Annotated in this window: 49 protein-coding genes, 1 pseudogene and 1 riboswitch (2 of these 51 running past the window's edge); of the genes and pseudogenes, 26 read left to right on the top strand and 24 right to left on the bottom strand. The window is 62.1% G+C overall.

Features of this window, described 5'->3' with window-relative positions:
* Positions 1–38, top strand: the final stretch of a protein-coding gene (locus ACF8GB_RS07765) for a YoaK family protein (protein ID WP_196125778.1). It extends 664 nt beyond the left edge of the window; the window shows 38 of its 702 coding nt (coding positions 665–702); its start codon lies beyond the left edge, outside the window; it ends in the stop codon at positions 36–38.
* On the opposite strand, the gene proP is transcribed toward ACF8GB_RS07765, so the two are convergent.
* From proP to ACF8GB_RS07750, 3 genes are all read right to left on the bottom strand, one after another.
* Positions 39–1,541 carry a glycine betaine/L-proline transporter ProP gene (gene proP, locus ACF8GB_RS07760; protein WP_058638281.1) on the bottom strand — a complete coding sequence of 501 codons (1,503 nt, stop codon included), beginning with the start codon at positions 1,539–1,541 and terminating at the stop codon, positions 39–41.
* 160 nt (positions 1,542–1,701) lie between these two features.
* Entirely contained in the window at positions 1,702–2,676 is a 975-nt protein-coding gene (gene hemB / locus ACF8GB_RS07755; RefSeq protein WP_027916474.1) for a porphobilinogen synthase, read from the bottom strand.
* Positions 2,677–2,844: 168 nt separating this feature from the next.
* Positions 2,845–3,738 (bottom strand): PA4780 family RIO1-like protein kinase, encoded by an 894-nt coding sequence (locus ACF8GB_RS07750; RefSeq protein WP_392526790.1) that lies wholly within the window; start codon positions 3,736–3,738, stop codon positions 2,845–2,847.
* A 192-nt stretch (positions 3,739–3,930) separates the two neighbouring features.
* Here ACF8GB_RS07750 and ACF8GB_RS07745 point away from each other — a divergent pair, with 192 nt between their 5' ends.
* Both ACF8GB_RS07745 and ACF8GB_RS07740 read left to right on the top strand, forming a co-directional pair.
* A complete protein-coding gene (locus tag ACF8GB_RS07745; protein WP_058605448.1) occupies positions 3,931–4,611 on the top strand; it encodes a response regulator transcription factor in 681 nt (226 codons plus the stop codon).
* Positions 4,589–5,980 (top strand): sensor histidine kinase, encoded by a 1,392-nt coding sequence (locus ACF8GB_RS07740; RefSeq protein ID WP_392526788.1) that lies wholly within the window; start codon positions 4,589–4,591, stop codon positions 5,978–5,980. The genes ACF8GB_RS07745 and ACF8GB_RS07740 overlap by 23 nt, the downstream gene beginning before the upstream one ends.
* A 149-nt stretch (positions 5,981–6,129) precedes the next feature.
* Here ACF8GB_RS07740 and ACF8GB_RS07735 read toward each other — a convergent pair whose 3' ends face one another.
* Positions 6,130–6,435 carry a DUF3077 domain-containing protein gene (locus ACF8GB_RS07735; protein ID WP_167339427.1) on the bottom strand — a complete coding sequence of 102 codons (306 nt, stop codon included), beginning with the start codon at positions 6,433–6,435 and terminating at the stop codon, positions 6,130–6,132.
* A gap of 550 nt (positions 6,436–6,985) precedes the next feature.
* Between ACF8GB_RS07735 and ACF8GB_RS07730 the strand changes: the two genes are divergently transcribed.
* The gene (locus ACF8GB_RS07730; RefSeq protein ID WP_196126665.1) at positions 6,986–8,056 is read left to right on the top strand and encodes an enoyl-CoA hydratase/isomerase family protein; all 1,071 of its coding nucleotides are present in this window, start codon (positions 6,986–6,988) and stop codon (positions 8,054–8,056) included.
* A 15-nt stretch (positions 8,057–8,071) separates the two neighbouring features.
* Complete coding sequence (locus ACF8GB_RS07725) at positions 8,072–9,223, top strand: acyl-CoA dehydrogenase family protein (RefSeq protein WP_392475649.1); 1,152 nt, start codon at positions 8,072–8,074, stop codon at positions 9,221–9,223.
* A 56-nt stretch (positions 9,224–9,279) separates the two neighbouring features.
* Here ACF8GB_RS07725 and ACF8GB_RS07720 read toward each other — a convergent pair whose 3' ends face one another.
* Both ACF8GB_RS07720 and ACF8GB_RS07715 read right to left on the bottom strand, forming a co-directional pair.
* Positions 9,280–10,212 (bottom strand): LysR family transcriptional regulator, encoded by a 933-nt coding sequence (locus ACF8GB_RS07720; RefSeq protein ID WP_392526787.1) that lies wholly within the window; start codon positions 10,210–10,212, stop codon positions 9,280–9,282.
* Positions 10,213–10,217: 5 nt separating this feature from the next.
* On the bottom strand, positions 10,218–10,931 hold the full coding sequence (locus tag ACF8GB_RS07715; protein ID WP_392526786.1) for a tRNA (adenine(22)-N(1))-methyltransferase: 714 nt from the start codon (positions 10,929–10,931) through the stop codon (positions 10,218–10,220).
* Between the two features lie 126 nt (positions 10,932–11,057).
* Here ACF8GB_RS07715 and ACF8GB_RS07710 point away from each other — a divergent pair, with 126 nt between their 5' ends.
* Both ACF8GB_RS07710 and ACF8GB_RS07705 read left to right on the top strand, forming a co-directional pair.
* On the top strand, positions 11,058–11,438 hold the full coding sequence (locus tag ACF8GB_RS07710) for a RidA family protein (protein WP_058638290.1): 381 nt from the start codon (positions 11,058–11,060) through the stop codon (positions 11,436–11,438).
* Positions 11,439–11,661: 223 nt separating this feature from the next.
* Positions 11,662–13,662 (top strand): U32 family peptidase, encoded by a 2,001-nt coding sequence (locus tag ACF8GB_RS07705; RefSeq protein ID WP_196121675.1) that lies wholly within the window; start codon positions 11,662–11,664, stop codon positions 13,660–13,662.
* A gap of 8 nt (positions 13,663–13,670) precedes the next feature.
* Here ACF8GB_RS07705 and ACF8GB_RS07700 read toward each other — a convergent pair whose 3' ends face one another.
* Positions 13,671–14,993 (bottom strand): sigma-54 dependent transcriptional regulator, encoded by a 1,323-nt coding sequence (locus ACF8GB_RS07700; RefSeq protein ID WP_058638292.1) that lies wholly within the window; start codon positions 14,991–14,993, stop codon positions 13,671–13,673.
* Between the two features lie 339 nt (positions 14,994–15,332).
* Here ACF8GB_RS07700 and ACF8GB_RS07695 point away from each other — a divergent pair, with 339 nt between their 5' ends.
* The gene (locus tag ACF8GB_RS07695) at positions 15,333–15,599 is read left to right on the top strand and encodes a hypothetical protein (RefSeq protein WP_058638293.1); all 267 of its coding nucleotides are present in this window, start codon (positions 15,333–15,335) and stop codon (positions 15,597–15,599) included.
* 102 nt (positions 15,600–15,701) lie between these two features.
* Here ACF8GB_RS07695 and ACF8GB_RS07690 read toward each other — a convergent pair whose 3' ends face one another.
* The 4 genes from ACF8GB_RS07690 to cobW form a co-directional block, all read right to left on the bottom strand.
* Complete coding sequence (locus tag ACF8GB_RS07690; protein ID WP_058638294.1) at positions 15,702–16,259, bottom strand: VWA domain-containing protein; 558 nt, start codon at positions 16,257–16,259, stop codon at positions 15,702–15,704.
* 107 nt (positions 16,260–16,366) lie between these two features.
* Positions 16,367–17,377, bottom strand: coding sequence for an ATP-binding protein (locus ACF8GB_RS07685; protein WP_078478555.1), 1,011 nt, complete (start codon positions 17,375–17,377; stop codon positions 16,367–16,369).
* Between the two features lies 1 nt (position 17,378).
* Entirely contained in the window at positions 17,379–21,140 is a 3,762-nt protein-coding gene (cobN, locus tag ACF8GB_RS07680) for a cobaltochelatase subunit CobN (protein ID WP_392526785.1), read from the bottom strand.
* Between the two features lie 3 nt (positions 21,141–21,143).
* The gene (gene cobW, locus ACF8GB_RS07675) at positions 21,144–22,202 is read right to left on the bottom strand and encodes a cobalamin biosynthesis protein CobW (RefSeq protein ID WP_392526784.1); all 1,059 of its coding nucleotides are present in this window, start codon (positions 22,200–22,202) and stop codon (positions 21,144–21,146) included.
* Positions 22,203–22,301: 99 nt separating this feature from the next.
* Positions 22,302–22,515: riboswitch (cobalamin riboswitch) on the bottom strand.
* A gap of 291 nt (positions 22,516–22,806) precedes the next feature.
* Between cobW and ACF8GB_RS07670 the strand changes: the two genes are divergently transcribed.
* The 3 genes from ACF8GB_RS07670 (at position 22,807) to ACF8GB_RS07660 (ending at position 26,403) form a co-directional block, all read left to right on the top strand.
* Positions 22,807–24,405, top strand: a complete 1,599-nt coding sequence (locus ACF8GB_RS07670) for an ATP-binding cassette domain-containing protein (RefSeq protein WP_392526783.1) — start codon at positions 22,807–22,809, stop codon at positions 24,403–24,405.
* 74 nt (positions 24,406–24,479) lie between these two features.
* A complete protein-coding gene (locus ACF8GB_RS07665; protein ID WP_256674249.1) occupies positions 24,480–25,520 on the top strand; it encodes a branched-chain amino acid aminotransferase in 1,041 nt (346 codons plus the stop codon).
* A gap of 163 nt (positions 25,521–25,683) precedes the next feature.
* Positions 25,684–26,403, top strand: a complete 720-nt coding sequence (locus ACF8GB_RS07660) for a TorF family putative porin (RefSeq protein WP_058638299.1) — start codon at positions 25,684–25,686, stop codon at positions 26,401–26,403.
* A 41-nt stretch (positions 26,404–26,444) separates the two neighbouring features.
* Here ACF8GB_RS07660 and ACF8GB_RS07655 read toward each other — a convergent pair whose 3' ends face one another.
* The 3 genes from ACF8GB_RS07655 to ACF8GB_RS07645 form a co-directional block, all read right to left on the bottom strand.
* Positions 26,445–27,338, bottom strand: coding sequence for a DMT family transporter (locus tag ACF8GB_RS07655; protein ID WP_326383717.1), 894 nt, complete (start codon positions 27,336–27,338; stop codon positions 26,445–26,447).
* Between the two features lie 88 nt (positions 27,339–27,426).
* The gene (locus ACF8GB_RS07650) at positions 27,427–27,855 is read right to left on the bottom strand and encodes a RidA family protein (protein ID WP_326383718.1); all 429 of its coding nucleotides are present in this window, start codon (positions 27,853–27,855) and stop codon (positions 27,427–27,429) included.
* A 143-nt stretch (positions 27,856–27,998) separates the two neighbouring features.
* Positions 27,999–28,211, bottom strand: coding sequence for a PLDc N-terminal domain-containing protein (locus ACF8GB_RS07645; protein ID WP_023535666.1), 213 nt, complete (start codon positions 28,209–28,211; stop codon positions 27,999–28,001).
* Positions 28,212–28,431: 220 nt separating this feature from the next.
* Here ACF8GB_RS07645 and ACF8GB_RS07640 point away from each other — a divergent pair, with 220 nt between their 5' ends.
* On the top strand, positions 28,432–29,439 hold the full coding sequence (locus ACF8GB_RS07640; RefSeq protein WP_058638302.1) for a GlxA family transcriptional regulator: 1,008 nt from the start codon (positions 28,432–28,434) through the stop codon (positions 29,437–29,439).
* Positions 29,440–29,461: 22 nt separating this feature from the next.
* Here ACF8GB_RS07640 and ACF8GB_RS07635 read toward each other — a convergent pair whose 3' ends face one another.
* Positions 29,462–30,346 carry a hypothetical protein gene (locus ACF8GB_RS07635; RefSeq protein WP_197844060.1) on the bottom strand — a complete coding sequence of 295 codons (885 nt, stop codon included), beginning with the start codon at positions 30,344–30,346 and terminating at the stop codon, positions 29,462–29,464.
* A gap of 195 nt (positions 30,347–30,541) precedes the next feature.
* On the opposite strand from ACF8GB_RS07635, the gene ACF8GB_RS07630 reads away from it, so the two are divergent.
* From ACF8GB_RS07630 to ACF8GB_RS07620, 3 genes are all read left to right on the top strand, one after another.
* Positions 30,542–31,522: an aliphatic sulfonate ABC transporter substrate-binding protein gene (locus tag ACF8GB_RS07630; protein ID WP_197844059.1), complete on the top strand. Its 981-nt coding sequence runs from the start codon at positions 30,542–30,544 to the stop codon at positions 31,520–31,522.
* Positions 31,523–31,534: 12 nt separating this feature from the next.
* The gene (locus ACF8GB_RS07625) at positions 31,535–32,926 is read left to right on the top strand and encodes an LLM class flavin-dependent oxidoreductase (RefSeq protein ID WP_078478551.1); all 1,392 of its coding nucleotides are present in this window, start codon (positions 31,535–31,537) and stop codon (positions 32,924–32,926) included.
* 106 nt (positions 32,927–33,032) lie between these two features.
* Entirely contained in the window at positions 33,033–33,869 is an 837-nt protein-coding gene (locus ACF8GB_RS07620) for a bifunctional allantoicase/(S)-ureidoglycine aminohydrolase (protein WP_058605425.1), read from the top strand.
* Positions 33,870–33,928: 59 nt separating this feature from the next.
* Here ACF8GB_RS07620 and sodC read toward each other — a convergent pair whose 3' ends face one another.
* From sodC to ggt, 3 genes are all read right to left on the bottom strand, one after another.
* Entirely contained in the window at positions 33,929–34,444 is a 516-nt protein-coding gene (sodC, locus tag ACF8GB_RS07615; RefSeq protein WP_078478550.1) for a superoxide dismutase family protein, read from the bottom strand.
* Between the two features lie 99 nt (positions 34,445–34,543).
* Positions 34,544–35,425, bottom strand: coding sequence for a LysR substrate-binding domain-containing protein (locus tag ACF8GB_RS07610; RefSeq protein WP_058638306.1), 882 nt, complete (start codon positions 35,423–35,425; stop codon positions 34,544–34,546).
* A gap of 69 nt (positions 35,426–35,494) precedes the next feature.
* A complete protein-coding gene (gene ggt / locus ACF8GB_RS07605) occupies positions 35,495–37,285 on the bottom strand; it encodes a gamma-glutamyltransferase (protein ID WP_392526782.1) in 1,791 nt (596 codons plus the stop codon).
* A gap of 225 nt (positions 37,286–37,510) precedes the next feature.
* Here ggt and ACF8GB_RS07600 point away from each other — a divergent pair, with 225 nt between their 5' ends.
* Entirely contained in the window at positions 37,511–37,909 is a 399-nt protein-coding gene (locus ACF8GB_RS07600; protein WP_028687491.1) for a MerR family DNA-binding transcriptional regulator, read from the top strand.
* Positions 37,910–37,928: 19 nt separating this feature from the next.
* Positions 37,929–38,828 (top strand): hydroxymethylglutaryl-CoA lyase, encoded by a 900-nt coding sequence (locus ACF8GB_RS07595; protein ID WP_058638308.1) that lies wholly within the window; start codon positions 37,929–37,931, stop codon positions 38,826–38,828.
* Positions 38,829–39,362: 534 nt separating this feature from the next.
* Here the strand turns inward: ACF8GB_RS07595 and ACF8GB_RS07590 are convergent.
* Positions 39,363–39,869 (bottom strand): MgtC/SapB family protein, encoded by a 507-nt coding sequence (locus ACF8GB_RS07590; RefSeq protein ID WP_058638309.1) that lies wholly within the window; start codon positions 39,867–39,869, stop codon positions 39,363–39,365.
* 279 nt (positions 39,870–40,148) lie between these two features.
* Here ACF8GB_RS07590 and ACF8GB_RS07585 point away from each other — a divergent pair, with 279 nt between their 5' ends.
* The 4 genes from ACF8GB_RS07585 (at position 40,149) to ACF8GB_RS07570 (ending at position 45,499) form a co-directional block, all read left to right on the top strand.
* The gene (locus ACF8GB_RS07585; protein WP_392526781.1) at positions 40,149–40,388 is read left to right on the top strand and encodes a DUF3203 family protein; all 240 of its coding nucleotides are present in this window, start codon (positions 40,149–40,151) and stop codon (positions 40,386–40,388) included.
* A gap of 120 nt (positions 40,389–40,508) precedes the next feature.
* The gene (gene ccoG, locus ACF8GB_RS07580) at positions 40,509–41,912 is read left to right on the top strand and encodes a cytochrome c oxidase accessory protein CcoG (protein ID WP_392526780.1); all 1,404 of its coding nucleotides are present in this window, start codon (positions 40,509–40,511) and stop codon (positions 41,910–41,912) included.
* Between the two features lie 49 nt (positions 41,913–41,961).
* A complete protein-coding gene (gene mapR / locus ACF8GB_RS07575) occupies positions 41,962–43,371 on the top strand; it encodes a GntR family transcriptional regulator MpaR (protein WP_058605418.1) in 1,410 nt (469 codons plus the stop codon).
* Positions 43,372–43,855: 484 nt separating this feature from the next.
* Positions 43,856–45,499 (top strand): ATP-binding protein, encoded by a 1,644-nt coding sequence (locus tag ACF8GB_RS07570; RefSeq protein WP_392475653.1) that lies wholly within the window; start codon positions 43,856–43,858, stop codon positions 45,497–45,499.
* Positions 45,500–45,515: 16 nt separating this feature from the next.
* On the opposite strand, the gene ACF8GB_RS07565 is transcribed toward ACF8GB_RS07570, so the two are convergent.
* The 4 genes from ACF8GB_RS07565 to ACF8GB_RS07550 all read right to left on the bottom strand — a co-directional run bounded on the left by ACF8GB_RS07565 (position 45,516) and on the right by ACF8GB_RS07550 (position 50,167).
* Positions 45,516–46,262: an SDR family oxidoreductase gene (locus tag ACF8GB_RS07565; protein ID WP_058638312.1), complete on the bottom strand. Its 747-nt coding sequence runs from the start codon at positions 46,260–46,262 to the stop codon at positions 45,516–45,518.
* A 678-nt stretch (positions 46,263–46,940) separates the two neighbouring features.
* Positions 46,941–48,473, bottom strand: coding sequence for a DHA2 family efflux MFS transporter permease subunit (locus ACF8GB_RS07560; protein WP_392526779.1), 1,533 nt, complete (start codon positions 48,471–48,473; stop codon positions 46,941–46,943).
* Complete coding sequence (locus tag ACF8GB_RS07555; protein WP_078478546.1) at positions 48,470–49,663, bottom strand: efflux RND transporter periplasmic adaptor subunit; 1,194 nt, start codon at positions 49,661–49,663, stop codon at positions 48,470–48,472. The genes ACF8GB_RS07560 and ACF8GB_RS07555 overlap by 4 nt, the downstream gene beginning before the upstream one ends.
* Positions 49,664–49,693: 30 nt before the next feature.
* The gene (locus ACF8GB_RS07550; protein ID WP_058638315.1) at positions 49,694–50,167 is read right to left on the bottom strand and encodes a MarR family winged helix-turn-helix transcriptional regulator; all 474 of its coding nucleotides are present in this window, start codon (positions 50,165–50,167) and stop codon (positions 49,694–49,696) included.
* 238 nt (positions 50,168–50,405) lie between these two features.
* Between ACF8GB_RS07550 and ACF8GB_RS07545 the strand changes: the two genes are divergently transcribed.
* Positions 50,406–51,404, top strand: a complete 999-nt coding sequence (locus ACF8GB_RS07545) for a FecR family protein (protein WP_392526778.1) — start codon at positions 50,406–50,408, stop codon at positions 51,402–51,404.
* A gap of 11 nt (positions 51,405–51,415) precedes the next feature.
* Here the strand turns inward: ACF8GB_RS07545 and ACF8GB_RS07540 are convergent, their stop codons facing one another.
* Complete coding sequence (locus tag ACF8GB_RS07540) at positions 51,416–52,735, bottom strand: Na+/H+ antiporter family protein (RefSeq protein WP_196185476.1); 1,320 nt, start codon at positions 52,733–52,735, stop codon at positions 51,416–51,418.
* A gap of 216 nt (positions 52,736–52,951) precedes the next feature.
* Here ACF8GB_RS07540 and ACF8GB_RS07535 point away from each other — a divergent pair.
* From ACF8GB_RS07535 to ACF8GB_RS07520, 4 genes and pseudogenes are all read left to right on the top strand, one after another.
* Positions 52,952–54,238, top strand: a pseudogene (locus ACF8GB_RS07535) (HAMP domain-containing protein); the annotation flags it as partial.
* A 102-nt stretch (positions 54,239–54,340) separates the two neighbouring features.
* A complete protein-coding gene (locus ACF8GB_RS07530; protein ID WP_371259672.1) occupies positions 54,341–55,096 on the top strand; it encodes a methyl-accepting chemotaxis protein in 756 nt (251 codons plus the stop codon).
* Positions 55,097–55,165: 69 nt separating this feature from the next.
* Positions 55,166–56,182 (top strand): ABC transporter substrate-binding protein, encoded by a 1,017-nt coding sequence (locus ACF8GB_RS07525; protein ID WP_058638319.1) that lies wholly within the window; start codon positions 55,166–55,168, stop codon positions 56,180–56,182.
* Positions 56,179–56,811: the 5' portion of an ABC transporter permease gene (locus tag ACF8GB_RS07520; RefSeq protein ID WP_392526777.1), read on the top strand. The gene runs 216 nt beyond the window's last position; 633 of the gene's 849 nt are visible here — the first part of the coding sequence; the start codon lies at positions 56,179–56,181; the stop codon falls past the right edge of the window. The genes ACF8GB_RS07525 and ACF8GB_RS07520 overlap by 4 nt, the downstream gene beginning before the upstream one ends.

Raw genomic sequence — 56,811 nt, 5'->3', positions numbered from 1 at the left:
TCCCTCGTGCCTGGCAGCGAGGCTACATGCCCCGCTGATCAATCGATACGTGGATGCTGCTGCACCAGCAGCTTGCGCTTGGCTTCCAATTCAGCGATCTGGGTATCGATGTCTTCGATCTTCTGCTCGATATTGTCGTGGTGCTCCTGAAGCAGCTCGCGAGCCTCGTCGATGTCAGACGCTGCTGGCGCCGCGCCACGCAACGGCTTGTTGGCCGTTTCTTTCATGGTCACCCCAGTGATGAAACCAATCACGGCAATCACCATCAGGTAGTAGGCGGGCATGTACAGGTTGCCGGAGCTTTCCACCAGCCAGGCGGCCAAAGTTGGGGTAAGGCCTGCAATCAGCACCGAAATGTTGAAGGCACTGGCCAAGGCGCTGTAGCGGATATGCGTCGGGAACATCGCTGGCAGGGTCGATGCCATCACGCCAATGAAGAAGTTCAGCAGCACGGCCATCAGCAGCAGGCCGGCGAAGATCAAGCCCAGCACACCGCTGTTGATCAGCATGAAGGCAGGGATTGCCGCCGCAAAAAGGCCGACGCTACCCAGGATGATGAAGGGGCGACGGCCGAACTTGTCGCTCAGAAGACCGATTATCGGCTGCACGAACAGCATGCCCACCATGATCGCGATGATGATCAGTACACCATGATCTTCGCTGTAATGCAGGTTGTGGGACAGGTAGCTGGGCATGTAGGTGAGCAGCATGTAGTACGTGACGTTGGTCGCGATCACCACGCCGATGCAGGTGATCAGGCTACGCCAGTGCTTGGTCGCCACTTCCTTGAACGACACCTTCGGCCCGGAAGCCAGGCCTTCACGGTCACCTTGCTCCAGTTTGTCGACATGCTGCTGGAAGGCTGGGGTCTCCTCCAGCGCATGACGCAAGTACAGGCCAATCATACCCAGCGGCAAAGCCAGGAAGAACGGCAGGCGCCAGCCCCATTCAAGGAATTTCTCTTCACCCATCACGGTGGAGATCATCACCACCACGCCGGCGCCCAGGACGAAGCCGGCGATGGAGCCAAAGTCCAACCAGCTGCCCAGGAAACCACGCTTGCGATCAGGTGCATACTCGGCCACGAAGATCGACGCGCCGGTGTACTCACCGCCTACCGAGAAGCCCTGGGCCATCTTGGCCAGCAACAGCAGGATCGGTGCCCATATGCCGATACTGTCATAGGACGGTATCAGGCCAATGGCGAATGTGCTCAAGGACATGATGACGATGGTGGCGGCGAGAATCTTCTGTCGCCCGAAGCGGTCGCCGAGCGCGCCGAAGAACAACCCACCCAGTGGTCGGATCAGGAACGGCACGGAGAAGGTGGCCAGCGCGGCAATCATTTGAACGCTGGGGTCGGCATTGGGGAAGAACACTTTGCCCAGGGCATAGGCGACGAAGCCATAGACGCCGAAGTCGAACCACTCCATCGCGTTGCCCAGCGCAGCGGCGGTAATGGCCTTGCGCATCTTGGCGTCGTCGACGATGGTGATGTCCTTCAGGCCAATCGGCTGAACCCTTTTTTTGCGAGATTTCATTTATTTATCCCTGACGGTGACTGCTCTAAGGGATCAGATACAAAGGGACACTAAATAATTCAGCGCTTAGCGTTTTTTTGTGAAAGCAGGCACAAGGCGGGATGCGAGCCTTGAGGCACTGGGTTGCTGGGGCGGCTGCGCAGCCCCAGCGACCGCGTTTTCAAATACCTTCCAGCGCCAGGTCCATGGCGAAGTAGGTCAGGATCAAGTCGGCGCCCGCACGCTTGATCGCCCCGATGCTCTCGCGCATGACGCGGCCCTCATCGATGGCGCCAGCCAGTCCACCGAACTTGATCATGGCGTACTCGCCGCTGACCTGGTAGGCCGCCAATGGCAGGCGCGAGGCGTTACGGATGTCGGCAATCACGTCCAGATAGGCACCGGCCGGCTTGACCATGAGCACGTCGGCGCCTTCCTGCTCGTCGAGCAGTGATTCGCGCACCGCCTCGCGGCGGTTCATGGGGTTCATCTGGTAGCTCTTGCGGTCGCCCTTGAGCGCCGTACCGCCCGCTTCGCGGAAAGGCCCATACAACGAAGAGGCGAACTTGGTGGAATAGGCCATGATCGCCGTGTCATGGAAGCCCGCGCCGTCCAACGCGCTGCGTATCGCCTGAACCTGCCCGTCCATGGCCGCCGAAGGCGCGATGAAATCCGCACCTGCCGCTGCGGCGATCACGGCCTGCTTGCCGAGGTTGGCCAAGGTGGCGTCGTTGTCCACGCCGTGGTCATGCAGCACGCCGCAGTGGCCGTGGCTGGTGTATTCGCAGAAGCAGGTGTCGGACATCACGACCATTTCCGGCACTGCATCCTTGCAGATCCGCGACATGCGCGCGACCAGGCCGTTTTCATTCCAGGTGTCGCTGCCCACGGCGTCCAGGTGGTGGGAGACCCCAAAGGTCATTACCGAACGGATGCCGGCACGGGCGTACCGCTCGATTTCCTGCGCCAACAGCTTCTCGGGAATGCGATTGACGCCAGGCATGCTCTTGATCGGCACGAAGTCATCGATACCCTCCTCCACGAAGATCGGCAGGATCAGATCATCGAGGCGGAACTCGGTCTCCTGAAAGACGCTGCGCAGCGCTTGGCTCTTGCGCAGACGGCGGGGACGGACGGACGGAAAAAGAGTGGACATGACAGCTCCAGAAAGATGAACGGCGTATACCTTAAGCCCGAGCCGCGACACTGGAAAGGCCAAATGACGAGATATTGTCTTGCGTCAAAGGCAATGACCGTCGCGCAGGCCGAAACCTGGCCGGCGCGGCCTGATGTATGGGGTGGGCGCACCGGTAGGTTGGCTGTGTCAGCGCAGCCAGGGCGGGGTTGGCTCTTCAGCCTGCGGTTGCCCTTGCTCGGCCTCGGCTCGCGCTTCGCGGCGGCGGGCATCGTCCAGCCGGGCGGCGTCGATCTCGCGCATGATGCCGGCCACGTCCGCTGCCTGCTCATCTTCAGCGAACAACCCCGTGAGTGGGCTGTCGGGGCGCAATTCGCCGGCTTCGTAGAGGGCCCACATTTCCTGCGCGTAACGGGTGGCTTTCAGCTCAGGGGCAAAGCGTCCAAAATAATGCGCCATGTTCGACACATCGCGCTGCAGCATGCTGAACGCATGGTTGTTGGCCGCAGCGTCCACTGCCTGGGGCAAGTCGATGATCACCGGCCCGTCCGGACCCAGGAGTACGTTGAACTCCGAGAGGTCGCCATGGACGAGCCCTGAGCAGAGCATCAGTACGATCTGGCTGATCACGAACCCGTGATAATCCCGCGCCTGGTCCGCCTCGAGGTGAACATCGTTCAGCCGGGGCGCAGCATTGCCATCGGCATCGGTTACCAGCTCCATGAGCAGCACGCCATCCTGGAAGTCGTAGGGCTTGGGTACCCTGACGCCTGCCCCAGCCAGCCGGAACAACGCGGCCACCTCGGCGTTCTGCCAGGCATCCTCGGCTTCCTTGCGCCCGTACTTGCTGCCCTTGGCCATGGCCCGGGCCTGACGGCTGTTACGCACCTTGCGCCCTTCCTGATACTCGGCCGCCTGGCGGAAACTGCGCTTGTTGGCTTCCTTGTACACTTTGGCGCAGCGCACCTGGTTGCCACAGCGCACCACGTACACGGCGGCCTCCTTGCCACTCATCAACGGCCTCAGTACCTCGTCGACCAGGCCATCCTCGATCAGGGGTTCGATTCTCTTGGGTGTCTTCATCAGGCTGTGTTCGGGTCCTGGCTGTGATGCGGCCTATCCTCTCACAGCCGAGTCGCACTTGCTTGCCCATGTGCTGCCCATGCCGATAAACAAGCAAGGCCATGCAACAGGCGCCAGATGAATTATTCTTAAATCGCCTGCTGGCCGTTCTTTGGCACAATCAGGCTTTCATCTGGATGTTCGGGATCCCGCATGCCTCGCGTACTCACCATCGAAGACGACGCCGTCACCGGCCAGGAAATCGTCGCTGAACTCAACAGCCATGGCTTGGACGTTGACTGGGCCGACAATGGTCGCGAGGGCCTGGCCAAGGCTATCGCCGGCGGCTATGACCTGATTACCCTTGATCGCATGCTGCCGGAGGTGGACGGGCTGACCATTGTTACTACTTTACGCAATCTCAAGATCGCCACGCCGATCCTGATGATCAGTGCGCTGTCTGACGTGGATGAACGGGTCCGAGGCCTGCGTGCAGGCGGCGACGACTACCTGACCAAACCGTTCGCCTCGGACGAGATGGCAGCGCGCGTCGAAGTCTTGCTACGCCGTAACAGTGTGCCCATGACGCAGACTCGCCTGCAGGTGGCCGACCTGGAGCTGGACCTCATCACCCATGAAGCCCGACGCGGCGAGCACACGCTCAATTTGCTGCCCACCGAGTACAAACTGCTGGAATACCTGATGCGGCACAGCGGTCAGGTGATTACCCGGATGATGATCTTCGAGGAGGTCTGGGGATATCACTTCGATCCAGGCACCAACCTCATTGACGTGCACATCGGCCGCCTGCGCAAGAAGATCGACCTGCCTGGCCAGTCGCCGTTGATCCGTACCGTACGGGGCTCCGGTTATGCCATTGCTGAACCCGTCTAAGGGCTGGAGTTCTTCCACGAGCCGGCTGCTGGCGCTCTACAGCTTCCTGTTCGTGGCCTGGAGCAGCATCCTTATGGGGGTGCTGTACTTCGAGGTTTCCAGCTACCTGAACAAACTCACCCGTCATTCGATGCTGCAGCGCCAACACCTGTTCGCGCACATGAGCGGCAAGCAACTGGACGACGCCCTGATTGCGAGCCAAGCCTTCGAAGAACGCAGCTTCGATGCCTATGGCCTGTTCGACGCGCAACTCAACCCGCTGGGCGGTAGCGTACGTGCCCTTCCCCCTGGGCTGGCGCTGAACGGCAAGATCCACGAGCTCAAGCGCTGCCTGAACGCCGACGACCCGAACATGCCGCGCCATAGCTGCGATGCGGTGGCGATCAAGGTGCAGGATGGCCGCTGGTTGGTGTTGTTCCGGGACAACGGCTCGTTGTTCGTTGTCACACGTATCATCCTCGACGCCTTGCTATGGGGCATTTCGCTAACGCTGATTCCAGGTTTCGCAGGTTGGTACCTGCTCAGGCGCCGGCCACTCAAGCGCATCCGCGCGGTACAGGCTCAGGCCGAGCTGATCGTGGCGGGCGACCTTACCCATCGCTTGCCGCTGTCGGCACGGCGCGATGAGTTGGACATGCTGGCGGACATCGTCAACGCCATGCTCGACCGCATCGAGCGCCTGATGCATGAGGTAAAAGGTGTGTGCGACAACATCGCCCATGACCTGCGCACGCCGCTGACGCGGCTGCGCGCCCAGCTGTACCGCATACGCCAGCAAAGCGATGCCGATACCGCCCAGGCCGAGGCACTGGATCAAGCCATTGGTGAAACCGATACGCTGATGGCACGCTTTCGCGGGCTGTTGCGGATCAGCGAGCTGGAAGATCGCCAGCGCCGCGCAGGGTTCACGCAGCTGGACCCACATGACCTGTTGGTGGAACTGCACGATTTCTACCTGCCACTGGCGGAGGACGGTGGCATCCAATTGACCTTGCACCAACCAGGGCAACAGGCGCCGCTGCATGGCGACCGCGAATTGTTGTTCGAAGCACTGGCCAACCTGGTGGGCAACGCCATCAAGTTTACGCCCGAAGGTGGGCAGGTGCAGATCACAGCTTCCCAAGATGACACTGGCGTGCACCTGGCGGTGGAGGACACGGGACCTGGCATTGCCGAACAGGAGCGTACTGCTGTGCTCAAGCGGTTCTATCGCAGTGACGAGGGGCATCGGCATGCGGGCTTCGGCCTGGGTTTGTCCATCGTGGCGGCGATCGTGGACTTGCACGGGTTTGGGTTGGAGATTGGTGAAAGTCGGTTAGGCGGGGCGAAGTTGGTGTTGCATTGTCCTCTTGCGGGTTTGGTCAAGTAAGCCGAGGCAAGGCTGGCAACCGCTCCGGTGGCACCAGAGCATTCCTTATATCGACCATGACCGCTTTCACCCTGGGAGTTCGCTAACTACCAAGGGCGGAGCGAGGCAATTGACTCCGCCACTCGCTAGAGGCACCTCGCTGTCGTCAACTAGCGGTCAGGTACCCGCCGCTGAGCCTCTAACCCACTCAACAAAGCCTCTACCACCGCCGTGGCCGATTCCAGCCCATGGTCATTGCCCAGCAACAGGTCGAAGCAGGTCCCCCTGGCCAACTCCATGGCCTTCAGATTGGCGGCATAGGCGCCACGCAACAGCGTGGACAGGTGCACGAGCGCGTCTTCAAGATCGACGCCCGGACGTACTGAAAACAAAGGCGGATGGCTACTTTCACAGGTAGAGAATGAGGTGGGCGCGGTTGTGAGACTGGCAGGAGGATCAGGTAACCCTTTTGTCATGGTGTTCTCCTTGATTCATCAGGAGCCGCCACGCAACGTGACCAAACGAATGGGTGGCGACTGTACGCGGGTTGGTCAACCGGGAATCAAGGAAACCGGCGCGCACGGAGGCGCCCCACGCACAGCCGCCATGACACGAGACAGCCGCGCACAAAAAAACGCCGACTGATTCGCTGAGCGGCGCTGATGCGCCTTGATGATTGCGGGTGACCAAACCCGGCTGCTGGATTTACAACAGCCCGCGAAGACCAACCCTCTCCCACGGTGCTTTCAAGCCAAGAGCCCCGCTTGTAACACTTGTAATAGCCATAGCGTGGCGCCGATAACGCACCCTTGGCGCCTGATTCGCAGCTACAGTGAACGGCTATGAAGCCTCAAGGCTGGTTCCAACCGACGCGGACTCACAGCACCACGGGCCCCGGCGCAAAAATGCACGATGCCCCTGCACAATTGTCGATTGTACGAGGCAAATTCGCATGCCAGGATCCAGCGATCCTCCAGCGAACTCCAGATTTCACATGGAAAATCAATAACAAGCAGGGAGACCGCAATGACAGCGCTTATTCAAACGCCGGTTACCGAACACATCCTGAGCGAGGTTCGCAACCAGATCGGCCACCTGCGTCTCAACCGCCCCGCCGGATTGAACGCCCTGACTTTGGACATGGTGCGCAGCTTGCGCAAGCACCTGGACGCCTGGGCTAACGACCCGAACGTACGCGCCATCGTCTTGCGCGGCGAAGGCCCGAAGGGCTTCTGCGCCGGTGGCGACATCCGCTCGCTGCATGACAGCTACAAAGCCGGCGACGACCTGCACGAGGCTTTCTTCGCCGAAGAATATGCCCTGGACTTGCTGATACACCGCTACCGCAAGCCCATTTTGGTGCTCATGGACGGCTTCACCCTCGGCGGTGGCATGGGCCTGGCACAGGGCTGCGACCTGCGCGTGGTCACCGAGCGCAGCCGCCTGGGCATGCCAGAGGTAGGCATCGGCTATTTCCCCGACGTAGGGGGCAGCTACTTCCTGTCACGCCTGCCGGGCGAGCTGGGGACCTACCTCGGCGTAACCGGTACACAAGTCCAGGCGGCCGATGCCCTGTATTGCGGCCTGGCCAACTGGTATGTGACGAGCGACAAGATCGAGGCCCTTGATCGGGAGCTGGACCAGTTATCCCTGAGTGACAATCCGCTCAAGGACTTGCAGAACCTGTTGGCGCGCCTGGGCACCCAGACGCTGGAAGGTCCGCCACTGGCCGCGCTCCGTCCAGCGATCGATCATTTCTTCGCCTTGCCCGATATCTCAGCCATCGTCGAGCAGTTGCGCGCCGTCAGCATCGGCGATAGCCATGCCTGGGCCGTGGCCACTGCTGATCTGTTGGAAACCCGATCCCCCCTGGCCATGGCCGTGACGTTGCAGATGTTGCGCCGCGGTCGACAGTTAAGCCTGGAAGACTGCTTCGCAATGGAGTTGCATCTGGATCGCCAGTGGTTCCAGCACGGCGACATCATCGAGGGCGTACGCGCCTTGATCATCGACAAGGACAAGCAACCGCGGTGGAATCCCCCTACCTTGCAGGGCCTAGAGCGCCAGCGGATCGACCAATTCTTCGAAGGCCTTTGAGCCTGGGAGCAGCAGATGCAAGACGTGGAACTGAGCGAAGAGCAGATCATGATCCGCGACATGGCCCGCGACTTCGCCCGCGGCGAGATCGCGCCCCACGCCCAGGCGTGGGAAAAGGTTGGCTGGATTGATGACGCCGTCGTGCGCAGCATGGGTGAACTTGGCTTGCTGGGCATGGTGGTCCCCGAGGACTTCGGCGGCAGCTATACCGACTACGTGGCCTATGCGCTGGCGGTCGAAGAGATTTCAGTCGGGTGTGGCTCCACCGGGGCCTTGATGAGCATCCACAACTCGGTAGGGTGCGGCCCGTTGCTGGCCTACGGTACCCCTGAACAGCAGCAGCACTGGTTGCCGCGGCTGGCCAGTGGCGAGGTGATTGGCTGCTTCTGCCTGACCGAGCCCCAGGCGGGATCCGAAGCCCATAACCTGCGCACGCGCGCCGAACTGGTCGACGGGCAATGGGTGATCAACGGCAGCAAGCAGTTCGTCAGCAATGCCCGTCGCGCCGGGCTGGCCGTCGTGTTCGCCGTGACCGATCCGGAGCTTGGCAAGAAAGGGCTGTCGGCGTTTCTCGTACCTACCGACAACCCCGGCTTCAAGGTCGATCGCACCGAACACAAAATGGGTATTCGCGCCTCCGATACCTGCGCGGTGACGCTCGAGCAATGCCGCATTCCGGCTGCCAACCTGCTGGGCGAGCGCGGTAAAGGCCTGGCGATCGCCCTGTCCAATCTCGAAGGCGGGCGAATCGGCATTGCGGCCCAGGCACTGGGCATCGCCAGGGCTGCCTTCGAAGCAGCGCTGGGCTACGCCCGGGAACGTATTCAGTTCGGCAAGCCAATCCACGAACATCAGAGCATCGCCAACCTGCTGGCCGACATGCAGGTGCAGATCAATGCGGCGCGCTTGCTCATCCTGCACGCCGCGCGCCTGCGCAGCGCTGGCAGACCGTGCCTGTCCGAAGCGTCACAGGCCAAGCTGTTTGCCTCTGAGATGGCCGAGCGGGTGTGCTCGATGGCCATACAGGTCCATGGTGGCTACGGCTACCTTGAGGATTATCCGGTCGAGCGGCATTACCGCGATGCGCGCATCACCCAGATCTATGAAGGGTCGAGCGAAATCCAGCGGATGTTGATCGCACGTGAGCTTAAACACTACGCACTGTAAGGCCCGGCCTTCCTGGCCAGGCTTGGACGGACGGCGGGGCTTGTGCCCCGCTGCCGTCAGCGGCAATAACGGGGATCTTCGACCACCTGGGCGTGGGCGGCGAAAATCGGCGGCAGCCGCTCTTTGAGGTAGTCGATCCAGGTTCGGACCTTGGCGTCCAGGTAATGCCGCGAGGGGTAAATCGCATACAAGGCATTTTCCCGCAGCCGGTAGTCCGCCAGCACCCGGTACAGGCGCCCTTGCTCCATGGCCAGGCTGGCGGTGTAGAACGGCAACAGGCCGATACCCATGCCCAACTCGCTGGCGACCAGCATGGCGTCCGCCACGTTGGTCATGAAGCTGTCCTGGGGTGCGATGACGCAATCGCCACCTGCCTGCGGGAACACCCAGTCACCCTCGTACAGCGGGTAGGCCATGCGCAGGCAGCGATGCTGGTGCAGGTCGTCGGGCCGTGCAGGTACGCCTTTTTCATGCAGATAACCGGGCGCGGCACAGGCAATGCTGAAAATCGCGCCCAAGGGGACGGCAATCAGCTGTGAGTCCGGCAATGCCTGGTCGACGGTGATGACCACATCATGCCCTTCAGCCAGCGGGTCGGGGTTGCGCTGGGAAAGCGTGAGCTCGATGACCACTTCGGGACAAAGCGCGTTGTAGCCTGCCACCAATGGCATCAACAACAACCCAAGCCCATGGGGACAATGCACACGCAGCCGGCCACGGGGCGTGAGGTGAGCACCACGTGCCTCCCCCACTGCCTCGTCGGTCAATAGCAGTATCTGCCGTGCGCGCTCGAGAAAACGCTCCCCCGCCTCGCTCATGCGCAAGCGTCGGGTGGTGCGGTGCAGCAATCGGGTTTGCAGCTGATTCTCCAGCTCCGCCACGATGCGCGAGACCTGCGCGGCGGAGATGTCCAGCGCGTTGGCCGCCGCGGCGAAGCTGCCGCACTCCACCACCCGGACGAAGGTACGCATGGCCTGCAACATGTCCATGAAAGCTAGTCCTCGAGGTGGGGGCGTTCGGCCAGCAGGCGGGTGATCCAGTCCACCTGTTGTTCGAAGTCGGCGACCTTGGCAGGCGGCACTGCGACGCGGGCCTGGGCGAAATTGGCAAGGGTCTGCTTTTTTTGCCCGAGCATGCGCTGCCACTTCACGTGAAATGCCTGGCCATGGTCCCGCATCAACAAGGGGCCGAAATACACCTGCTGAGGACTGTAGGCCGCATGACCGGGTTCTGCCACGATGATTTCGTAGTCGAAGCGGTGCTCGCGCAGCACCTCTTCAGCGACGATACGGTAGCCGTTGCTCATCAGCCACTGTCGCACCTGCGGTTCGGCGCCATTGGGTTGCAGTACCAGGCGCTCGACACCCGCCAAACGAGCTCTGCCCGCTTCGAGAATCTCGCACAGGGTCTCGCCGCCCATGCCGCACAGGCTCACGGCCGTGATGCGGTCCTCAGGGATGATGGCCGCCAAACCATCGGCCAGGCGCACGGCAATGCGCGACTCGAGCCCCTGCTTGCGCACGTTACGCTGAGCGGCCGCATAAGGGGGGCTGGCCACCTCCCCGGCCACTGCGTACTCGATGCGCTCGCGAAGCATCAACGCTACGGGCAAGTAGCCATGATCAGAACCGATATCAGCCAGACGCGCGCCCTGGGGCACATGGGTGGCCACACGCTCCAGGCGCATGGACAAGGTGTGTTCGTTCACGGTAAGCCTCTCTGCAATGGCGGCGATTCTGACCGTGAATGCCGCGCTTTGCAAAAAACCGGCCTCTCGACCGGCGCAGGCCGCTCGCGTAGGCTTGAGGCTTTTCCACCGTGCAAGGCAGACCCCATGGCACATGCTGATATCGTCTACACCCCAGACAGCGACCCAGAATCCATTTCCTCCGATGTCGCCGAATACAACGGGATGCTGGTAACCACTCAGGTCCCGGTGCACCCTGACGGTAGCCTCGCGTTGGGAGATATCGTCGAGCAAAGCGAATGCACGCTGCAGGCCTTGAAGGATGCTCTGGAGAAAGCCGGCAGCGGTATGGACCGGGTGCTGCACCTGACCATCTACCTGACCGACATGGCCGACCGCGCCGCCTTCAACCAGGTGTACCAGCGTTTCTTCGCCAAACCCTGGCCAGTGCGCGCCGCCGTAGGCGTGGCGGCGCTCGCGTTCGAGGGCATGCGCGTGGAAGTGACGGCGATGGCGGCCAAAGGCTGACTGAACAGGATCGGAGGCCGTTGCGGGCCTCGACTGGCATGATCCAGACCTGTGCCCGCTGTTTTCAAGGCCAGAACCTTGGGCGTGCGGCCTGGGCGTGGGACCGGCTGCGATAGGCTGCGCAGCCGCCCCGGCCATCCGGCCAGCGCAGCCTGAGGGTGTCGCCCAGCACAATCGTCGGTACAATGCCCGGCTATACCGTGACAGCCGAAACCATAACGACATGTCCCTTCCCAAGCATCACCTGGAACTGCTCAGCCCTGCCCGCGACGTGGCCATTGCCCGCGAGGCCATCCTGCATGGCGCCGATGCCATCTATATCGGCGGCCCTAGCTTTGGCGCACGCCATAATGCCTGCAACGAGGTGGGCGATATCGCCGCGCTGGTCGAGTTCGCCCATCGCTACCATGCGCGCGTATTCACCACCATCAATACCATCTTGCACGACAACGAGCTGGAGCCGGCGCGCGCGCTGATTCACCAGCTGTACGACGCTGGCGTCGATGCGCTGATCGTGCAGGACCTGGGGGTCATGGAGCTCGACATCCCACCCATTGAGCTGCATGCCAGTACCCAGACCGACATTCGTACCCTGGAGCGGGCCAAGTTTCTCGACCAGGCTGGCTTTTCTCAGCTGGTACTTGCACGCGAGCTGAACCTGCAGCAAATCCGGGCCATCGCAGCCGAAACGGACGCCGCCATCGAGTTCTTCATCCATGGCGCGTTGTGCGTGGCGTTCTCCGGGCAATGCAACATCTCCCACGCCCAGACCGGTCGCAGCGCCAACCGGGGCGACTGCTCCCAGGCGTGCCGTCTGCCCTACACGCTCAAGGACGACCAAGGCCGGGTGGTGGCGTTCGAAAAGCACCTGCTGTCGATGAAGGACAACAACCAGACCGCCAATCTGCGCGACCTGGTCGATGCCGGTGTGCGCTCGTTCAAGATCGAAGGGCGCTACAAGGACATGGGCTACGTGAAGAACATCACGGCCCATTACCGCAAGGAGCTCGACGCCATCCTGGAAGACCGTCCTGGCTTGGCCCGCGCCTCGAGCGGTCGTACCGCACACTTCTTCGTACCGGACCCGGACAAGACGTTCCACCGCGGCAGCACCGATTACTTCGTGACTGACCGCAAGGTCGATATCGGCGCTTTCGACTCCCCTACCTTCACCGGCCTGCCAGTGGGTGTGGTGGAGAAAGTGGGCAAGCGCGACCTGCAGGTCGTCACCGACGTGCCGTTGACCAACGGGGATGGCCTCAATGTGCTGGTCAAGCGTGAAGTGGTAGGCTTCAGGGCCAACATTGCCGAGGCACGCGGCGAATTCGAAGAAGACGGCCAAAAGCGCTTCCGCTACCGGGTGGAACCGAACGAGATGCCTGCCGGGCTGCACAAGCTAAGGCCAAACCATCCGCTTTCGCGTAACCTGGACCACAATTGGCAGCAGGCCCTGCAGCGTACGTCGGCCGAACGCCGCATCGGTGTAAGCTGGCAGGCGGTGCTGCGCCAGGAGCGCTTGACCCTGAACGTGACCAGCGAGGAAGGCGTGCAAGTGCAGGTCGCCCTGGATGGCCCATTCGGCCCGGCGAACAAGCCCGAGCAGGCGCTGGACCAACTGCACGACCTGCTTGGCCAGCTCGGCACCACGCTCTACCACGCCGACAGCATCGAACTGGACGCCCCGCAGGCGTTCTTCATTCCCAATTCGCAGCTCAAGGCCCTGCGCCGGCAGGCCATCGAGACGCTGACCGAGCAACGCATACAGGCGCACCCCCACGGCCGGCGCAAGCCGGAAACCTCGCCACCACCGGTCTATCCCGAGTCGCACCTGTCGTTCCTGGCCAACGTCTACAATCAGAAAGCCCGGGATTTCTACCACCGTCATGGTGTGCAGTTGATCGACGCGGCCTATGAAGCCCACGAAGAACACGGTGAAGTGCCGGTGATGATCACCAAGCACTGCCTGCGCTTCTCCTTCAACCTGTGCCCCAAGCAGGCCAAAGGGGTGACCGGGGTGCGTACCAAGGTGGCGCCGATGCAGCTGGTCCAAGGGGATGAAGTACTGACCCTGAAGTTCGACTGCAAACCCTGCGAGATGCACGTGATCGGCAAGATGAAGAACCACATCATCGACCTGCCCACCCCTGGCAGCGCCGTGGCCCAGGTCGTAGGCCACATCAGCCCGGAAGACCTGCTCAAGACCATCGTCCGCGCGCCTCACTGAGGCGCGTTTCAGCGTATCTGGTGCTTGTGCAACAAACGATAGAAGGTCGGCCGCGAGATGCCCAGCACCTTGGCTGCAACGCTGAGGTTGTCGCTGTGACGGTCCAGCACATCGCACAACGCCTGGCGCTCGGCCTTGTGCTTGTACTCCTCCAGCGTGCCCAGCGGCGGCTGTTGTGCAAACGGCTGCAAACCCAGGTCCTTGGCCTCGATCTGGCGCCCTTCGGCAAGCACCAGGCCACGCCGCACCCGATTGGCCAGCTCACGCACGTTACCCGGCCAATCGTGCCGGCCCATGGCCATCAGCGCGTGCTCACTGAAAGAGCGTGGCCGCCTGCCGGTTTCCAGGCTGTAGAAATGGGCAAAATGATTGGCCAGCATCGACAGATCGCCATGGCGGTCACGTAACGGGGCGGTGACCACCTGCAGCACGTTCAAACGGTAGTACAGGTCTTCCCGGAAGCGGCCCTGCTCGATGGCCTTTTCCAAATCGACGTGGGTGGCGGCCAACACCCGTACATCCACCGGTACTGGCTGGCTGCCTCCCACTCGCTCGATGTGCTTTTCCTGGAGAAAGCGCAGCAGATTGGCCTGCAGTTCCAGTGGCAGGTCGCCGATTTCATCGAGAAACAGCGTGCCGCCGTTAGCGGCTTCGATGCGACCGATCTTGCGTTGGTGGGCGCCTGTGAACGCGCCCTTTTCGTGCCCGAACAGTTCGGACTGAATCAGGTGCTCGGGAATGGCCCCGCAGTTGATCGCCACGAAAGGCTGCCCGCTGCGCTGGGACTGGCGGTGCAGCGTACGCGCCACCAGTTCCTTCCCCGTGCCGCTTTCACCGCGTATCAGCACAGGCGACTCGGTCGGTGCCAGCTTACCCAGCAGCTTGCGCAATTCTCGAATCGGCCGGCTCTCACCCAGTAGCTCATCCTGGGTGTCGAATGCCTTGACCGTGCCCTTGCCACGCAGCCGCGCCATGCCGAAGGCCCGGCCCAGAGTGACCTGCACCCGCGATTCGTCGAAGGGTAATGTATGGAAATCAAAGAACCATTCACAGACGAAATCGCCGACGGCCGGGGAGCGCAGTTGTTCGGCACTCAGCACCGCAATCCACTCGGTGTTGCTGCGCTTGATCATGTCCTTGACCACGTCAGGGTGCTTGAGGTGCGCTTCATCCAGGCGCAGTACACCTACATCGCAACGATGCTCCAGCGCCTGCGCCAAAGCGCAGCTGGCGACCTCCCACCCGGCCTGAACCAAGCCTGGCGTCAGGCGGTGGCAATCGTCACAAGGATCGACGATGAGCAGGCGGCGTTGCACTGCGGTTTGTTGCATGACCGATCCTTGGCGCCAAGTATTGGTTTCTTGAAATAAAACAGTAAGTTGTGGCGCCCGAATAACAGTAGCAATTAAGTTGACGGTGCCTATGACCGTCTGTCTGCCAACACTGCTTTTCCTAATTTCGCCAGGGAATTTTCGATGGTTAACGTCCTCACATGGGGCGCGTTGAAACAAAAATGAATAATCGTTGATTATTTTGCTGCACCCATGTGACTCAATGCCGACTATCGAGCATCAGTACACATAACCCGCGCTGCATTTCGCGATACATGAGGCGACCTTAAAGCAACGCGGACGTCACTTGAATGTTTGGGACCACAGAGAGACCGAACCATGAATGCCCCGCTCCGTGTCAACGAAGCACTGCTGATCGCCGACCACGCCTTCGAACCCTTCCACTGCGTGGCCTGGGACGCCCCCAACGGCACTGGCGACCTGAGCCTGGCGGTCATCGACCGTACCAGCACCCGCATCGGCAGCAAACAGGTAAACTCGCAAACTTATTCCGACAAAGCTCAGTGGCTTAACCTGATCGAGGAAGTACGCGCAGAACTTTGTGAAAAAGGCTACCACCTGCAGCCGTGGTCGATGCCCAAGTAAATGAACAGCGTTGACATGTGCGTGCTCTGCCACGCACATGTACTTGCGGCCCTGCATATTTCATCCTGCTAACGTGCGACTTGTTGCCGCACCCCGCCGTTATCACTTCATCGCTTCGAAACTAAGCAGGTGTTGATAGTCTGCTGCCAGTTGCTGCGCCAGCCGGCGAGCACGGCCCAGCCGGACCGGGGCCAGCTCCATGTCAACCAGCAAGGTGGGGCACGGCAAGGGCTCGACAGGGTCCCATTGCTGCAGACGACCGTCCGTAAACACCAGGCAGCGCACTTCCTCGTTCGGATAGGCCTTGCGCCGATTGCCCAGCCACTGCCTGGCTTGCTCCAGCGCCGGCAGCAACGGGGTGCCCCCTCCCGCCCCAAGCGCCTGCAACCAAGGTTGCAGCGCGGCCGAAGCCTTGAGCCCATGGCGCTGCCATTGCGGTGCACTGCCACTTGCCGTCAACAAAGCCAGCCGTGCGCGCTGGCGGTAGGCATGGTCGAACAATGTCGCCAACAGCCCTTTCGTGTGCGCGAGCGCCTGATGGCGACGCGTCGAGGCGGAGGCGTCGACGATGATCAGCCATAACTGAGCCGGTGCGCCTCTGCGGGTGTGCCAGCACAAGTCGTCGCGGTGCCGAGGCCGGCCCTTCAACAGGCTCGGCAGCCAGGCGACCTGGCCAGCACTGGCAGCCTGGGCCCGACCGCGGCTTGCACCTGCGCGCGCACCCTTGCCTGCTTGCGCACCCGTCGTCTTGGCCGGCTGACGGATGCTCAGGGCTTTTTTGCCCAGCTCGGCACCTCACGCCTTGGCCCGCTTGCCACAGGCTGTGGGGCCAAAGCACCCCAATCCCCCTGCCCGCCTTTCTCGGCCGAGCTGCTGCCGGTCTGTGCCTGGGGCTGTTCGGGGGCTGCGGGCGGTGTAGCCTGGGCAGGCGACTGCCTGCGATGGCGCAAGGCGAAATCTTCCACCGCGTCGATGTCAGACACCTCGATGGCCGCCGCCCCGCGCCATGCGCAGTGAGCGCGGGCGGCGCGCAACCACACCAGGTCTGCCCGCAGCCCATCCACTCCGGCGGCGTAACAGCGCTCGGTGATACTGGCCAAGGTCCGGTCATCCAGCGCGATGTCGTCCAGCGCCTGGCGCGCTGCATGACAGCGCTTGCGCAAGCCCTCCTGGGCCGATGCCCACTCGGCGCGGAACGCCAGGGGGTCATGGTCGAAGGCCAGCCGACGCCGGATGATCTGTTGCCGTGCATCAGGTGCGGGTAGACCGTCGAGCGCCACATTCAGACCGAAGCGGTCGAGCAGTTGGGGACGCAACTCGCCCTCTTCGGGGTTCATGGTGCCGATCAAGACGAAGCGCGCATCGTGACGATGGGAGATGCCGTCGCGTTCGATACGGTTGGTGCCACTGGCGGCGACATCGAGCAGCAAGTCAACCAAGGTGTCCGGCAGCAGGTTGACTTCATCCACATAAAGTACGCCGCCATTGGCCTGAGCCAGCACACCGGGGGAGAACTGCGCCTTGCCTTGCCCGAGTGCCGCATCCAGGTCGAGTGTGCCCACCAGGCGCTCTTCACTGGCGCCCAGCGGCAAGGTCACGAAAGGCCCATCGCCCAGCAGGTCAGCCAAACCGCGGGCCAGGGTGCTCTTGGCCATGCCGCGCGGACCTTCGATGAGCACCCCGCCGATCCTGGGGTCGATGGCCGTCAGGCACAGCGCCAACTTCAAGTCGTCGGCCCCCACCACGGCGGCCAGGGGAAATTGTGCAGCGTCGTTCATTTCAAGCCTGTTCCTCGCCATCGAGCAGCTGTTCTTCCAGGGCATCGCGGTACTCGCCGGGGGACTGCCAGAGGCCGCGTTGCTGCGCCTCGATCAGCCGTTCGGTGAGGTCGCGCAGCGCCTGCGGGTTGTGCTCGCGCATGAATTCGCGGGTCGCCGGGTCCAGCACATAGGCATCGGCCAGCGACTGGTAATGATGATCGTCGATCAGGTGCGTCGTGGCGTCGAAGGCGAACAGGTTGTCGACCGTCGCCGCCATCTCGAACGCCCCTTTGTAGCCGTGGCGTTTGACGCCGTCGATCCACTTGGGGTTCAGCGCACGCGCGCGGATCACGCGGTTGAGCTCTTCCTTCAACGTGCGGATGCGCGGTCGGTCCACCTGGCTGTGATCACCGTGGTAGCTGGCCACGGACGCGCCTGCCAGCGTTTCAGTGGCCGCCAGCATGCCGCCCTGGAACTGGTAGTAGTCGTTGGAGTCGAGCACGTCATGTTCGTGATTGTCCTGGTTTTGCAGCACCGCCTGCACCTTGCTCAGGCGCTCGACGAACTGTGCCCTGGCCGGCGTGCCCTCGTCCTGCCCGCCATAGGCGTAGCTGCCATGGTTCAGGTAGACCTCGGCCAGGTCTTCACGGGTTTGCCACAGGCGCCCATCGATCGCATTCTGAACGCCAGCCCCGTAGGCACCTGGCTTGGCGCCAAAGACACGCCAACCGGCCTGGCGAGCCGCCTGCTCAGCGTCTACACCCTGCTGCTGCAAAGTCGTACGCTCGCTGCGCACGCGCGCAGCCAACGGGTTCAGATCATCGGGTTCATCAAGACCGGCCACGGCCTGAACGGCAGCATCGAACAGGCGGATGAGGCTGCCAAAGGCGTCCCGGAAGAAACCCGACACCCGCAGCGTCACGTCCACCCGCGGGCGGTCCAGCAGGCTCAGGGGCAGTATCTCGAAATCGTCGACCCGCTGGCTGCCGGTGGCCCAAACGGGCCGCACACCCATCAGTGCCATGGCCTGGGCAATGTCGTCACCACCGGTGCGCATGGTCGCGGTCCCCCACACCGACAGCCCGAGCTGGCGCAAGTGGTCGCCATGGTCTTGCAAATGACGCTCGAGTATCAGGTTGGCCGACGCGAAGCCTAGCCGCCACGCTGTGGTGGTCGGCAAGTTGCGCACATCGACGGTGTAGAAATTGCGGCCTGTGGGCAGTACGTCAAGCCGACCACGGCTGGGCGCGCCACTAGGCCCTGCAGGCACGAAGCGCCCAGCGAGCGCTGCAAGCAGCCCGTTCATCTCGGCGGCGCCACAGGCGTCCAGGCTCGGCGCCACGGTATCGCGCAGGTGATCGACAACGGCCTGAACGGGCTGGCCAAGTTCCGCCTCCAGCGCTGGCAGCGTGCCGTCGAGCGCACCCTCGATAACCTGTAATGCCAGCAGTTCGAGGCGCTCGCGGGTATCGCCAGCCGTACGCCAGGCCTGGTCGCTGATGTTCAGCAGTAGCGTGGGCCGTGGGCCTTGCCAGGGTTGCCCCAGGTCACAGTCCAGCGGATCGAAGCCAGGGACCAGTGCCTTGGCCAGCGCGCGCAACACACTCGCATTGCCGCCACGCCCATCGCCACGCTCAACCCGCAGCAGTGCCAGCAGCGTGTCCAGGCGCAACCGTCCCTCGGGCGACTGGCCGAATACATGCAGGCCATCGCGGATCTGCGATTCCTTGAGGTCGCACAGGTAGGTGTCAAGGCGTGGCAACCAGACGGTTGCATCGTCAAGCTGCCCTTCGAGTTGCAATTCCCGGTCGATGTGGTGGGTCCTGACCAGCTCGAGGATGTCGCGTTGCAACTCACGGGCGCGGCGCGGATCGAGCAATTGTGCTTCGTAGAATTCGTCGGCCAATTGCTCCAGGTGGCGTAGCGGGCCGTAGGTCTCGGCGCGGGTCAGCGGCGGCATCAGGTGATCGATGATCACGGCTTGCGTGCGTCGCTTGGCCTGCGCGCCCTCACCTGGGTCGTTGACGATGAACGGATAGATGTTGGGCAGCGGCCCGAGCAGCGCATCCGGCCAGCACGTATCGGACAGCCCTACCCCCTTGCCCGGCAGCCATTCCAGGTTGCCGTGCTTGCCGACATGGATGACAGCGTCGGCCGCATACACATGCCTTAGCCAGAAATAGAACGCCAGGTAGCCATGGGGTGGCACCAGGTCCGGATCGTGATAAACGGCGCTGGGGTCTACCTGATAGCCGCGAGCAGGCTGGATGCCGACGAAGGTCATCCCCATGCGCACCCCTGCCACCATCAAACGGCCCTGGCGGAACATCGGGTCCTGCTCCGGTAGCCCCCAGCGCTCCAGTACCGCCTGGCGGTTGGCGTCCGGCAGGCGGTCGAATGCCGCCTGGTAATCGACCAGGCTCATGCTCTGGGCACAGGGCCGCTGGTCGATCTGGTCGAGGTCGTTGGTCACACCGCCCAGCAATTGATGGATCAACTGGGTACCGCTCTCGGGCAGCTCGCTGACCGGGTAGCCTTCAGTGCGCAGCGCACGCAAGATATTGAGCGCCGCAGCCGGCGTGTCCAGGCCCACGCCATTGCCGATGCGCCCATCGCGCGTGGGGTAGTTTGCCAGGATCAACGCCACGCGCTTGTGCGCATTGGGCTGGCGCGCCAGGGTCACCCAGCGCCGTGCCAGCTCGGCCACAAAATCCATGCGCTCGGGGTGGGCGCGGTAGCACACCACATCCGATTGGCTGCGTTCGCTGTGCCAGGCCATGTCCTTGAAGCTGACCGGCCGGGTGATGATGCGGCCGTCCAGTTCCGGTAGCACGATGTGCATGGCCAGGTCACGTGCGCCGAGGCCCTGCTCGCTGGCCTCCCAACCCGGTTGGTTGTCCTGCGCGCAAATGGCCTGCAACACGGGTATGTCTCGTCTTAGGGGGCGCAGGTTAGGACGCTCCGGGCTGGACAGGGCGAAACCCGTGGTGTTGAGCACAACCTCGGCGCCGACCATGTCGAGCCATGCTTCGACCTGTTCCAGGCAGGCGCTTTCCTTCAGGCTGGCCACCGCAATCGGCAACGGGTTCAAACCTGCTGCCTGCAGGCGCTGGCAGAACACATCGATGAAAGCCGTGTTCGCTGCTTGCAGGTGCGAGCGATAGAACAGTATCGGCGCCACCGGATGATCGGCATGCCAGTGCGGGTACCAGTCCTCCAGCGTCCCACTGCCCACCTGAGGGTGGTAGACCGTCGTGCGAGGCAACGCCCGCGGCTCGGCCCAGGGATAGTCACGGTCCAGCCACTGACTGGCTAGGTAGTAGAACAGGCTGAGTGCGTTGGCCTTGCCACCCTGGCGCAGGTAGTGCCACAACTGCTCGGCTTGCGCCCCCTGCACGGACCCAAGCCCGGTCAGTTCCGGGTCGGGACGGTCGTCGCCGGGCACCAGGATCACGTGCACGCCGCGCTCGGCGAGCGTAACCAATTGTTCCACACCGTAGCGCCAGTACCCCACGCCGCCGTGCAGCGATACCAGGATGACCTTGGCGTGCTGCAAGACCTGATCGACATAAAGGTCGACCGAAGCGTGGTTCTGCACCTGCATGGGGTTGGCCAGGCGCAGGCTGGGATAGTCGCCGGGCAACTGCTCGGCGCTGTCGGCGAGCAAGGCCAGGTGCGAATCCCCGCTGCAGAGGATGACCAGTTCGGCAGGCGTCTGGCCGAGGTCGGCAATGCTGTCGTCCGGCACGAAGCCGCCGGGCTGGGTCCGCAGCAGGTGCATGGGTCAGGCGCCCAGAGCGTGGCGCAGACGCGCTTCGAGCTGGGCGGGGTCAAGGTCCTGACCGATCAGCACCAGGCGCGTGACGCGCGGCTCTTCGGCGCGCCAGGCGCGGTCGAAGTGCTTGTCGAAGCGCGTACCTACCCCCTGGATGAGTAAGCGCATCGGCTTGCCAGCGATGGCGGCGAAGCCTTTGACGCGCAGGATGCCGTACTCGACCACCAGTTGGTTGAGCGCCTCGATCAGCACCCGCTCATCGGATTCGGGGAGGTCGATGGAGATGGAATCGAAGGCATCATGGTCATGGTCATCGCCGTCGTGATGGGCATCGTGGTGGGTCGGGCGGGCGTCGATGTGCTGCTCGGACTCGGCGCCCAGGCCCAGCAACACCTCCAGCGGCAACTTGCCACTGCTGGCTTCGATGACTTTGACAGCCGCTGGCAGCTCTTCGGCGACCTCGGCACGCACCTTGGCCAGGCCATCGGCATCGATCAGGTCGGCTTTGTTCAACACAACCAGGTCGGCGCTGGCCAGTTGGTCAGCGAACAGCTCGTGCAGGGGGGACTCGTGGTCCAGGTTCGGGTCCAGCTTGCGCTGGGCGTTGACCTGGTCCGGGTAGGCGGCGAAAGTGCCTGCGGCAACGGCGGGGCTGTCGACCACGGTGATCACCGCATCGACGGTGCAGGCGGTGCGGATCTCAGGCCATTGGAAGGCTTGTACCAGCGGCTTGGGCAACGCCAGGCCGCTGGTTTCGATCAGGATATGGTCCAGGTCGCCGCGGCGCGCCACCAGTTCGCGCATCACCGGGAAGAACTCTTCCTGGACGGTGCAGCACAGGCAACCGTTGGCCAGTTCGTACACCCGGCCATTGGCCTCTTCCTCGGTGCAGCCGATGCTGCACTGCTTGAGGATGTCGCCATCAATGCCCAGCTCGCCGAATTCGTTGACGATCACGGCGATGCGCCGACCCTGTGCGTTGTCGAGCATGTGGCGCAACAGGGTAGTCTTGCCCGAGCCCAGGAAGCCGGTGACGATGGTAACGGGGAGCTTGGCCAGTGTTTTCATGTTGCAGTGCCCTTGGCAGAATGGCGCGGGCATGCAGGACGAGCGCCGCCGACCAGACAGGCCAGGCATGTTCGCCACCGGATCACCCCGCCCGGTTTAAAGTCGAAAACGTTGCGAGGCAGGTCTCCTGGCTTGCACCTGCGCCAGGCACGGTCATCAGGACCGGGCTTGGGGGAAGACGCCTTCCCGCGCTTGGCGCAGTGGCAGTGTCGACCCATCGATGGTGCCTACAGTTGCGGGGGCAGCCGCGGCTTGAACCGCGTTCCCGTCTTAGCTCCGGCCTGGCCGGAGAACCTCGAACGGCCAAGGCTACGCAGTGGCTGTCGGGTGGTCAACCGTTGTCGAGGCTGTGGGGAGCCGCACTGCTGCCAGACGGCGACCTTCGTCCCGCCCTCGCCCTCGCCACCCACGAATAAAGTGCAAGGCAGTTACCCTTTCTCTTCATCGCCTGCCCGCTTTACGCGCTGACCATCCTCCTCTACCCTTCCCACTTCCCCTTCATGAGGTATTCGTCCAATGCGCCATTGATGCCGCCGTCTGCTTGACGGCCAGTCTTCACTTTCCGGTCGCCACCGGAAATGTCGCGGCATTTGTGGAGTTGCACATGACGACTACGTCGATCCTGACGCTGGACAGCGTCACCCTGGTCTTGCCAGATGGCAGGCCACTGTTCACCGATCTCACCCAGACCTTCGACACTACCCGGACCGGCCTGGTAGGCCGCAACGGCGTGGGCAAGAGCCTGCTTGGCCAACTGCTCGCTGGCCGGCGTTCACCCAGCAGCGGCACGTGCCAGCGCTTGGGCCGTGTCCATCTTGTCGATCAACAGGTGATCGACACCAGCAAGACCGTGGCCGATCTGGCCCAGATGGGGCCCTTGATCGCAGCGCTCGAACGGATCGCACTCGGCAGCGTGGAGGCGGCTGACTTCGACACCGTCGGCGAGCGCTGGGATGCGCCCGAGCGCCTGCGCGCCCAGCTGCACCGCCATGGCCTGGGCCACCTGGACCTGCAACGCCCTGTCCATACCCTGAGCGGCGGGCAGGCCATGGGCGTGGCGCTGATTGGCGCCTGGTTGAGCGAGGCCGACTTTCTCATACTCGATGAACCTACCAACCACCTGGACGACCACGGTCGCACGCAGTGGCTGGCGATGATGCAAACCTGGAACCGCGGCTTGCTCGTGATAAGCCATGACCGTTCTCTACTCGAGCACATGGACTGTATCCTCGAACTGTCAAGCCTGGGCCTGAAAGCCTATGGCGGCAACTTCAGCCACTATCAGGCACGAAAGCGCTGCGAGACCACGCAAGCTGTGCAGCAGTTGGCACACCTCAAGCGCTCCCAGCAGCAGCAAGCCAGAGCCCAGCTACAGCAACGCCAGGCACTGGACAAAGCCCAGGCCCGGGCGGGGCGCAATGCCAAGGGCGTGAACCAAGCCAAGATCCTGCTCGATCACCAGCAGCAAGGCGGCCAGGCGACGCTTGGCAAGCAGCGCCGACGCCATCGGGCGGCCGGGCAACAGCTGATCGACAGGGTGCGGGACGCTGCGCAAGCGGTCGAAAGAGCCTGCGAAATTACCGTGCACACGCCAACGCTTGAGCCCAATGTCCAGCGGCAGGTGGTACTGCTGCAAGCCTTGCGCCTGCCGCATGGCACACAAGTACCCATCGACCTCAGCCTGCGCCAGGGCCAACGTTGTGCCCTGACGGGCGTCAATGGCAGCGGCAAGAGCACACTGCTGAAAATGATCGCCGGCCAGTTGCCAGCGCCTGCAGGCCACCTCAAGGTCACAGACCAAACGGCGCTGCTCGACCAGCACTGCAGCGTGTTGTCGGCCGACATAAGCGCGCTGGAACACGTAGAACAGGCCAACCCGGCACTGGATCAGAGCCATGTACGCATGCTGCTGGCTCAGCTGGGCCTGGACGCTGCACGTGTCGCGCTGCCCAGCAGACTGCTCAGTGGAGGCGAACGCATAAAGGCGGCCCTGGCGGCGATCCTGTACCGCAGGCGCCCGGTGGAGCTGCTGCTACTGGACGAACCTGGCAACCACCTCGACCTGCCATCGCTCAAGGCCCTGCAAAAGATGCTGGAGCGGTTCACCGGTGCGCTGATGATTGCTTCCCATGACCAGGTGCTGCTCGATGCGCTGAGGCTCGACTGCGCCTTACGCCTTGAAGGGCCGAGCATCAAGTGGTGATAGGACATTTCCGATCCGGCGAAGATGTATTAAGGTGGCGTGTGCGCATATAACAGCAGCCCGAACGTGGGCACTTGCAAGACAACGAGGGTGTCATGAGCAACGAAAGCATTAACTGGGACAAGCTCGGCTTCGACTACATCAAGACCGATAAACGCTATCTGTCTGTCTGGCGCGATGGCGCGTGGGATGAAGGCACCCTGACCGAAGACAACGTGCTGCATATCAGCGAAGGCTCCACGGCCCTGCATTACGGCCAGCAGTGCTTCGAAGGCCTGAAGGCCTACCGTTGCAAGGATGGCTCGATCAACCTGTTCCGCCCTGACCAGAATGCCGCCCGCATGCAGCGCAGCTGTGCGCGCCTGCTCATGCCCCACGTGCCCACCGACGTGTTCATCGAAGCCTGCAAGCAGGTCGTCAAGGCCAACGAGCGCTTCGTGCCCCCCCACGGCAAAGGCGCCCTGTACTTGCGCCCATTCGTCATCGGCACGGGTGACAACATTGGCGTGCGCACTGCGCCGGAGTTCATCTTTTCCGTCTTCGCCATCCCGGTAGGCTCGTACTTCAAAGGCGGCATGAAGCCTCACAACTTCCAGATCTCCAGCTTCGACCGCGCGGCTCCGCAAGGGACCGGCGCTGCCAAGGTGGGTGGTAACTATGCCGCCAGCCTGCAACCAGGCTATGAGGCGAAAAAGGCCAACTTCGCCGATGCCATCTATCTGGACCCGTTGACCCATTCCAAGATCGAGGAAGTAGGTTCGGCCAACTTCTTCGGCATCACGGCCAATAACGAGTTCGTAACGCCCAAGTCGGCTTCGGTGCTGCCGGGTATTACCCGCCTGTCCCTGATGGAGCTGGCGCAGTCTCGCCTGGGCCTGACCGTTATCGAAGGGGATGTGGAAATCAGCCAGCTGGATCGCTTCGTCGAGGCAGGTGCCTGCGGCACTGCGGCGGTGATCACTCCCATCGGCGGCATCGAGTACAACGGCAAGCTGCATGTTTTCCATGACCTGGAGAAGGTCGGCCCCGTTACCCAGAAGCTCTACAACGAATTGACCGGCATTCAGAGCGGCGACATCGAGGCTCCGGCAGGCTGGATCGTCAAAGTGGCCTGATCATTCACACTGCATGATCTCGAAGGCGCGCTCCTCAGGGGGCGCGCCTTTTTTTGCACGTCGAAACAGGCCATTGCGTGCCCGAGCAGGCAACAAGGTTTCCTCCGCGCGCCAGGCCCGGTATCCTTCAAGGCTCTACTGCAAGCCCTTCAGGAAGCCGACCATGATCAGGCCCCTTCTAGTGCTGAGCGCAGCCCTGCTGTTGAGCCCCACGCTCCTGGCCCAGCAGATCAAACGTGAAGTGGGCGACTTTGACTTCACCCTCAGTACGACGCCTACTCGCAGCATGGCCCAGGGGCTTATTTCCCCAGCCGCTACCGGCGCCTTTCACGGCGGCCTGGATTTCAGTCACACCAGTGGTTGGTACGTGGGGCAATACACACCCAGCATGGGCGTGGCGCCAGGGTCCACCCTGCGGGTCGACAACTACGTCGGCTACAAGCATCACTTCGACAGTACCCTGGGTTACGAGATCGGCGTGATCCACTACAGCCAACCCAACATCGCAGGTGCAGAGAGCCATGCACTGTATGGGGGTATTTCCATAATGGGCAGCCGATTCGGCGGGGCCTTGCGAGACAACCCAAGCAACCGGATCGGCACCCTGTATGCCGATTTCGGGCAAGTCCCCCTGCTCAACGCCGACCTGACGGTCAAGCTGGCCCATCATCGGCTCGGCACCCCATTCACGATCGGCGACGGCAGCCAGGTCAACGGTTTCTCCGACTGGTCCATGCAGCTGTCGCGCCCCTGGTTAGGCCTGGACCTGAACCTGATCTACAGCGACTCGAACCTGACCGGTGGCGGCTGCGATGCTTATTCGGGGATCAACACCTATTGCGAGAGCGTGGTAACCCTCAAGGCCCAGCGCAGTTTCTTCTAGGCAAGCCTGCTCACGCTCAGCCTTTGCCGGCCACTGCCACCTCAAGCCTGTGTCGGCGCCCGTGGACGGGGGGCAGTGACAGCGATGGCCACCCCGCCCAGGACAATCGCGCAGGCAGCCATGGCACGTAGCGACAATGTCTCGCCGATCACGAGCATTCCACCCAACGCGGCGATCACCGGCACGCTCAGTTGCAACGTGGCGGCTTGTTGCGCGCTGATGCGCCGCACCACGCTGTACCAGACGGCGTAACCTGCCGCCGATGCCAAAACCCCAGAGCACACTGCAAAGAACACGCCGGCCATCGAGAACCGCAGCTCGGCACCGAGAACCATCAGCGGCGCACACACGGCTAGGAAGGGCACGCTGCGAATGAAGTTGCCCGCCGTGTCGGCCAGCGGCCGAGGTGATCCCTGCCCCAGCAAGGTGTAGATCCCCCACGCTATACCCGCGACTACCATCAGCAAGGCGCTCGTCAGTGTAGGTGCGTGGCTGCCAGGCAGCAGCAACACGATCAGGCCTGAAAAAGCCATCAGCATGCCTGACAACGTGCGCAGGCTGATCCGTTCCCCACGCAGCAACGCCATGCCGAACATGGTCAGCTGCACAGCGCCAAACAAGAGCAATGCCCCTACCCCTGCATTCAAATCAAGGTAGGCGACGGAGAACAGAAAGGCGTAGCAAAATAACGCCAAGCCACCTCGCCAACTGCCGGCAGCGCCTGAGCAGGGACTGCGCAGCCGTACCAGCCACCACAGGCACAAGGCGCCGCTGCCCAGGCGCAGCGCGGTGAAGCTGATAGCGTCGACGGCGCCATCCTTGAGCGCCAGCCGGCAAAAAACCGAGTTGGCAGCGAAGGCCATCAAGCTGAACATGGCCGGCCAGAACCAGGTGCCCAGCAACGGCCGTTCGATCGGAGATGAGGTCGTGCTCATGGTGTGGTCACCTCTGAGAACCGCTGTGCTTATCGCGCAGGAAGGCGCAAACCTGAGCAGAGATTTACTACACAGCCAGTCGATGGCGCTACCTACCTTGGGAGGAGACAGGCAGCGCCGCCACGGCATCCACCTCGATGAGCATCCCGTCCAGGGCCAGGCGTGGGACCGGTATGAGCGTACAGGTAGGCTTGAGGGCCTGGCCCCACGCGTGGTCCACAGCTTCCACCCATTGCTGGAGCCGCGCCTGGCTATGGTCGACGATCAGTAGGGTGAGCTTGCAGACATGCTCAAGGCCCGCCCCTTTGCTGGACAAGGCCAGCTCCAGGTTGGCAAGGGCCTGGCGCGCCTGATCGGCGAAAACAGGGGATAGAGCCCCACTGGCCTGCTCCCCACCCTGACCCGCGATGAAAAGCAGCCTGCTCCCTGAGCGCACGTCGGCCACATGGGAGTATCCGTTGCCATTGGGGTCATACAGAGATTGAGGGTTGCTCAGTTCAAAAGCGGTGGTGTGCATGGTTTGGGCGCTCGGTTCAGGGAATGAGCGCCGAGTATCCAACCTCAAGCAAACCTGAGGTCAAGGGCCGGAAGCGGCCCTTGGACATGATTTATGCGGCTACACCCGCGAGACTGCCAGACGCCCCCGCGCCTGGCGCGCAATCACTTCTCTTCCAGTACTGCCTTGCCCTTGACTGCGCGGGGCCCGCGCCAGGCCCAGATCGGCAGGCCAGGGAACGGTGCCCACACGACGAACACAATCCACAGCATCTTGCGCTCGGCGCGCCGATCGCTGCCCATGATGTGCCAGATCGCCCAGATCTCCAGCAAAATCAAGATGATTGCCACCACGAACCAAATCGTTCCGATTTCCATGAGCTTCCTCCCATTGGCACTTACCCTATTGATTCACCGAAGACGCCCAGGGTTCCGTTCGATTTGAACGGCGCCAGCGTGTATCCAACCCGCCTGCCCCAGGCCGACGCCTAGCGCATGCCTGAACACGACCTGCACATTGGCGACAGCCACCCTGCCGATTGTCTTTCGTAGGGGCACCGGCCACACTTTGGTGCGAAGCCAGGAAGCGGAGTCCAGCGTGTCCACACCCCGTCAGTTCAGCAAAAAGAGCAGCACCAGCAACATGCTGCGATTAAAGACCAGCAGTGCCAGCGTAGAGGCGCCCTATCGGGTCGACTTCGTTTTGCTCGAACACTTCTCCATGGCCAGCTTCACCGTGGCCATGGACGTGCTGGTCACGGCTAATCTTCTGCGCGCGGACAGCTTCCAATTCACGCCCTTGTCGCTTGCCGGTGACCGTGTGCTCAGTGACCTGGGGCTAGAGTTGATCACGACCGAGCTTTCGGCAACCGCCCTCAAGCACTTGGACTTGCTCGTGGTCTGCGGCGGTTTGCGTACGCCGCTCAAATATCCTGAGCTCGACCGCTTGCTTCAGGACTGCGCATCTCACGGCATGGCCTTGGGCGGCCTGTGGAATGGCGCATGGTTTCTTGGCCGCGCCGGAGCGCTGGATGACTACGGCTGCAGCGTTCACCCCGAACAACGTGCCAGCCTCGCCGAGCGCAGCCCGCAGACGCGTATCACGCCCGCAAGCTTCACCCTCGACCGGGACCGACTGAGCGCCGCCAGCCCGAACGGGGCGATGGAATTGATGCTGGGACTGGTACGACGGCTGTACGGTGACGGTCTGGCAGAGGGCGTCGAGGAGATTCTGTCCTTCTCGGGCGCTCGCTATCGGCAAGTGGGCCCCGGGGCCAAGAAGTCGATGAGTCTGCACCTGCGCACCATCGTCGAGCTGATGGAAAACAACCTTGAGGAAACCCTCAGCCTGGACCAGTTGGCGGCTTACAGCGGCCGCTCTCGCCGCCAGATAGACCGCCTGTTCCAGGCGCAGCTCGGCACCTCTCCACGGCGCTACTACATGGAACTTCGCATCACCAAAAGTCGCCGCCTGCTGCAGTACTCCGATCTCTCGGTGATGGAGGTGGCGCTGGCGTGCGGCTTCGTCTCGGTGTCGCACTTCAGTAAATGCTACGCCGCCTATTTCGGTTATCCCCCATCGCGCGAGCAGCGCTTGGGGGATTGAACCTGCTCGCGCTTTTGTGGCGTCAGTCTGACGCAGCAGCGGGCTGCTTCGAAGGAGGGGTCAAGTGCAGCACGCGATCCCGCCCGCCTTCTGCAAGCCAGTAACCGCCGCTGCCATCGGCCACGATGGACTGCGGCGCCTTGAGAAACGACAGCACGGTCTGGCGAGTCCCATCGGGCTTTATGCGCAGCAGCCGTGCCCGGTGCGTGTTGTCTTCACTGATCCAAAGACCACGCTGGTCACAAAACAGGAATGTGGGGTTCTTGAGGCTATCGAACACCACAGGGTCCTTGCCATCCTTGGACAACGCCCGTATCTGCCCGTCGGCTTTCTCGGTGTACAGCAGCCGGCCATCCCCGCATCGGGTCAACCCTTCAGCTTCGGTCAGGCCCGAACGCAGCACGTCCACCTGGCCGCTGCGCCAGTCATAGCGCAGCAAGCGGCCATCACCCTTGCGGTCTTCGATGGCATAAAGGTGGTTGCCCTCGTTCCAAAGGCCCTGCACCGCAATACCGTCGAAAAGCGGTGTGACCTGGCCATCGACAGCCAGACTCACCGGCGCCAGGCCACCTTCCTGGCTGAAGACCCAGCCACCTCTGGCCGCCACCATGCCGTCGGGCTTGGACAGCTGGTCCACGAGCACTTCGCGCTCACCGTCGGGTGCAATCTTGAGAATACTGCCCCGACCATCGTCCAGCTCCTGGCTTACCAGGAGACTGCCGTCGGCCTGGGGAAGCAGCGACGCAGCCTTGTCCACGTTGCGGTGCGCGACCTCCACCTGCCAACCCGAAGCGGCCTGCACGGGGTAGAAGCTTTGCCAGGCGAAAAATCCGAGCGTTGCCATTACAAGGCCGGTGGTAGCGGTGAGCACGATGCGGGTGATGGGTTTACGCAGAAAGGTGGGCATGGAGAACTCCTTGATTCTGCAAGGAATGCTAGCAAGGGGATGTGAAAAAAATGTCGGAAGCAGACACCTGATTACAAAACAAAAGGATATAAAAATAACTAAAAAGTCTAATAATTAGTAATAAAGAATTTGAAGCAGCGCGGTCAGGTGCTTATGTTCTGGTGCTCCCACTCATCGCATATCAAGGATCGCGCCATGCCCCACTCTCTCTTTTCATCACTACGCCGGCGAGCACTGGGAGCACTACTGGCCTCGCTTGCCGGGGCCCTGCTGATAGCCGCACCGGCGCAGGCGCAAGAAAACAGCACCCTGCGCATCGGATACCAGAAATTCAACAGCCTCAACATCCTCAAAGGCAGCGGCGCACTGGAAAAAGCCCTTGCCCCGCAAGGGGTGAGGGTCAGCTGGCATGAGTTTGCCGCCGGCCCACAGTTGCTCGAGGCACTGAGTACCGGTGCCATCGACGTGGGACACGCGGCCGATGCGCCTTCGGTGTTCGCCCAGGCGGCCGGCAAACCCGTGGTCTACCTGGCCGCTGAACAGCCTTATCCGCGTGGGATCGGCCTGGTGGTGCGCCAGCAGGACCCTCTGAACGATGTGCAGGATCTGAAGGGCAAGCGCGTGGCCACTGGCCGGGGATGGAATGCCCAGTACTTGCTGGCCGTCGCCTTGCAACAGGCAGGCCTGAATTACCAGGACATCACCCCGGCCTACGTCAATAACGCAGCCGACGCGATAGCCGCGCTGCAGTCAGGCAGCGTTCAGGCCGCCACACTGTGGGACCCATTCCTGGCTGCAGCCGAGCGGCAGCCAGGGCTGAAAAACCTGCGTGACGGGACCGGCTTGACCAACAACCGCACCTTCTACCTGTCCACCGCCCGCTTCGCGGACAGCCATAAGGCGTTGCTCAGAATATTCTTCAGCGAACTGGCCAAAGCCAGCCAGTGGGCCAATGACAAACCCGGCGACGTCGCCGCCTTGCTGGCGCCGCAGCTTGGCATCAACGCCGATGTTCTGGAAGTAGCAAGTCAACGACGCAACTACAACGCTGTGCCAGTGACCCCAGAGATCGTTGCCGAACAACAGAAGCTGGCCGACACCTTCCAAGGGCTTGGCCTGATCCCCCGCAAACTGAACGTAGCCGAAGCGGTTTACCCTGCTTCCGTGCTGCCTTGAGGCCAGCTCAACATGCCCCGCCCTATACGCTTCAACGCCTTCAGCATGAACGCTGCCAGCCATCAATCGCCTGGCTTGTGGCGCCACCCGCGCAACACCAGCACCGATTTCAACCGCCTGGCTTACTGGACCGACCTGGCCAGGCGACTCGAACGCGGTTTGTTCGACGCACTGTTCATTGCCGATGTCATGGGCATCTATGACGTCTATCAAGGCAGCCCGCACCCGGCCTTGCGCGGCGGCGTCCAGGTGCCGGTGAACGATCCGATGCTGTTGGTCCCCGCCATGGCCGCTGTGACCGAGCACCTGGGCTTCGGGGTCACCTTCTCGCTGACTTACGAGCACCCCTATCCCTTTGCACGGCGCATGTCCACACTCGACCACCTCAGTGACGGGCGCGTGGGCTGGAATATCGTCACCGGCTACCTGGACAGTGCCGCGCGTAACCTGGGGCTCGACCGACAACTGGGGCATGACCTGCGCTATGACTTGGCCGAGGAGTATCTGCAGGTGCTCTACAAACTCTGGGAAAAGAGCTGGGACGACGATGCCCTGGTGCTGGACCGTGAAACGGGCCGCTACGTCGAGCCAACCCGTGTGCACCCCATCGGCCACGCCGGCGCGCACTTCCAGGTACCCGGCATGCACCTCTGCCAGCCATCGCCGCAACGCACCCCCGTGCTGTTTCAGGCAGGCGCGTCGGCGCGCGGTCAGCAGTTCGCCGCCAAGCATGCCGAATGCGTGTTCATCAGCGGGCCGACACCCACGGTTCTGCGGCGCTACGCCGATGGCGTGCGTCAGGCCAGCGAAGCGGCGGGACGCGCACGTGACGAGGTGCTGATCTATGCCCAGGCGTTGCTGATCGTCGCGCCCACTCACGAGCAGGCTCAGGCACGCTTTGACCAATACCGCAGTTTCGTCGACATCGAAGCAGCCCTGACACTGCTGTCAGGTTGGACCGGAATCGACCTGGATGGCCTGGACCCTGACGCGCCAATCCAGTACGTGGAAAACGATGCGGGCCGTGCAGCCTTGGCAGCCTTCACGGCGGCGGACCCTAGCCGTCAATGGACCGTGCGCGAGGCGGCGCAATTCATCGGGCTAGGAGGACGCGGCCCCGTCCTGATCGGTACGCCAAGTGAAGTCGCCGACCAGTTGGAGGCGTGGGTCGATCAAACCGGTATCGATGGGTTCAACCTCACGTATGCCGTCCAACCTGACGACCTGGCCCATGTCGTGGAGTTGCTGGTTCCCGAACTGCAGCGCCGTGGCCGCTATCCCCGCGGGTACGTCGATGGCACCTTGCGCCACAAGTTGTTCGGCAAAGGAAACCGGCTAACGGCGCACCATGTCGGCAGCCGCGTGAGCATTCAGCAACCAAATACTGGGTATTCCAACATTTAATTTGTAGATGTTCGGCGCGCCACCCTATCCTGTGCCCACGTCCCCTGCACCGCACCGGCCGGTGCGGCCCACGGCATGGGGATAGAACAACAAGTCGAGAGCATTCATGTCGAACCACGCCTATTTCGCGCCCCACGGCGGCCACCCGGCTCAAACCGAGCTGCTGACCGACCGTGCCATGTTCACCGAAGCCTACGCGGTCATTCCCAAGGGCGTGATGCGTGACATCGTCACCAGTCACTTGCCCTTCTGGGACAAGATGCGCATGTGGGTCATCGCCCGGCCGCTGACAGGGTTCGCCGAAACGTTCTCCCAGTACATCGTCGAGGTGGCGCCCGAAGGCGGGAGCGAACGGCCTGAACTGGACCCCAACGCCGAAGCCGTGCTGTTTATCGTCGAAGGCGAGCTGGACATTACCGTCGAGGGTCAGCACCACACACTGGTGCCAGGGGGTTATGCGTTTCTCGCGCCTGGCGCCGAATGGAGCCTGCGCAACAACAGCCAGGCCAATGTCACCTTCCACTGGCTGCGCAAGCACTACCAGAAGGTCGAAGGGCTGGACGTACCGTCTTCGTTCGTGACCCACCGCGACAACGCTACCGTGATCGAAATGCCAGGCACCGAAGGCCGCTGGAAAACCACCCGCTTCGTCGACATGGCTGACATGCGCCATGACATGCACGTCAATATCGTCACTTTCCAGCCAGGTGGGGTCATACCGTTTGCTGAAACCCATGTCATGGAGCACGGGCTTTATGTGCTGGAAGGCAAGGCGGTCTACCGCCTGAATCAGGACTGGGTCGAAGTCGAGGCCGGTGATTTCATGTGGCTGCGGGCCTTCTGCCCACAGGCCTGCTATGCCGGCGGCCCTGGCAACTTCAGTTACCTGCTGTACAAAGACGTGAACCGTCACGTGCACTTGACGCTCAACCCCAAGCGCTGAGCACAGAAGACTGCTCGCCGGTCTCCAAGGCGCACCCGCCAGGGTGCGCCAAATCGCTGTTACTCAACCACCCCACACGCCATGCGAGCGCCACCGCCACCCAACTTCTCGGGGTGATCGCTGTGGTTATCGCCGCCTGCGTGCACCATCAGTGCGTGGCCTTTGAAGTCTTCAGCCTTCAGGCGCGGTGCCAGTACCGGATACGTCGCCTTGCCATCGGCACCTACATACAGCGCCGGCAGGTCGCCGCGGTGGCCGCTGTCATCGTAAGGGCCTTTATGCGCGTTGGTCGATTGCGGGTCCCAGTGCCCCCCCGCCCCGCCTGCTGGCACGGCTTTGCCCGCATCCTGCGCAGGAGCGCAGGACGGATTCTGGTGCAGGTGGAAGCCGTGCACACCGGGCGGCAGGTCCTTGAGGTCCGGGGTAAGCAGCGTTCCGTACTTGTTCTGCTCGATGCTGATGGTGCCGATCGACTTGCCTGGGCCATCGGGGCCTGCCAGCTTGAGCTCGACGGTCTGGGCGGCTTGGGCCAGGCCGGTAGTGGCCAGCAGCGCAGCGATTACAACTGCTTTCATAAGGTTCTCCATGGCGTGGTGAAGGCGGACGTCATACCCGCGTTGTGCATGGGACTGCATCATCGCGCAGTCATTCCCTTGTGCCACAGCCTGAAACACTTAAAGACTGCCACCGGCCAACAGTTGCTTGAGCACCTCTGCCAGGGCCTTGACCGTCGGATCGGCGGTTGGACGGTGCACGATGACGATCTCATAGCTGTCGATTTCGCCCAGCCCCTGCTCGGCGCCCAGTACGCGATGCTCTGCAGTGGCCGCGCGCGGCGGTAGCAGGCTGATGCCCATGCCATCGGCGACAGCGGCCTGGATGCCGCTCAAGCTCGAACTGGTGAAACTGATGCGCCAGCGCCTGCCACTGCGCTCGATGGCAGTGATCATGTCTTCGCGGTACAAGCCCCGCGGCGGAAAGGTCACCAATGGCACCGGGTCCAGTTCAAAGGCAGGCAGGCGCGCGCTGTCGATCCATTGCAGCCGCTCGGGCCAACAGGCGACCCCTTCGCGGCTGTTGCGCCGTTGTTTGAGCAATACCAGGTCCAGCTCGCCATTGTCGTAGGCCTGGCTCAGGTCCCGGCACAGCCCGCTGGTGACCTCCAGCTTTACCTGCGGATTGAGCCGACTAAAGGCCGACAGGGCATGGGTGGTCGATCCACCCACAAAGTCCTCGGGTACACCCAGGCGCACCGTGAAGCCGACCATGGCACCGGCCAAGGCTTCGAGCATCTGATCATTCAGGGCCAGCATATGCCGGGCGTACCCGAGCAGCGTCTGCCCGGCGTCGGTCGGGAGCACGTCGCGGTTGCCACGTACCAGTAGACGGTGCCCTACCATGTCTTCCAGGCGCCGGACTTTCTGGCTGATGGTGGACTGGGTCGAATGCAAGCGCGCGGCAGCCGTGGTGAAACTGCCGCAGTCGGCCACCACGACGATGGCACGCAGAAGGTCCAGGTCGAACAAGGCCCTATTCGATTTCACGTTATGAGACATGCAAGTATTCGACAAATGAATGGGAGGACCGTTTTCTAGCACGCACCTGGGTAGCTCGCAACGCTGGCTTCAATCTCCCAGTGCTACACCTTCACGGCGTGGGTCCGCCCCGCCCAACCAGCCTGTCCCGTCCCGCTGAATGACTTGCAGGCCGCTGGTCATATCCATCGGCGTCACGGTGTGGCCCCACGCCTTGAGCTTGCGAATCAGTGCAGCGCTGGTCAGCCCTGATTCCACCTCGGTTGCACCGTTGCGGCTGCCAAAATTGGGCAGCCCGGCGGCTTGCTGGGGGTCCAGCCGCCAGTCCAGCAACGCGATGAGCGCCTTGTTGACGTAACCGATGATCTGCGAGCCGCCGGGTGAGCCAAGGCTGGCTACCAATTCCCCATGGTCCCGGGAGAACACCAGCGTAGGCGCCATGGCTGACAGGGGCCGCTTGCCCGGTTGAACGCGATTGGCCACTGGCCTGCCCTGCTCCTGGGGCACGAACGAAAAATCGGTCAGCTGGTTATTGAGCAAGAACCCTTTGACCATCAGGTGCGAGCCGAATGCGCCCTCCACCGAGGTGGTCATGGCCACGGCATTGCCGCGATCATCAATGGCGCTTAGGTGGGAGGTGGCTATCCGCGGTGGCGATCGGTCAGGCGCAAGGGTCAACAGCGCACCGCTCGGATGGCCAGGGATGGCCTTGTTCATGCTGCGCTCACCCACCTGACTGGCACGCTGTGCCAGGTAGCCCGGGTCGAGCAGGCCCTTGAGCGGAACGGGTACATAGTCACTGTCGGCCAGGTACTGGGCGCGATCGGCATAAGCCAGTCGCTCGGCCTCGGCGACCAGGTGCACGGCGCGTGCTGGCGCCTCCAGGGTGGCAGCAGTGGCCGAGGGGACGGGTGCCAGGTGCGCCAGATCGTCCCTGGCCGACCTGCGTTGCAATGCCTCCAGTATTCCCAAGGTCTGCAGTACCGCCACGCCCCCGGATGAAGGAGGGGGCATGCCACAAATCTGCCAAGCTTTGTAGGGTCCGCAGACAGGTTCACGCTCGCTGGCCCGGTACTGCTTCAGGTCATCGGCGGACAGATAACCTGGGTTGGTGTGGTTTTGGACGGCCGCCACCATGGCTTGCGCAACCTCGCCGTTGTAAAACGCCTGCGCGCCGTGTTGCGCGATCTGCTCAAGCGTGTCGGCAAGTTCGGGATTACGCAGCCGTGTGCCTACTGCAAGCGGGCGCCCCGTCGTGTCCAGGAAATAGCCGGCCATACTGGGCGAGCGAGCCACGAAGGGGTCGGCTTTCAGCAGCGCATGCAGCCTTGCAGAGACTGGGAACCCGGTGCGGGCCAGTTCGATGGCGGGTTGAAACAACGCTTGCCAGGGCAGCACGCCGTGCTGCTTGTGCGCCAATTCCAGGGCCCGCAATACACCCGGCACCCCCACGGCTCGTCCGCCAATCTGTGCTGACCTAAATGGCATGGGTGCCCCCTTGTCGTCGAGGAACAGGCGTTCGGTCACCTGCGACGGCGCCGTTTCCCGGCCATCGAATGCCTGGGTCCTTTTCCCGTCCCAGTGGAGGATGAATGCGCCGCCGCCGATTCCACTCGACTGAGGCTCGACGAGTGTCAGCACCAGTTGCATCGCAATTGCCGCATCCAGCGCACTGCCCCCGGCGCGCAGGATGCGTTGTCCAGCCTGACTGGCCAGCGGGTTGGCGGCCGCGGCCATGTGCCGTTTGGCCGCCACCGGCTGCAAGCCTGCGCGATAACCGGAGCCAAGTTCGGGTGCTACGGGCAGCGCTTGCCTGGCCTGGGCCAGGTTACAGGACAGGCTCAGGCACAGCGCGCTGACGGATAGAAAGAGAGGGTTCATGCAGCCGCTTCCTGCGTTGGGCCTAGCACAGATGCGAGGCTGTCGAATCGAAAAGTGCACTGACGCTTTTGTTGAGCGTTCAGGCTGGGCGAGGATAACGCGACTGCGACGCACGGGACCACCAACGGTCACGCGGTTGTGGCGCGGTTCGATTCCAGTCGCCCACCTTGACGTATACGTAAAGCACGCTTCAGGATGGCGGCATATCCTGCCCAGAGCCCTGGTATGAGTACCCAGACCTACAGTATTTCCGACCTGTCCCGTGAGCTGGACATCACCACGCGCGCCATTCGTTTTTACGAAGAGCAAGGGCTGCTGCGCCCCGAGCGACGCGGCCTTGAGCGCATCTATTCGGCGCGGGACAAGGTCAGCCTCAAACTTATCCTGCGTGGCAAGCGCATCGGCTTCTCGCTGGCAGAGTGCCGTGAGTTGATCGAGCTGTACGACCCTTCGGGCGGCAACCTCAAGCAACTGAACAGCATGCTCGCCAAGATCGCCGAGCGGCGCGCCCAACTGGAACAGCAAATGCTCGACATCCACCAGATGCAGCTTGAGCTGGACACTGCCCAGGAGCGCTGTGAACAGGCCCTGGCGTGCACGCTTGCCAATAAAGACCACGGTTGACCGTTACAGGAACCTCATCATGTCCTTGCCTGAAAAAGTTCGTCTGGTAGAAGTTGGCCCTCGCGACGGGCTGCAGAACGAAGCCCAGCCCATCAGTGTCGCCGACAAGGTGCGGCTGGTGGACGACCTCACAGCGGCTGGCCTTGCCTACATCGAAGTGGGCAGTTTCGTTTCACCCAAGTGGGTGCCGCAAATGGCCGGTTCGGCCGAGGTGTTCGCCAGTATCGACCAGCGTCCGGGCGTCACCTACGCAGCGCTGGCGCCCAATCTGCGCGGCTTCGAAGATGCCGCGGCGGCGGGCGTCAAGGAGGTGGCGGTATTCGCCGCCGCGTCCGAGGCATTCTCGCAGCGCAATATCAACTGTTCCATCTCGCAAAGCCTGAGTCGTTTCGAACCCATCATCGAGGCCGCGCGAGCCCAGGGTGTGCGGGTGCGTGGGTACGTATCCTGTGTGCTCGGCTGCCCGTACGAGGGCCCGGTCCGTGCAGAGCAGGTACTGCCGGTGGCGCGTGCCCTGCACCAGATGGGCTGCTACGAAGTGTCGCTGGGCGATACCATCGGTACCGGTACTGCTGGTGACGTTCGACGCTTGTTCGAGGTGATAGCGGCCCATGTTCCCCGCGCGCAATTGGCGGGGCACTTCCACGATACTTATGGCCAAGCCCTGGCCAACGTATATGCGAGCCTTCTTGAAGGCATCAGCACCTTCGACAGCTCGGTGGCGGGTTTGGGTGGCTGCCCCTATGCCAAGGGCGCGACCGGTAACGTCGCGACCGAAGATGTCGTTTACCTGCTTGATGGGTTGGGCATCGAGACCGGTATCGACCTGGAGCGCTTGATCGAGGCTGGGCAGCGCATCAGCACGGTGCTGGGAAGGGCCAATGGATCGCGCGTTGCACGTGCGCGACAGGCGCGCTAGGTCATCAAGGTGTCACAACAATGTGGGTGAAGTGTTACCGCTCGCTTGGCGACGAAGCCAGATACGGGTATCCCGGAAACATCCAGTGAGGTTTTTCCGACGCCCTGCTTTCATGAATTTCTTCATGCCATTGATTTAAAAGGGTTTTTCAAAACTGGCACGGGACCTGCTATATCTCTTGCATAACAAGAACAACAAAGCGTCACTTAATAAAAATAATAGAGAACGGCTCTGACAGAACAAGAACAACACGGCAGAGGCGTAGCAAGCAGATTTTTTTGGAGTCGACCCGCATTCCTGGGGCAAGCCCCGCGAATTGGCACAGAACAATAAAACTACCTCAAGGTAGCGGCGGCCAACTCGGATCATGCGTGATGAAGGTCGGTCAGCGCTCAAAAAAATACGTTTGCTCTTGGCCCCGCATGGGGGCCTTGCACCACCAGGGCAGGCTGACAAAAACAACAACAGGCCAGCCCCAAGAATAAAAAGAGCAAGCAGCAACGCTTTGGGGGGAGCTTCGGCTCCCCTTAGTGCTTACCCCTCCTCCTTCTGTTTTTCCTCGTGCTTGCCCTCGGCCTTCTCCACCAGCAGCGGCATCGTGCCCAATACCAGCAGCGCGAGCACCGTACTTATCAATGCAGTGGCTTCCCGGCCCATCCCAGCGGCAGTGCCTATGGCAGCGGTCATCCAAAGGCCAGCGGCGGTGGTCAACCCTTTCACGTGGCTGGTGTCCCGTCCGTTGCCTTTCAAGATGGTGCCTGCTCCGAGAAAACCGATGCCGGCGACGATGCCCTGGATCACGCGGCTAAGGGCCTGTTCGTCGGCGCCTGCCATGCTGGGCGCCAACACGAACAGGGCAGCACCGAGCGACACCAGCATGTGGGTGCGCACCCCGGCGGATTTGCCCCGGTGTTCGCGTTCGAACCCCAAAACCGCGCCGAGCAGCGATGCCATCAACAAGCGAATTAGAATGCGTGTGACCTCGTGCGCATCGGTCACATCCGCGAATTCGATCTGGATGGCGTGCCAGATAGTTTCCATCCTGTACGTTCTCTCCAAAGGCTGAGTGCTTGGCAAACGTCAGGTGCCTAGGTCGTGGGGCCATGCTTGCCCCAAGTGCCAACACATCCACCACGGCCCTTGTGCGAGATCCTGGTTGCCGGCGATGGGCTGCACAGCTGCCCACACCACCGGGCCCTGCATTCCCTGTTCACCTTCATGGACCCCAAGAGCCTCTGCAAAGTGCCGTTGAGCCAAGGGGGTGCAACGATGCTCAATACCCTGCGGTCAACCGTTCGAATTCACATCAGGAGACGTGTCATGCCAGTCGAAATCGATGCTCAAACCCAACGCTGCACGCTCATCAACGACCAGCAGCGTCTCGAAGGCGCCGCTTGTGACATCGAAATCGTGACCGACGAGCGACTGCGCATGTCAGTCGCGGTACTGGGTGCAATGCACACGCCGATCACCGAAATCGAGGCCGATGCGCTCACGGTGGCCGGTGCGGTCGATAGCCGCAGGCATCTTAAGAACACCGCGCCAGGCTTGATCATATAAGGGGCTGCACGGCCTGCACCTCAACTGATATGGTTTTTATCGCCAAGGCTGAGCCTGTGCTGATAGCAGACTGACGGCCATAGTGCACATGCCTGATCCAGGCTAGTTGAGCACGGAGCCATGACCGACAGAACGCCTTATTCAGTGATTGCCACTGTCCCTGCCAACCCTTCCCGCCGTGTCGGCGACGCCGCCATCCACACGCGCAGTTTCAGCGGGGTGTACCGCACGCTGCGCATCGGTTTCGCCGGGGCCCTGTTTGCCCTGTTCTTCGGCACTGCCTGGCTGAACTGGAACGGTCGCCAGGCGGTGCTGTGGGACCTGGGCAACAGCAAGTTCCACATCTTTGGCGCGACCTTCTGGCCACAGGACTTCATTCTGCTCTCGGCGCTGCTGATCATCTGTGCGTTCGGCTTGTTCGCCATCACAGTCTACGCCGGGCGGGTCTGGTGCGGTTACAGCTGCCCGCAAAGCACCTGGACCTGGTTATTCATGTGGTGCGAAAAAATCACCGAAGGCGACCGCAACCAACGCATCAAGCTGGCCGCAGCGCCCTGGAGTCTCGACAAGGCCGCCAGACGCCTCACCAAGCATTCGCTGTGGCTGGCCATAGGCCTGGTCACCGGCGTGACCTTCGTTGGTTACTTCACACCCATTCGTCCGCTGGCATCCGAACTGCTCACACTTCAACTGGGCGGCGTTGCGCTGTTCTGGGTGTTGTTCTTCACAGCCGCCACCTACTTCAATGCCGGCTTGCTGCGCGAAGCGGTCTGCCTGCACATGTGCCCCTATGCCCGGTTCCAGAGCGTGATGTTCGACAAGGACACCCTGGCCGTGGCTTACGATCCGCGCCGTGGCGAGGCACGTGGCGCGCGCAAGAAAGGCAGCGACGCCCGCGCCCAGGGCCTGGGTGACTGTATCGACTGCACGTTGTGCGTTCAGGTATGCCCTACCGGCATCGACATTCGCGACGGTTTGCAAATGGCCTGCATCGGCTGCGCCGCCTGTATCGATGCCTGCGACGGTGTGATGGACAAGATGGGCTACAGACGTGGGCTGATCGGGTACAAGTCAGAACACAGCCTGCAAGGGGGTACTACGCATTGGCTACGACCACGCCTGCTCGGTTACGCCGCAGCACTGCTGGTGATGATCGGTGCATTGTGCGTGGCGTTGTACCTGCGGCCGATGGTATCGCTGGATGTGATCAAGGACCGTGGTCTGTTCCGCGAAAATGCACTGGGTCAGATCGAGAACATCTACCTGCTCAAGGTGATCAACAAGACCGAGCACACTCAACACTACGCGCTGCGGTTGCTCGATGCCGAGGGCTTTACCCTCCAGGGGCAGATGGCGCTTACCGTATCGGCCGGCGAAATGAGCGAAACTCCGGTGTCGGTGGCGATGCTGGCCGACCGACCCGAAAGCAGCTCGGTGCCGCTTGCATTCGAAATCAGCGAACGCGACGACGCGTCGGTGCGCAGCGTGGCGCACAGCCGCTTCGTGGCGCCCATGAACCGATGACGCCTACACTCCTCTTCCCTTGCCTGCCAGGCTTCGACAGAAGGCCACAATGAAACGTTACGAACGCTTCGCCGACGACATCGCCGAACTCATCCGCTCCGGCGTACTGGGCCCTGGTGAACGCGTGCCCTCCGTGCGGTACGCCAGCCAGACCCATGGGGTCAGCCCCTCCACGGTTTTCCAGGCGTATTACCTGCTGGAACGGCGTGGACTGATTCGCGCCCGGCCGCGCTCGGGCTACTTCGTCAATGCCCACGCCACTCGTCAATTCAGCGAGCCCCAAGCGCTGCACCCGATCAGCGAGTCCACTGATGTGGACGTCAGTGCCCTGGTTTTTTCCATCCTTGATTCGATCAAGGACCCCAACACGGTACCCTTCGGTTCGGCCTTCCCCAGTCCCTCGCTATTCCCTCTGCAGCGCCTGTCCCGGTCACTGGCCAGCGCCAGCCGTGCCATGGACCCTCGTGTGGCGGTCACCGACCTGTCGCCCGGCAACCCGCAACTGCGTCGGCAGATTGCCCTGCGCTACATGGTCGGCGGACTGATGCTGCCGATGGAAGAGCTGCTGATCACCAACGGCGCACTTGAGGCCCTGAACCTTTGTCTTCAGGCTGTCACCCAGCCAGGTGACCTGGTCGCAATCGAAGCGCCCGCGTTCTATGCTTGCCTGCAGATACTGGAGCGGCTCAAACTCAAAGCCGTGGAAATTCCCGTGCATCCCCGCGAGGGCATGGACCTGGAGGTGCTGGCCCAAACGCTGCAAAAGCACCCGGTCAAGGCGGTGTGGTGCATGACCACGTTCCAGAACCCGGTCGGCGCCAGCATGCCGGAGGCCAAGAAGCAGGCGTTGGTCGAGCTGGTGACACGCCACCAAGTGCCCCTTATTGAAGACGATGTCTACGCCGAGCTCTACTACGCCCAGCAGGCACCCAAGCCTGCGAAGGCATTCGATACCCAGGGCCTGGTCATGCACTGCGGCTCCTTCGCCAAGAGCCTCGCCCCGGGCTACCGCATCGGCTGGGTCGCCGCAGGGCGGTTTGCGCAGAAGGTCGAGCGGTTGAAGCTCATGACCTCGCTCTGCGCCTCGATGCCCGCCCAGGCTGCCATCGCCGACTACCTCCAGCACGGTGGCTACGATCGCCACCTGCGCAAGTTGCGTTATGCACTCGAAGGCCAGCAAGCCAATATGCTGGCGGCGATCGGGCGTCACTTCCCGGCACAGACACGGGTCAGTCAACCGTCAGGGGGGTACTTCCTCTGGCTGGAGTTACCGCAACAGATGGACGCGCTGAAGCTGTTCCACATGGCCCTGGCGCAAGGCATCAGCATTGCCCCGGGGCCGATCTTCTCGCCCACCCGACGCTTCGGCAACTGCATCCGGCTCAACTATGGCAGCCCTTGGAACGAAGCAGCCGAGCAGGCAATGGCCACCCTGGGGCGGATAATTCGCTCTTTCTGAGGTCTGCGTTCAACCCTTCATGCGCGCACGGCTATAGTTGTCGAAATTTCCAAGCCGAATCGCCCGCATGACATCACAAACGCCTCTGGATGACCGCGCAGCGCTACAGGCCAGGCTGCTTGAGCTCGAGGCCGAGCACGAGCAGCTGCGCCTGAAAGCTGCTGCCTATGACGCCGTCGTCGAGCAAATCGATGAAGGCCTGTGCGTCCTGCAAGTGCTCGAGGATGAGCACGGCCAACTCAATGACTATCGCTACCTGATGTACAACGCGGCTTGTGCCCGCCACACCCTCCATTTTAAAGAGGTAGGTTTGACCGCAAGGCAGACCATCCCCGACGAAGTGGACCAATGGCTCCCACATTTCGCCGAGGTGGCGCGTACGGGTGTGCCCCTGCACTTCGAGCAGCGGCTGGCAGTCTCGAACCGGTGGCTGACCTTGAAAGTTAGCCGCCTCGAGCCCGCCTGCGAGCGGATATTGCTGGTTCTGTTCACCGGCAGGCCCGACGAAAACGCTGGCATCCATCAGTTGCAGGCGCTCAACCAGGAACTGGCGCAGCAAGTGGACAGAGAGCTTGCCAGTCGCAAGCTGCTGGGCAATCTGGTCGATCACAGCGTTGCCAACGTATTTGCGGCCGATTGCAACTTCAGGCTGCTGGCGATCAACCGCACCGCGCAGGAAACCCTCAAACGCTGGCGCGGCCTGGTGCCCAAGGTCGGTGAGTACATCCCCGACTTCATCGCCGACCAGCCGGACATCGTCAAGCAACTGAACGGGCTGTGGCCAAGGATCATGACGGGTGAATCTTTCGTGGACACCGTTGCCGTTGGCCTGGAAGGAAATGTCCGCCACTACGAGGTGCGCTACAACCCGCTGCTCGATGCCGAGCAGGTCGTGCAGGGTGGTTTCATGTTCGCCTACGACATCACTGAGCGCGTCGCTGAACAACAGCGCCTTGAGCAAGTGGAAGAAACCCTAAGGCAGTCCCAGAAAATGGAGGCTATCGGACAGCTGACCGGCGGTATCTCCCATGACTTCAACAATTTGCTCGGCAGCATAATGGGGGCGCTGGAGGTTGCCGCTCAGCGACAAACCGAAGGTCGCTATCCGGATGCTGCCAGGCTCATGGGGTTGGCCAGGCAGGATACGAAGCGAGCGGCCACACTGGTGCAACGACTGCTGGCGTTCGCTCGGCAACAGAAACTGAGCCCGCAGACCGTCGACGTCCATGAGTTGGTGACCAGCATGCACGATCTCATCAAAAGCTCGTTGCACGCCAGCATCGAGTTCCAGGACCTCACCAAGTCTGGGCACTGGCTTGTCCAGATTGACCCTTCCCAGCTGGAAAACGCATTGCTCAACCTGTGCATCAATGCACGCGACGCCATGCCGGTAGGCGGCACGCTGATCATTCGCAACAGTGACGTGCGGGTATACCCTTCACTGGCCGAACGACTGCATTTGCCTGTCGGCGATTACGTCAGGATTTCTGTCAGTGACAATGGCGTAGGAATGAGCAGCGATGTGGCAGAACGTGCCATGGAACCGTTTTTCACCACCAAGCCGCTCGGCCAGGGATCGGGACTGGGGCTCCCCATGGTCTACGGCTTCATCCGTCAATCCGAGGGGCAGGTAAAGATCACCAGCTCGCCGGGGCAAGGAACCTGCGTAGACCTCTATCTACCCAAGGATACAGGCCAGGTCGCTGCGAGCATTGACAAGGTATCAACGCCCTTCTGCCCTCCCCAGCAGGGCAAGCATCTGGTCATGCTGGTGGAGGACGAAGACACATTGCGGCTGGTGATAGAGGAACTGCTCATTGATCAAGGGATGGAGGTGCGCGTCTTCACCGAGGGCTCGCAGGCCTTGAAAGCGTTAAGGGCCGGCCTGCAGCCATCGCTGTTGATTAGCGACATCGGTTTGCCAGGGAGAGTCAGTGGCAAGCAGCTGGAAACCGCCCTGCCCGACTCGGCAGCCCTGCTCTACATCACTGGCTACGCTGATCAACAGGGCATCGCCATGTCGCGCAGAGGTGCGGTGATGTGCAAGCCCTTCGCATTGGCCGCGCTGGTCGAACAGGTGGGCCTGCTGCTGGCGAGCGCCGCCGCCGACTCGAACAGGCGCAGTTGATGATGCGAGCAGCTGGTCATCTTCCGCCACTCAGGTCGATGAATGTACCTGTCGAATAGGAAGCTTTGTCAGACAGCAGCCAGAGGATCGCCTCGGCCACCTCCTCAGGCCGCCCGCCTCGGCCCATGGGCAACCCAGGCTCGAGTTTGCTGACGCGATCCGGATCTCCCGACAGCGCATGAAAGCCGGTGTGGATGTAGCCGGGCCTGACCCCGTTGACCCTTACCCCTTCAGCAGCCAGCTCTTTGGCCAGGCCCACCGTGAACGTGTCGAGCGCGCCTTTGGAGGCGGCGTAATCAATGTACTCGTTCGGTGACCCGAGGCGGGCGGCCAGGGATGAGACGTTGACGATGCCCCCGCCATTCCCCCCGTGACGTGCGGCCATGCGCAATACAGCGTGCTTGGCGCAGAGCATGGGGCCGACGATGTTGGTCTTCATCATGCTGAGCAATCGCGCCTCGGTCATATGTTCGAGGCGGGTTTGGGGAGCGATGGTGGCGGCATTGTTCACCAGGGCCGAGATCGGCCCCAGATCTTCATCTACACGTTGGAACATCGCGATGATGTCGGCTTCGCTGCTGACGTCGGCGCGCACGGCGATAGCCTTTGCGCCCAAGGTACGGACCTGGCTAAGGATGGCATCGGCAGCTTCATCGTTGCTGCGGTAGTTGATGCACAGATGGTAGCCATGCCGGGCGGCGAGCAGGGCGGTGGCAGCGCCTATGCCGCGGCTGGCACCGGTGATGAGGATGACGGGGTTCATGAGGTGCCGGATATGTTGAGGTGGTGGTTTGAAGATAGAGGAAATGAAAGGCGGTTGCCAGTTAAGCGGGCCAAGATGGGCTGAACAAGCAAACTTTCAGTTAGGCGTGAGTTCGTGAATTAATCGACTAAACCCTATCTAAGATAGTGATTTGTTGTCGGTAAATACTGCACCGAAGTCCGAGAATACTTATAGAAAGCGCGTTTCACAACGAAACTTCCTACGGAAATTTGGCCCCCCCTGCGCGATGACATCAGCAATTAAGAATATAAAAGATGGCAAATGGAACACTGTCCTGATTACCCATTCGCCACTGCACGGATGAGCGGCGACACAGAGCCATTGCCATGGAACGAACCCGAACGCAACGTAATGAGATGAGGGATGCCAGTGACCACCGTGAGGATGGCCACATGGGCCTCTTCGACGCGATGGCCAAGCCAGGGGTGGGGGTAGGAAGATCTGCCCCTGATCGGGACGTGCATGCACAAACGTCTTTCCAAGGTTACCGCGCTGATGCGGCGATATTCAGCAGCGAGGACTCGAAATTCACGGTTCCCCATCAAACTCACTTGGGGCTGCTGCGCAGCCCATCGCGGTCGGTCCGGCGCCCCGGCAAGACCGCTACACAAGCCCCAGTACTTAGCAAAGGCACCGGTCGCGTACCCCAAATCAAACTCAATGCCCGTCCCCCGGCCCCGCCTTGGCCGTAAACGGCGGCTTCGCGAACCAGACCAACAAAATCAACCCTGCGAACACCCACGTCATCAACATGAAGTAGTCCACCGTCGACATCATGTAAGCCTGCCCGTTGAGCACCTGCTCCAGCTGCGCATAGTTGTGCAGGTTCGCCCCACCCATCTGCTCAAGCGTGTGCCGCGTCGCCGGCTCGTACTGACTGATGTGCTCACTCAAGTAGGCATGGTGCTGGTCAGCCCGTCGAATCCAGATCCACGTCGTCAACGAAGCCGCGAAGCTCCCACCCAATGTGCGCAGGAACGTTGCCAAGCCTGATCCGTCGGCTATCTGCTGGGGCGGCAGGTCCGACAACAGGATGCTCAGTGTGGGCATGAAGAACAGCGCAACCCCAATCCCCATGAACAACTGCACCAATGCCACATGCTGGAAATCCACCTGGCTGGTGAACCCCGCCCGCATGTAGCAGCTGCTGCCGATGGCCAGGAACGCTAGCCCTGCCAGAATCCGCAAATCGAAGCGATGCGCGTACTTGCCCACGAATGGTGACATGATTACCGGCAATATCCCGATAGGCGCCACCGCCAGGCCCGCCCAGGTGGCGGTGTAGCCCATCTGTGTCTGCAACCACTGCGGCAGGATCAAGTTGATGCCGAAGAACCCTGCATAGCCACCCACCAGGACGATGGTCCCCACGCGGAAATTGCGGTGGGCGAACAACCGCAGGTTTACCACCGGGTGCCGGTCGGTGAGTTCCCAGATGACGAACACGGCCAAAAACACGACGGAGATCAGCGTGCCGATGATGATGAACGAGGACTCGAACCAGTCCAGGTCATTGCCTTTGTCCAGCACCACCTGCAACGCCCCTACCCCAACAATCAAGGTCAGCAGCCCTATGTAGTCCATCGGCTGCCGGCTGGTGACCACTGGACGATCGCGCATCTGCTGGCGCACCACCGCAGCGGCGAACAGGCCGATAGGCACGTTGATGAAGAAGATCCATGGCCAGCTGTAACTGTCCGTGATCCACCCACCCAGGATGGGCCCGGCAATAGGCGCCACAACCGTTACCATGGCCAGTAGCGCAAGCGCCATACCCCGCTTGGCAGGGGGGTAGACCGCAATCAGCAGGGTCTGGGTCATGGGATACAACGGACCGGCTACCACCCCTTGCAACACCCGAAAGCCTACAAGCTCCGGCATCGATTGGGCGATCCCACACAAGAACGATGCCAGCACGAACAGCAAGGTCGCCCACAGGAACAACTTCACTTCGCCAAAGCGCCGGCTCAACCAGCCCGTCAGCGGCAAGGCGATGGCATTGCTCACGGCGAACGAGGTGATGACCCATGTCCCTTGCTCGTAACTGACCCCCAAGTTGCCCGAGATGGTCGGCAAGGCCACGTTGGCAATGGTGGTGTCCAGCACCTGCATGAACGTGGCAAGCGACAAGCCGATGGTGGTCAGCAGCAGGCTTGGCGGGGTGAACTGGGCAGTGGCGTTATTGCTCATCGCTGAGCCGTCTTGCCAGACGCGCTGTTGTCACGGATCAGTTGCTCGATCAGCTTGTCCGCCTCGACCAACTGGCGATCGTAGACGTCGGTGGTGTAGCTCGCCTGTTGCGGCGGTTGCTGGGCCAGGGCCGGGCCACTCTGGTCGTGCAGGTCCACATCCACAACCGTGGACAGGCCGATTCGCAAGGGATGGTCCTTCAACTGGTCGGGGTTCAGGTGAATCCGCACCGGCACCCGCTGCACGATCTTGATCCAGTTGCCGGTCGCGTTCTGCGCAGGCAGCAAGGCGAAGGCGCTACCGGTGCCGGCACCCAGGCTGTCCACCGTGCCGCTGTAGGTGACGTCGCTACCATACAGGTCGGCAGTGATCTCCACCGGTTGGCCAATGCGCATCTGGCGCAACTGGGTTTCCTTGAAGTTGGCGTCGATCCACACCTGGTCGAGCGGGATCACTGCCATGGTGGCAGTACCGGGTTGCAGGCGCTGCCCGAGCTGCACGCTGCGCTTGGCAACGTAGCCGGTCACCGGCGCGACCAGCGTGGTGCGCGCATGGGCCAGGTAGGCCTGCCGCAGATCGGCCGCCGCGGCCATGACTTCCGGGTGCGAAGCCACCACGGTATCGTCGACCAAAGCGGCACTGGTACTCAGTTGCTGGCGGGCACTGTTGACAGCCGCCTGGGCAACACTCAGGTCATCGCGCGCATGGGAAAGCTCTTCGCCAGCGATGGCGCCGCTTTCGGCCAGCACCTTGCGCCGGTTGAAGTCCTGCTGAGCCTTGCGCAGTTCGGCTTGGCGCGTCTGCAACTGTGCCTTGAGCGAATCGACGTTGCTGTACAGACCACGCACCTGCCTTACGGTACGCGCAAGGTTGGCTTGAGCCGATTGCAGGGCCACCTGGCTGTCGGCCGGGTCGAACTGCAGCAAGACCTGGCCGGCATGTACCAGGTCGCCATCGTCGGCGCCAATGCTGGTGACCGTCCCGGTCACCAATGGCGTGATTTCGACCACGTTGCCGTTGACGTAGGCGTCATCGGTGCTCTCGTACCAACGCCCAACCAGGCTGTACCAGGCCCAGGTGCCTAACCCGCCCAGGATCAGCAGCACCAGCAGGCCAATCAGCCAGAGCTTGCGCTTGCGCGAGGAGGTAGGTGCCTCGGTAGGTGCAGGGGTGTCTGAGGAAGTGTCCATGACAATACCTTGGAATAAAGGAAACGGGGTTCAACGATCACCGAAACGACGGATCGTCAGCGGATCGCCAGCGCCAAGCAGTACCTTGGCCAGCAGACGCTCCAGGTCTTGGAGCTCATCGGCTGCCAGTGCGCCACACAGCTCGTTCATGGCGGCAGCGCCGATCTCGGGCAAACGGTCGGCCAGCCGCTGGCCATCGGCGGTCAACGCCAGGCGCACCACGCGGCGGTCCGTGGGGCATCGGGTGCGTACAAGCAGATCCTTGTGCTCCAGGCGATCGAGCATGCGCGTCATCGATCCGCTGTCCAGACCCAGGTAGCGGCAGACCTCAGCAGGTGTATCAACCTGGTACTGCGTCACGATGATCAATACCTTGAACTGCGCAGCCGTGACGCCCTCGGACTCCAGATGCCAGTCGAGAATCCGGTCCTTCAGAAGCGCCGCACGGCCCAGCAACATGCCGATGGCGCACGTCTCGAAATTGTCAGGCGAGAAATGGGGCATGAATGATTGCTCGAACAAGTGTGTACAAATATTACTGCCTAGGCAGTGAATGTCAAAGACTTAATTAGCTTGCTATGTACGCGTCACGAGGGCTTCGCGTCATGGCGCGAAGCGTTCTCAAAAGCGAAAAATCTGAAGGATTTCGCCGGAAAAGACCGGGAAATGAAAGGAATTAGCGGCTTGGCGTGTTCCTCGACGCATCGGTGGAACGTTAGAATGCGCAAAACCCGGAGCCGCGATGAATCAAGACCGCCCTACTATCCACATCGATGACAGCATGGCCGATGCCGCTGCGCACTGGTGCATGCGCCTGCATGAAGGCGATTGCACGACTGCAGAGCGTGAGGCGTTTGCCCGGTGGCTGGCAGCCGATCCGCGTCATGCCGAGGAATACCAAGCCATGCTGGCTATCTGGCACACGGCTGACCTGCTGCCGCGGCCCGCTCAAGCGATCGGGCACGCTGGCCCGGTCAGGCGCAGCGGTCGCAGATGGCGCGCCCAGGCTTACGCAGCCGTCATCGCATTGGCGGCACTGCCGTTGGTAGGATGGATCGGCTGGGAGCAAGGCTGGGTTCCCAACCGCTACCAGCACTTCGAGACCACGGACCACATGCAGACCGTGCAGTTGAGCGACGGCAGCACGGTGCAGCTCAACCTGAACACCGACCTGACCTACCTCAACTTCAAGCACCAGCGCCGTGTCACACTCAAGCATGGCGAGGCATTCTTCACGGTGCACCACGACAGCACCCACCCCTTCGTGGTGCGCGCCGGCAATGGCCAGACCCGCGTGACAGGTACCCGCTTCAATGTCTGGAAATACCAGGACACGGTTAAAGTGACCCTGGTCGAGGGATCGGTGCTGGTCTCCAGCGAGGGCAAGACGGGCTATCGGCTTGGCCCTGGCATGCAGGCCATCTACCGCAAGGGCGATTTCGAGCCTCAACTGCTGGAAAACAGCAACTTTGCCGACGCGCTGGCCTGGCGCAGCGGCAAACTGGTGCTCGACAACTTGACCCTTGAACAAGCACTGCCGGCCATAAACCGCTACCTCGACAAGCCGCTCAGGCTTGCCGATTCCGGTACCGGTCAGATTCGTATCAGCGGCATCTACAACACCCGGGAGGTAGGCCAGCTGGTCAACAACCTGCCCAAGGTGCTGCCGATCTACCTGACCCGCAGCAACGACGGCAGCACGGTGCTCAACCGTATCTCGCCGCCGCCCGCCAAGCGCTGAGCCGCCTGCTGCTAGAGCGTCATCGCGGCCAGCCACCCGAAGGCCAGCAGCGGCAGGTTGTAGTGAATGAACGTCGGCACCACCGTGTCCCAGATGTGATGGTGCTGCCCATCCACATTGAGCCCGGAAGTTGGGCCTAGGGTGGAATCCGAGGCTGGCGAGCCTGCGTCACCCAACGCGCCTGCCGTACCCACGATACACACGGTCGCCAAAGGGTCGAAGCCGAGTTGGACGCACAGCGGTACGAAAATCGCAGCCAGAATCGGTACGGTGGAAAACGACGAGCCGATGCCCATGGTGACCAGCAGGCCCACCAACAGCATCAGCAAGGCCCCTACCCCTTTGCTGTGGTTGATCCAATGCGCCGACGTTTCGACGAGGCTTTGGACATCACCAGTGGCTTTCATGACGTCTGCAAAGCCTGAGGCGGTGATCATGATGAAACCAATCATGGCCATCATCTTCATGCCTTCGGTGAACAGGTCATCGGTGTCGCGCCACTTAACGATGCCCGACAGCGAGAAGATCAGAAAGCCGACCATTGCGCCGATGATCATCGAGTCCACCAGCAGCTGGACGACGAACGCGGCAACGATCGCAATGCCGGCCACCAACAGTGTCATCGGGTTGTAGCGCACGCTTACCTGCTCGACCTGCTCGATGCGCGCCAGATCGTAGTCGCGTTTTTTCCGGTAGCTGACAAACACGGCCAACAGCAGGCCTACCAACATGCCAGCGGCGGGAATGGCCATGGCGTGGGTGACGTTGACCCCAGTGATATCGACCCCTGCACGCGCTACGTTGGCCAGCAGAATCTGATTGAGGAAGATATTGCCGAAACCCACTGGCAGGAAAATGTAGGGCGTGATCAAGCCGAATGTAATGACGCAGGCGATCAGGCGCCGGTCGATGCGCAGGCGGGTCAGCACATAAAGCAGCGGCGGTACCAGCAATGGAATGAAGGCGATGTGAATGGGCAGAATATTCTGAGACGAGACGGCCACCACCAGCATCAGGCCGATCATCAACCATTTCACCCTGCCAGCTTGGTCGTGGCCTTGCCGGTCGATCATGGCCAAAGCCCGGTCGGCCAAGGCATGCGCCAGGCCGGATTTAGCGATGGCCACGGCAAAGGCACCCAGCAGCGCGTAGGACAGCGCCACGGTGGCCCCGCCACCGAGCCCGCCATTGAAGGCCTCAAGCGTGCCTTGCACGCCCAGACCGCCGACCAGCCCACCTGCCAGGGCACCGACGATCAGAGCAATGACCACATGTACGCGGGACAGGCTCAGTATCAGCATGATGCCAACCGCGGCAATCACTGCATTCATGGGGGGCTTACCTCACTGGGGACAAAAAAGCGCGCACTCTGACGCAGTGCACGGCAGATGTCAAAACTGCCACGCAGCGGCGATTTGCCCGCAACCGGGCGGATTAAATTGAATGTTTGAATAAAGAAAAGTCTGTAGGCGCCGATACCCACCTGGGGCTGGAAATCGCCTCGCCCGTGCCCTAACCCTTACCTGTCATAAAAAGGGATCCGACCCATGCCTCTGCGACACCTTTCCATCCAATGGAAAATCACATTGCTGGCCGGCCTGTGCCTGGCCGGCATCGTCACCCTGCTCATCGGATTGTCCCTGTACCGGATGGACCACAGCTCGGACCTGGTCAAGGCCAGCAGCATGCAGATGCTGACCGAATCGGCCCAGTCGCGCATCGAATCCCAGGGCGAGGTGCAGGCCCTGAACATCCGCCGCCAATTCATGGATGCCTACCAGTACGGCGCGGGCTTTGCCAGGCAGGTACTGTTCCTGCGCGAACAGGCCGAAAAGCGCTTTCTCGATGCGTTCGACCTGCGCGAGGACATGACCCGGCAGGTGCGTGCCGCGCTTCAGGCCAACCCCGATCTGCTGGGCCTGTCACTGGTGTTCGAGCCCAATGCGCTGGACAGCAAGGACAGCCTGTTCGCCGGCCAGGCACAGCTTGGCAGCAACGAAACCGGCCGCTTCGCCCTGTACTGGTCGCAACCGCACGTAGGCCAGCTGACCTCGATGGCTCTGCCCGAGCGCGACATGGCCGACACTTCCATCGGGCCTAGCGGCCAACCTGCCAATACCTGGTGGGTATGCCCGCGCACGTCGGGCAAGGTCTGCGTGGTCGAACCCTACTTCTATGCCATCGATGGCCAGCAGGTGCTGATGACCAGCATCGTCTTCCCGCTGGTGGTGGACGGCAAGGCGATCGCCACGCTGTCGGTGGACATCAACCTGAACAGCTTGCAGGCACTGAGCGAACAGGCCAGCCGCAGCCTCTATGAAGGCCGCACCACCGTGGGCATTCTGAGCCCAGTGGGCTTGCTGGCAGGTTACAGTCTAGATGCCAGCAAGCTCTCCCAGCGCTTCGACCAGATCGACACGACCAAGGGTGCAGACCTGGTGGCCAAGATGGCCGACGGCAAAATGACCATCATCAATGATCGCCAGCGCCTGAAAGTGCTCGCGGCCTTCCGTCCGATTCCGGACGCCAAGCCATGGGGCGTGTTGCTGGACGTCCCTGAAAACGCCCTGACCGGGCCTGCCGAGGCACTGAAACAGGAACTGGACGCCCTCAACACCAGCGGTACCCTCCTCGAACTGGGCCTTGGCCTGGCAGCAGCCATCTTCGGCCTGCTGATGGTGTGGCTGATGGCCCGTGGCGTTACCCGCCCGATCCTGGGCGTGGCGGCCATGCTCAAGGACATCGCCAGTGGCGAAGGTGACCTGACCCGCCGTTTGACCTACGACAAGCAGGATGAACTGGGCGAACTGGCGGGCTGGTTCAACCGTTTCCTGGACAAACTGCAGCCCACCATCGCCGAGGTAAAACAGTCGGTACAGGCCGCCCGCTCAACGGCCGATCAGTCATCGGCCATCGCTACCCAGACCAGCGCCGGCATGGAACAGCAATACCGCCAGGTGGACCAGGTAGCCACCGCCTCCCATGAGATGAGCGCGACCGCCCAGGACGTCGCCCGAAGCGCTGCGCAAGCCGCGCAGGCGGCACGCGACGCCGACCAGGCCACCCGCGAAGGGTTGGCGGTGATCGATCGCACCACCCACAGCATCGACTCACTGGCCGCTGACATGAGCACGGCCATGGCCGAGGTGCAGGGCCTGTCGCAGAACAGCGAGAAAATTGGCTCCGTACTGGAGGTCATCCGCTCGATTGCCGAGCAGACCAACTTGCTGGCGCTCAACGCCGCCATCGAAGCAGCCCGAGCCGGTGAGGCCGGGCGCGGCTTTGCGGTGGTCGCCGACGAAGTCCGCAACCTGGCCCAGCGCACCCAGGAGTCGGTCGAAGAAACCCGCCAGGTCATCGAAGCCTTGCAGGACGGTACCCGCGAAGTGGTGGGCGCAATGGACAACAGCCATCGTCAGGCCCAAAGCGGCGTGCAGCAGGTGGGCCAGGCCGTGACCGCCTTGCAGCGCATTGGCCAGGCGGTGACGGTCATCACCGACATGAACCTGCAGATCGCCTCGGCAGCCGAGGAACAAAGCGCGGTGGCTGAAGAAATCAACAGCAACGTGGCAACCATTCGCGATGTCACCGAGTCGCTGTCCGGCCAGGCCAACGAATCGGCGAGGGTCAGTCAGTCGCTCAATGCCTTGGCCAACCAGCAGCAGGCATTGATGGACCAGTTCCGCGTCTAAGTCTGCCGCCTGCGCCGCGTCGTCTACACTTGCCCCATCCCCGAAGGGCTGTAGACGACGAGGTTAGGCATGAAACGAGGTTCATCGCTGCTGTTCGGGGTGCTGTTCGCCCTGGGTCTGGCCACTGCCGACAGCGCTGGCGCTGCCGATCAGAAATCGCCCATTCGCTTTGGCGCCCTTACCTGGGAAAGCGGTGCCTTCACCACCGAACTCCTGCGCGTGATCGTCGAGCGTGGCTACGGCTACGCCACCGAAACACTGCCTGGGAGCACGGTCAGCCTGGAAGTCGCCCTGGCCCGTAACGACTTGCAGGTAATCGCCGAAGAGTGGGCGGGCCGCAGCCCTGCCTGGGTCAAGGCCGAGCAGGCAGGCCAGGTGTTTGCACTGGGCGACACGGTCAAGCATGCCGAAGAAGGCTGGTGGGTACCGGCGTATGTCATCGAAGGCGATGCGTCGCGTAACCTCAAGCCCTTGGCACCTGAGTTGCACAGCGTCGAAGACCTAAAGCGCTACGCCCCGGTGTTCCGCGACCCCGAATCACCCGACAAAGGCCGTTTCCTTAACAGCCCCAGTGGTTGGACGTCCGAAACCGTGAACAGCCAGAAGCTCAAGGCCTATGGCCTCGACGAACTGTACACGAACTTGCGCACAGGGTCGGGGGCCGCAATGGATGCCGAGATCGGGTCGGCTATTCGCCGGGGCCAACCCGTGCTTTTCTACTACTGGAACCCTACGCCGCTCATGGGCCGCTACAAGCTCGTGCGGCTACAGGAACCTGCATTCGATGCCCAGGCCTGGGCGACGTTGACCGACCCTGCCAACCCAGCTCCAACAGGCAGCAGTTCGCTGCCAGCCAAACTTTCGGTTGGCGTGTCCAAAGCCTTTCGTGAGCAATACCCGGACTTGGTCCAGGTGTTCGAGCGGGTGGACCTGCCTATCGACCCGCTCAACCAGGCACTGGCGCAAATGAGCGAAAAACGGACCCCTCCCCGTGACGCCGCCTTGGCGTTCATGCGCCAGCACCCGCAAGTGTGGAAGGCTTGGCTTCCCGAGCACGTGGCCACCAAGGTCGAGGGCGGTCTGTGAGCAATGGTTTTCCCCAGGCTTTGCAGTTTTCCTTCGCCGACCAGGTCAACCGCATGGTCGACTGGTTGGTACTCCACTACGGGGATCACTTGCGCAGCGTCTCCGACCAGTTGCTGCACGTGCTCGTTGGCCTGGAAAACCTATTGAGGCTTATGCCGTGGTGGCTACTGCTGGCGGTGGTCGGTGCGCTGGCCTGGCATGCTTGCCGAAGCCTGCTGCGAAGTTGTGTTCTGGTAGGGCTGCTGGCACTCATCGGCATGCTGGGGTTGTGGGACAAACTGCTGCAAACCCTGGCGTTGGTGCTGGTCAGTACCGGGCTGTGCGTGCTGGTGGGCATACCGTTGGGCGTCGTGCTGGCAGCTCGGCCGTTGGCAAGACGCCTGGTAATGCCGGTGCTCGACGTGATGCAGACCCTACCCGCCTTCGTCTACCTGATTCCCGTGTTGATGCTCTTCGGCCTGGGCAAGGTGCCTGCGGTTTTCGCGACCTTGATCTATGCCCTGCCCCCTTTGGTGCGGCTCACCGAGCTTGGGTTGAGCCAGATAGACCCATCGTTGCTCAAGGCTGCCCAAGGCCTCGGCGCGACCCGCGCTCAGCGACTCAGGCGCATCGCCCTGCCCCTGGCGCTG

Source organism: Pseudomonas sp. xss_4 (genome assembly GCF_043104125.1).
Classification (GTDB): domain Bacteria; phylum Pseudomonadota; class Gammaproteobacteria; order Pseudomonadales; family Pseudomonadaceae; genus Aquipseudomonas; species Aquipseudomonas parafulva_B.
The sequence above is the reverse complement of the archived record's forward strand: the minus strand, read 5'-3'. Positions and strand labels throughout refer to the sequence as shown.

Excerpts from the sequence above, each read along its gene's own strand:
- proP (WP_058638281.1), bottom strand. The coding sequence starts at position 1,541 with ATGAAATCTCGCAAAAAAAGGGTTCAGCCGATTGGCCTGAAGGACATC.
- hemB (WP_027916474.1), bottom strand. The coding sequence starts at position 2,676 with ATGTCCACTCTTTTTCCGTCCGTCCGTCCCCGCCGTCTGCGCAAGAGC.
- ACF8GB_RS07750 (WP_392526790.1), bottom strand. The coding sequence starts at position 3,738 with ATGAAGACACCCAAGAGAATCGAACCCCTGATCGAGGATGGCCTGGTC.
- ACF8GB_RS07745 (WP_058605448.1), top strand. The coding sequence starts at position 3,931 with ATGCCTCGCGTACTCACCATCGAAGACGACGCCGTCACCGGCCAGGAA.
- ACF8GB_RS07740 (WP_392526788.1), top strand. The coding sequence starts at position 4,589 with ATGCCATTGCTGAACCCGTCTAAGGGCTGGAGTTCTTCCACGAGCCGG.
- ACF8GB_RS07735 (WP_167339427.1), bottom strand. The coding sequence starts at position 6,435 with ATGACAAAAGGGTTACCTGATCCTCCTGCCAGTCTCACAACCGCGCCC.
- ACF8GB_RS07730 (WP_196126665.1), top strand. The coding sequence starts at position 6,986 with ATGACAGCGCTTATTCAAACGCCGGTTACCGAACACATCCTGAGCGAG.
- ACF8GB_RS07725 (WP_392475649.1), top strand. The coding sequence starts at position 8,072 with ATGCAAGACGTGGAACTGAGCGAAGAGCAGATCATGATCCGCGACATG.
- ACF8GB_RS07720 (WP_392526787.1), bottom strand. The coding sequence starts at position 10,212 with ATGGACATGTTGCAGGCCATGCGTACCTTCGTCCGGGTGGTGGAGTGC.
- ACF8GB_RS07710 (WP_058638290.1), top strand. The coding sequence starts at position 11,058 with ATGGCACATGCTGATATCGTCTACACCCCAGACAGCGACCCAGAATCC.
- ACF8GB_RS07705 (WP_196121675.1), top strand. The coding sequence starts at position 11,662 with ATGTCCCTTCCCAAGCATCACCTGGAACTGCTCAGCCCTGCCCGCGAC.
- ACF8GB_RS07700 (WP_058638292.1), bottom strand. The coding sequence starts at position 14,993 with ATGCAACAAACCGCAGTGCAACGCCGCCTGCTCATCGTCGATCCTTGT.
- ACF8GB_RS07695 (WP_058638293.1), top strand. The coding sequence starts at position 15,333 with ATGAATGCCCCGCTCCGTGTCAACGAAGCACTGCTGATCGCCGACCAC.
- ACF8GB_RS07685 (WP_078478555.1), bottom strand. The coding sequence starts at position 17,377 with ATGAACGACGCTGCACAATTTCCCCTGGCCGCCGTGGTGGGGGCCGAC.
- cobN (WP_392526785.1), bottom strand. The coding sequence starts at position 21,140 with ATGCACCTGCTGCGGACCCAGCCCGGCGGCTTCGTGCCGGACGACAGC.
- cobW (WP_392526784.1), bottom strand. The coding sequence starts at position 22,202 with ATGAAAACACTGGCCAAGCTCCCCGTTACCATCGTCACCGGCTTCCTG.
- ACF8GB_RS07670 (WP_392526783.1), top strand. The coding sequence starts at position 22,807 with ATGACGACTACGTCGATCCTGACGCTGGACAGCGTCACCCTGGTCTTG.
- ACF8GB_RS07660 (WP_058638299.1), top strand. The coding sequence starts at position 25,684 with ATGATCAGGCCCCTTCTAGTGCTGAGCGCAGCCCTGCTGTTGAGCCCC.
- ACF8GB_RS07655 (WP_326383717.1), bottom strand. The coding sequence starts at position 27,338 with ATGAGCACGACCTCATCTCCGATCGAACGGCCGTTGCTGGGCACCTGG.
- ACF8GB_RS07650 (WP_326383718.1), bottom strand. The coding sequence starts at position 27,855 with ATGCACACCACCGCTTTTGAACTGAGCAACCCTCAATCTCTGTATGAC.
- ACF8GB_RS07645 (WP_023535666.1), bottom strand. The coding sequence starts at position 28,211 with ATGGAAATCGGAACGATTTGGTTCGTGGTGGCAATCATCTTGATTTTG.
- ACF8GB_RS07635 (WP_197844060.1), bottom strand. The coding sequence starts at position 30,346 with ATGCCCACCTTTCTGCGTAAACCCATCACCCGCATCGTGCTCACCGCT.
- ACF8GB_RS07630 (WP_197844059.1), top strand. The coding sequence starts at position 30,542 with ATGCCCCACTCTCTCTTTTCATCACTACGCCGGCGAGCACTGGGAGCA.
- ACF8GB_RS07625 (WP_078478551.1), top strand. The coding sequence starts at position 31,535 with ATGCCCCGCCCTATACGCTTCAACGCCTTCAGCATGAACGCTGCCAGC.
- ACF8GB_RS07620 (WP_058605425.1), top strand. The coding sequence starts at position 33,033 with ATGTCGAACCACGCCTATTTCGCGCCCCACGGCGGCCACCCGGCTCAA.
- sodC (WP_078478550.1), bottom strand. The coding sequence starts at position 34,444 with ATGAAAGCAGTTGTAATCGCTGCGCTGCTGGCCACTACCGGCCTGGCC.
- ACF8GB_RS07610 (WP_058638306.1), bottom strand. The coding sequence starts at position 35,425 with ATGTCTCATAACGTGAAATCGAATAGGGCCTTGTTCGACCTGGACCTT.
- ggt (WP_392526782.1), bottom strand. The coding sequence starts at position 37,285 with ATGAACCCTCTCTTTCTATCCGTCAGCGCGCTGTGCCTGAGCCTGTCC.
- ACF8GB_RS07600 (WP_028687491.1), top strand. The coding sequence starts at position 37,511 with ATGAGTACCCAGACCTACAGTATTTCCGACCTGTCCCGTGAGCTGGAC.
- ACF8GB_RS07595 (WP_058638308.1), top strand. The coding sequence starts at position 37,929 with ATGTCCTTGCCTGAAAAAGTTCGTCTGGTAGAAGTTGGCCCTCGCGAC.
- ACF8GB_RS07590 (WP_058638309.1), bottom strand. The coding sequence starts at position 39,869 with ATGGAAACTATCTGGCACGCCATCCAGATCGAATTCGCGGATGTGACC.
- ACF8GB_RS07585 (WP_392526781.1), top strand. The coding sequence starts at position 40,149 with ATGCCAGTCGAAATCGATGCTCAAACCCAACGCTGCACGCTCATCAAC.
- ccoG (WP_392526780.1), top strand. The coding sequence starts at position 40,509 with ATGACCGACAGAACGCCTTATTCAGTGATTGCCACTGTCCCTGCCAAC.
- mapR (WP_058605418.1), top strand. The coding sequence starts at position 41,962 with ATGAAACGTTACGAACGCTTCGCCGACGACATCGCCGAACTCATCCGC.
- ACF8GB_RS07565 (WP_058638312.1), bottom strand. The coding sequence starts at position 46,262 with ATGAACCCCGTCATCCTCATCACCGGTGCCAGCCGCGGCATAGGCGCT.
- ACF8GB_RS07560 (WP_392526779.1), bottom strand. The coding sequence starts at position 48,473 with ATGAGCAATAACGCCACTGCCCAGTTCACCCCGCCAAGCCTGCTGCTG.
- ACF8GB_RS07555 (WP_078478546.1), bottom strand. The coding sequence starts at position 49,663 with ATGGACACTTCCTCAGACACCCCTGCACCTACCGAGGCACCTACCTCC.
- ACF8GB_RS07550 (WP_058638315.1), bottom strand. The coding sequence starts at position 50,167 with ATGCCCCATTTCTCGCCTGACAATTTCGAGACGTGCGCCATCGGCATG.
- ACF8GB_RS07545 (WP_392526778.1), top strand. The coding sequence starts at position 50,406 with ATGAATCAAGACCGCCCTACTATCCACATCGATGACAGCATGGCCGAT.
- ACF8GB_RS07540 (WP_196185476.1), bottom strand. The coding sequence starts at position 52,735 with ATGAATGCAGTGATTGCCGCGGTTGGCATCATGCTGATACTGAGCCTG.
- ACF8GB_RS07530 (WP_371259672.1), top strand. The coding sequence starts at position 54,341 with ATGGAACAGCAATACCGCCAGGTGGACCAGGTAGCCACCGCCTCCCAT.
- ACF8GB_RS07525 (WP_058638319.1), top strand. The coding sequence starts at position 55,166 with ATGAAACGAGGTTCATCGCTGCTGTTCGGGGTGCTGTTCGCCCTGGGT.